At 61.7% G+C, this 54,750-nt stretch carries 44 protein-coding genes and 6 tRNA genes; 32 read left to right on the top strand and 18 right to left on the bottom strand.

Features of this window, described 5'->3' with window-relative positions; genetic code table 11:
* Nucleotides 1-174 precede the first annotated feature (174 nt).
* Nucleotides 175-1,059: a LysR substrate-binding domain-containing protein gene (locus N5D53_RS21365; RefSeq protein ID WP_003254537.1), complete on the bottom strand. Its 885-nt coding sequence runs from the start codon at nt 1,057-1,059 to the stop codon at nt 175-177.
* 152 nt (nt 1,060-1,211) lie between these two features.
* On the opposite strand from N5D53_RS21365, the gene N5D53_RS21360 reads away from it, so the two are divergent.
* A complete protein-coding gene (locus N5D53_RS21360) occupies nt 1,212-4,232 on the top strand; it encodes an FAD-binding and (Fe-S)-binding domain-containing protein (protein WP_190869609.1) in 3,021 nt (1,006 codons plus the stop codon).
* Between the two features lie 113 nt (nt 4,233-4,345).
* Here N5D53_RS21360 and N5D53_RS21355 read toward each other — a convergent pair whose 3' ends face one another.
* From N5D53_RS21355 to phhA, 5 genes are all read right to left on the bottom strand, one after another.
* Nucleotides 4,346-5,548 carry an MFS transporter gene (locus N5D53_RS21355; RefSeq protein ID WP_279840750.1) on the bottom strand — a complete coding sequence of 401 codons (1,203 nt, stop codon included), beginning with the start codon at nt 5,546-5,548 and terminating at the stop codon, nt 4,346-4,348.
* A 90-nt stretch (nt 5,549-5,638) separates the two neighbouring features.
* Complete coding sequence (locus N5D53_RS21350) at nt 5,639-9,838, bottom strand: deaminase domain-containing protein (protein ID WP_279840748.1); 4,200 nt, start codon at nt 9,836-9,838, stop codon at nt 5,639-5,641.
* A 157-nt stretch (nt 9,839-9,995) separates the two neighbouring features.
* Nucleotides 9,996-10,124, bottom strand: coding sequence for a hypothetical protein (locus N5D53_RS21345; RefSeq protein ID WP_003254533.1), 129 nt, complete (start codon nt 10,122-10,124; stop codon nt 9,996-9,998).
* 189 nt (nt 10,125-10,313) lie between these two features.
* Complete coding sequence (locus N5D53_RS21340) at nt 10,314-10,670, bottom strand: 4a-hydroxytetrahydrobiopterin dehydratase (protein ID WP_279840747.1); 357 nt, start codon at nt 10,668-10,670, stop codon at nt 10,314-10,316.
* A gap of 39 nt (nt 10,671-10,709) precedes the next feature.
* Nucleotides 10,710-11,498, bottom strand: a complete 789-nt coding sequence (gene phhA, locus N5D53_RS21335) for a phenylalanine 4-monooxygenase (protein WP_003254528.1) — start codon at nt 11,496-11,498, stop codon at nt 10,710-10,712.
* 257 nt (nt 11,499-11,755) lie between these two features.
* Between phhA and N5D53_RS21330 the strand changes: the two genes are divergently transcribed.
* Nucleotides 11,756-13,315 (top strand): sigma-54-dependent phenylalanine hydroxylase transcriptional regulator PhhR, encoded by a 1,560-nt coding sequence (locus tag N5D53_RS21330; protein ID WP_014590097.1) that lies wholly within the window; start codon nt 11,756-11,758, stop codon nt 13,313-13,315.
* Between the two features lie 154 nt (nt 13,316-13,469).
* On the opposite strand, the gene N5D53_RS21325 is transcribed toward N5D53_RS21330, so the two are convergent.
* The gene (locus tag N5D53_RS21325; RefSeq protein ID WP_014590098.1) at nt 13,470-13,724 is read right to left on the bottom strand and encodes a DUF2790 domain-containing protein; all 255 of its coding nucleotides are present in this window, start codon (nt 13,722-13,724) and stop codon (nt 13,470-13,472) included.
* A gap of 397 nt (nt 13,725-14,121) precedes the next feature.
* Here N5D53_RS21325 and acs point away from each other — a divergent pair, with 397 nt between their 5' ends.
* From acs to mgtE, 22 genes are all read left to right on the top strand, one after another.
* Nucleotides 14,122-16,083: an acetate--CoA ligase gene (acs, locus tag N5D53_RS21320; RefSeq protein ID WP_003254525.1), complete on the top strand. Its 1,962-nt coding sequence runs from the start codon at nt 14,122-14,124 to the stop codon at nt 16,081-16,083.
* 535 nt (nt 16,084-16,618) lie between these two features.
* Entirely contained in the window at nt 16,619-17,404 is a 786-nt protein-coding gene (locus tag N5D53_RS21315; RefSeq protein WP_003254524.1) for an ABC transporter substrate-binding protein, read from the top strand.
* 88 nt (nt 17,405-17,492) lie between these two features.
* Nucleotides 17,493-18,182: an ABC transporter permease gene (locus tag N5D53_RS21310; protein WP_003254523.1), complete on the top strand. Its 690-nt coding sequence runs from the start codon at nt 17,493-17,495 to the stop codon at nt 18,180-18,182.
* Entirely contained in the window at nt 18,179-18,877 is a 699-nt protein-coding gene (locus N5D53_RS21305) for an ABC transporter permease (RefSeq protein ID WP_003254520.1), read from the top strand. The genes N5D53_RS21310 and N5D53_RS21305 overlap by 4 nt, the downstream gene beginning before the upstream one ends.
* A 22-nt stretch (nt 18,878-18,899) precedes the next feature.
* Entirely contained in the window at nt 18,900-19,664 is a 765-nt protein-coding gene (aotP, locus tag N5D53_RS21300) for an arginine/ornithine transport ATP-binding protein AotP (RefSeq protein WP_014590100.1), read from the top strand.
* 98 nt (nt 19,665-19,762) lie between these two features.
* On the top strand, nt 19,763-20,743 hold the full coding sequence (gene argR, locus N5D53_RS21295) for a transcriptional regulator ArgR (protein WP_004576734.1): 981 nt from the start codon (nt 19,763-19,765) through the stop codon (nt 20,741-20,743).
* A 641-nt stretch (nt 20,744-21,384) separates the two neighbouring features.
* On the top strand, nt 21,385-22,605 hold the full coding sequence (locus N5D53_RS21290) for an aspartate aminotransferase family protein (protein ID WP_064493124.1): 1,221 nt from the start codon (nt 21,385-21,387) through the stop codon (nt 22,603-22,605).
* A gap of 147 nt (nt 22,606-22,752) precedes the next feature.
* Entirely contained in the window at nt 22,753-23,772 is a 1,020-nt protein-coding gene (gene aruF, locus N5D53_RS21285; RefSeq protein ID WP_064493123.1) for an arginine/ornithine succinyltransferase subunit alpha, read from the top strand.
* 78 nt (nt 23,773-23,850) lie between these two features.
* Nucleotides 23,851-24,879 carry an arginine N-succinyltransferase gene (astA, locus tag N5D53_RS21280; protein WP_003254513.1) on the top strand — a complete coding sequence of 343 codons (1,029 nt, stop codon included), beginning with the start codon at nt 23,851-23,853 and terminating at the stop codon, nt 24,877-24,879.
* Nucleotides 24,880-26,343 (top strand): succinylglutamate-semialdehyde dehydrogenase, encoded by a 1,464-nt coding sequence (astD, locus tag N5D53_RS21275; RefSeq protein WP_020191888.1) that lies wholly within the window; start codon nt 24,880-24,882, stop codon nt 26,341-26,343. It abuts the gene before it with no gap.
* 23 nt (nt 26,344-26,366) lie between these two features.
* Complete coding sequence (gene astB / locus N5D53_RS21270; protein WP_104886530.1) at nt 26,367-27,716, top strand: N-succinylarginine dihydrolase; 1,350 nt, start codon at nt 26,367-26,369, stop codon at nt 27,714-27,716.
* 14 nt (nt 27,717-27,730) lie between these two features.
* Nucleotides 27,731-28,021, top strand: coding sequence for a topoisomerase II (locus tag N5D53_RS21265; protein WP_003254508.1), 291 nt, complete (start codon nt 27,731-27,733; stop codon nt 28,019-28,021).
* Nucleotides 28,022-28,031: 10 nt separating this feature from the next.
* Nucleotides 28,032-29,039: a succinylglutamate desuccinylase gene (gene astE / locus N5D53_RS21260; RefSeq protein ID WP_010955173.1), complete on the top strand. Its 1,008-nt coding sequence runs from the start codon at nt 28,032-28,034 to the stop codon at nt 29,037-29,039.
* Nucleotides 29,040-29,423: 384 nt separating this feature from the next.
* Entirely contained in the window at nt 29,424-32,048 is a 2,625-nt protein-coding gene (gene alaS / locus N5D53_RS21255) for an alanine--tRNA ligase (RefSeq protein ID WP_064493121.1), read from the top strand.
* 102 nt (nt 32,049-32,150) lie between these two features.
* A complete protein-coding gene (locus N5D53_RS21250; RefSeq protein ID WP_003254504.1) occupies nt 32,151-33,386 on the top strand; it encodes an aspartate kinase in 1,236 nt (411 codons plus the stop codon).
* A gap of 167 nt (nt 33,387-33,553) precedes the next feature.
* Entirely contained in the window at nt 33,554-33,742 is a 189-nt protein-coding gene (gene csrA, locus N5D53_RS21245) for a carbon storage regulator CsrA (RefSeq protein WP_003254503.1), read from the top strand.
* Nucleotides 33,743-33,814: 72 nt separating this feature from the next.
* Nucleotides 33,815-33,905 (top strand) — tRNA-Ser (locus N5D53_RS21240).
* Nucleotides 33,906-34,011: 106 nt separating this feature from the next.
* Nucleotides 34,012-34,088: transfer RNA gene (locus tag N5D53_RS21235), tRNA-Arg, on the top strand.
* A gap of 71 nt (nt 34,089-34,159) precedes the next feature.
* Nucleotides 34,160-34,236, top strand: a tRNA-Arg gene (locus N5D53_RS21230).
* A gap of 73 nt (nt 34,237-34,309) precedes the next feature.
* Nucleotides 34,310-34,386: transfer RNA gene (locus N5D53_RS21225), tRNA-Arg, on the top strand.
* A 72-nt stretch (nt 34,387-34,458) separates the two neighbouring features.
* A tRNA-Arg gene (locus tag N5D53_RS21220) sits at nt 34,459-34,535 on the top strand.
* A gap of 395 nt (nt 34,536-34,930) precedes the next feature.
* A complete protein-coding gene (mgtE, locus tag N5D53_RS21215; RefSeq protein WP_003254500.1) occupies nt 34,931-36,373 on the top strand; it encodes a magnesium transporter in 1,443 nt (480 codons plus the stop codon).
* 108 nt (nt 36,374-36,481) lie between these two features.
* Here mgtE and N5D53_RS21210 read toward each other — a convergent pair whose 3' ends face one another.
* On the bottom strand, nt 36,482-36,808 hold the full coding sequence (locus N5D53_RS21210) for an Arc family DNA-binding protein (protein ID WP_003254499.1): 327 nt from the start codon (nt 36,806-36,808) through the stop codon (nt 36,482-36,484).
* A gap of 344 nt (nt 36,809-37,152) precedes the next feature.
* Here N5D53_RS21210 and phnN point away from each other — a divergent pair, with 344 nt between their 5' ends.
* Complete coding sequence (gene phnN / locus N5D53_RS21205; protein WP_064493120.1) at nt 37,153-37,746, top strand: phosphonate metabolism protein/1,5-bisphosphokinase (PRPP-forming) PhnN; 594 nt, start codon at nt 37,153-37,155, stop codon at nt 37,744-37,746.
* A gap of 111 nt (nt 37,747-37,857) precedes the next feature.
* A tRNA-Arg gene (locus N5D53_RS21200) sits at nt 37,858-37,934 on the top strand.
* Nucleotides 37,935-38,016: 82 nt separating this feature from the next.
* Here N5D53_RS21200 and N5D53_RS21195 read toward each other — a convergent pair.
* Nucleotides 38,017-39,399 (bottom strand): amino acid permease, encoded by a 1,383-nt coding sequence (locus N5D53_RS21195; protein WP_279840744.1) that lies wholly within the window; start codon nt 39,397-39,399, stop codon nt 38,017-38,019.
* A gap of 312 nt (nt 39,400-39,711) precedes the next feature.
* Nucleotides 39,712-40,239 carry a hypothetical protein gene (locus N5D53_RS21190; RefSeq protein WP_104961037.1) on the bottom strand — a complete coding sequence of 176 codons (528 nt, stop codon included), beginning with the start codon at nt 40,237-40,239 and terminating at the stop codon, nt 39,712-39,714.
* Between the two features lie 215 nt (nt 40,240-40,454).
* Between N5D53_RS21190 and N5D53_RS21185 the strand changes: the two genes are divergently transcribed.
* Nucleotides 40,455-41,453 carry a diguanylate cyclase gene (locus tag N5D53_RS21185; RefSeq protein WP_129932595.1) on the top strand — a complete coding sequence of 333 codons (999 nt, stop codon included), beginning with the start codon at nt 40,455-40,457 and terminating at the stop codon, nt 41,451-41,453.
* Nucleotides 41,454-41,582: 129 nt separating this feature from the next.
* Here N5D53_RS21185 and lpdA read toward each other — a convergent pair whose 3' ends face one another.
* From lpdA to N5D53_RS21165, 4 genes are read right to left on the bottom strand one after another with little or no spacing between them, the layout of a single operon-like run.
* A complete protein-coding gene (gene lpdA / locus N5D53_RS21180) occupies nt 41,583-42,962 on the bottom strand; it encodes a dihydrolipoyl dehydrogenase (RefSeq protein WP_003254489.1) in 1,380 nt (459 codons plus the stop codon).
* Between the two features lie 2 nt (nt 42,963-42,964).
* Nucleotides 42,965-44,236 (bottom strand): dihydrolipoamide acetyltransferase family protein, encoded by a 1,272-nt coding sequence (locus N5D53_RS21175; protein ID WP_190869607.1) that lies wholly within the window; start codon nt 44,234-44,236, stop codon nt 42,965-42,967.
* Nucleotides 44,237-45,295 carry an alpha-ketoacid dehydrogenase subunit beta gene (locus N5D53_RS21170; RefSeq protein WP_012051588.1) on the bottom strand — a complete coding sequence of 353 codons (1,059 nt, stop codon included), beginning with the start codon at nt 45,293-45,295 and terminating at the stop codon, nt 44,237-44,239.
* A gap of 1 nt (nt 45,296) precedes the next feature.
* Nucleotides 45,297-46,529, bottom strand: coding sequence for a 3-methyl-2-oxobutanoate dehydrogenase (2-methylpropanoyl-transferring) subunit alpha (locus N5D53_RS21165; protein ID WP_003254486.1), 1,233 nt, complete (start codon nt 46,527-46,529; stop codon nt 45,297-45,299).
* 198 nt (nt 46,530-46,727) lie between these two features.
* Between N5D53_RS21165 and bkdR the strand changes: the two genes are divergently transcribed.
* The 3 genes from bkdR to N5D53_RS21150 all read left to right on the top strand — a co-directional run bounded on the left by bkdR (nt 46,728) and on the right by N5D53_RS21150 (nt 50,159).
* Nucleotides 46,728-47,213 carry a Bkd operon transcriptional regulator BkdR gene (gene bkdR / locus N5D53_RS21160; RefSeq protein WP_003254485.1) on the top strand — a complete coding sequence of 162 codons (486 nt, stop codon included), beginning with the start codon at nt 46,728-46,730 and terminating at the stop codon, nt 47,211-47,213.
* A 232-nt stretch (nt 47,214-47,445) separates the two neighbouring features.
* Entirely contained in the window at nt 47,446-48,687 is a 1,242-nt protein-coding gene (locus N5D53_RS21155; protein ID WP_190870192.1) for a glutamine synthetase family protein, read from the top strand.
* Nucleotides 48,688-48,818: 131 nt separating this feature from the next.
* On the top strand, nt 48,819-50,159 hold the full coding sequence (locus N5D53_RS21150) for an MFS transporter (RefSeq protein WP_104961041.1): 1,341 nt from the start codon (nt 48,819-48,821) through the stop codon (nt 50,157-50,159).
* 93 nt (nt 50,160-50,252) lie between these two features.
* Here N5D53_RS21150 and N5D53_RS21145 read toward each other — a convergent pair whose 3' ends face one another.
* The 4 genes from N5D53_RS21145 to flgA all read right to left on the bottom strand — a co-directional run bounded on the left by N5D53_RS21145 (nt 50,253) and on the right by flgA (nt 52,824).
* A complete protein-coding gene (locus N5D53_RS21145; protein WP_104961042.1) occupies nt 50,253-50,996 on the bottom strand; it encodes a flagellar brake protein in 744 nt (247 codons plus the stop codon).
* Between the two features lie 79 nt (nt 50,997-51,075).
* Complete coding sequence (locus tag N5D53_RS21140) at nt 51,076-51,543, bottom strand: flagellar protein FlgN (RefSeq protein ID WP_020193298.1); 468 nt, start codon at nt 51,541-51,543, stop codon at nt 51,076-51,078.
* Nucleotides 51,544-51,592: 49 nt separating this feature from the next.
* On the bottom strand, nt 51,593-51,907 hold the full coding sequence (gene flgM, locus N5D53_RS21135) for a flagellar biosynthesis anti-sigma factor FlgM (protein WP_003254479.1): 315 nt from the start codon (nt 51,905-51,907) through the stop codon (nt 51,593-51,595).
* 164 nt (nt 51,908-52,071) lie between these two features.
* On the bottom strand, nt 52,072-52,824 hold the full coding sequence (gene flgA, locus N5D53_RS21130) for a flagellar basal body P-ring formation chaperone FlgA (RefSeq protein ID WP_012051593.1): 753 nt from the start codon (nt 52,822-52,824) through the stop codon (nt 52,072-52,074).
* Nucleotides 52,825-52,901: 77 nt separating this feature from the next.
* Between flgA and N5D53_RS21125 the strand changes: the two genes are divergently transcribed.
* Entirely contained in the window at nt 52,902-53,831 is a 930-nt protein-coding gene (locus N5D53_RS21125) for a chemotaxis protein CheV (RefSeq protein ID WP_010955104.1), read from the top strand.
* Nucleotides 53,832-53,883: 52 nt separating this feature from the next.
* Nucleotides 53,884-54,711, top strand: coding sequence for a protein-glutamate O-methyltransferase CheR (gene cheR, locus N5D53_RS21120; RefSeq protein WP_004575768.1), 828 nt, complete (start codon nt 53,884-53,886; stop codon nt 54,709-54,711).
* The last annotated feature ends 39 nt before the right edge of the window (nt 54,712-54,750 follow it).

The raw sequence follows: 54,750 nt of genomic DNA, 5'->3' as shown, positions 1-54,750 counted from the left end.
TTGGTATGCCTGAGGCTTACGTAACCCTTGTAGGAGCGGGTTTACCCGCGAATACGGTGGCGGCGGCAATGGTGAGCGGCGGGTGGAGATTGGCCAGCAGGCCCGGCCCTTTCGCGGGTAAACCCGCTCCTACGGGTACAGCGTTGCTCTCAGGTCAGGTGATCCCGCCAAAAATCAGATCTGCTCCAGCAACCAGCCTCTGAATGCCCGCAGCGACGGCAGTGCCTCATTCCTCGGCGGGTAGATCAGGTAATAACTGCGCTGGCTGGCAAACGCCACCCCCGGGCTGTACAGCTCTCCCTTGGCCAGTTCCTCCTCCACCAATATGCGCGGCACCAGCCCGATCCCGATCCCGGCACGTACCGCCTGGATCAGGTGCGAGGTCAGCTCGAAGCTCGGCCCCAGCCGCATCGCCCGGTGCGGCAGGCCATGATGGGAAAACCACTCGCCCCACGCATGCGGGTTGTTGGCCACATTCAGCAGCACCTCTTCACTGATCCGCGCCGGGCTCCAGCCCTGGCTGCCGACGCCGGCCTCCGGCGGCAAGATCACCACCAGCTCCTCGGCATGCAGGCGATGGCAGACAAGCCCCGGCAAGTCGTGGCTGGCCACGCCGATGGCGGCATCGATTTCGCTGGTGTCGAAGTTGATGGTTTCAATGCGTGAGTGAATGTGCACCAGCATGCCTGGGTGAGCGCTGTAGAACGCATGCAGCCTCGGCAACAGCCATTTCGAACCGAAGGTTGGCAGGGTAGCCAGGCGCAAGGTGCCAACCCCCGATTGATAGGCCAGTGCCTGCAAGGTGGCACTGCGGATGCGCCCCAGTGCCTCGCTCAGCTCGCGCTGGTACAGGCGGCCGACATCGGTCAGCTGCACCTGGCGCCCCTCGCGGCGGAACAGGGTCAGGCCCAACTGCTGCTCCAAGGCTTGCACCTGGCGGCTGACCGCGCTTTGGGTCAGCGACAGTTCGGCGGCGGCGCGGGTGTAGCTTTCATGCCGGGCGGCGGCCTCGAAAGCCAGCAGTAGTGACATGGATGGGGTCAGGTGGCGGTAATTCATTCATAAAAGTCATTGATAGCGGCAGGATTATCCGTTTGCCCCTGACGCGAAACTACAGGAACATTGGCCTATACGTCATCCCTGTATGCATGAACCCATGCCAGGGCGACAGGTATCCCGTGATCTAGCCCATATCAAGAGGCCATCCTTCGATGATCGCCCAGCTGTCCACCGTTGCACCGAGCGCCAATTACCCCGAATTCCTCGAAGCCCTGCGCAACAGCGGCTTCCGTGGCCAGATCAGTGCCGACTACGCAACCCGCACGGTACTGGCCACCGACAACTCGATCTATCAGCGCTTGCCGCAGGCGGCGGTGTTCCCGCTGGATGCCGACGATGTGGCGCGGGTCGCCACGCTGATGGGCGAGCCGCGCTTCCAGCAGGTCAAGCTGACCCCCCGCGGTGGTGGCACCGGCACCAACGGCCAGTCGCTGACCGACGGTATCGTCGTCGACCTGTCGCGGCACATGAACAACATTCTCGAAATCAACGTGGAAGAGCGCTGGGTGCGGGTACAGGCCGGCACGGTCAAGGACCAGCTCAATGCTGCGCTCAAGCCGCACGGGCTGTTCTTCGCCCCTGAGCTGTCCACCTCCAACCGCGCCACGGTCGGCGGCATGATCAACACGGATGCCAGTGGCCAGGGCAGCTGCACCTACGGTAAAACCCGCGACCACGTGCTGGAGCTGCACAGCGTGCTGCTCGGTGGCGAACGCCTGCACAGCCTGCCGATCGACGATGCCGCGCTGGAGCAGGCCTGCGCCGCGCCGGGCCGGGTCGGTGAGGTGTACCGCATGGCCCGGGAAATTCAGGAAACCCAGGCCGAACTGATTGAAACCACATTCCCCAAGCTCAACCGTTGCCTGACCGGCTACGACCTGGCGCACCTGCGCGACGAGCAGGGCCGCTTCAACCTCAACAGCGTACTGTGCGGCGCCGAGGGCTCGCTGGGCTACGTGGTCGAAGCCAAGCTCAACGTGCTGCCGATTCCCAAGTATGCGGTGCTGGTCAATGTGCGCTACACCAGCTTCATGGATGCGCTGCGTGATGCCAACGCGCTGATGGCGCACAAGCCGCTGTCGATCGAGACGGTTGACTCCAAGGTGCTGATGCTGGCGATGAAAGACATCGTCTGGCACAGCGTTGCCGAGTACTTCCCGGCGGACCCCGAGCGCCCCACGCTGGGCATCAACCTGGTGGAGTTCTGCGGCGACGAGCCGGCCGAGGTCAACGCCAAGGTGCAGGCATTCATCCAGCACCTGCAAAGTGACACCAGTGTCGAGCGTCTGGGCCACACCTTGGCCGAAGGCGCCGAGGCAGTCACCCGCGTCTATACCATGCGCAAGCGTTCGGTCGGCCTGCTGGGCAACGTCGAAGGCGAAGTGCGCCCGCAGCCGTTCGTGGAGGACACCGCAGTACCACCAGAGCAGTTGGCCGACTACATCGCCGACTTCCGCGCACTGCTCGACGGCTACGGCCTGGCCTACGGCATGTTTGGCCACGTCGATGCCGGCGTGCTGCACGTGCGCCCGGCACTGGACATGAAAGACCCGGCGCAGGCCGCGCTGGTCAAGCCGATTTCCGATGCCGTTGCCGCGCTGACCAAACGCTATGGCGGGTTGCTGTGGGGTGAGCACGGCAAGGGCTTGCGCTCGGAATACGTGCCCGAGTACTTCGGCGAGCTGTACCCGGCGTTGCAGCGCCTGAAGGGCGCCTTTGACCCGCACAACCAGCTCAACCCGGGCAAGATCTGCACGCCACTGGGCAGCGCCGAGGGCCTGACCCCGGTCGATGGCGTGACCCTGCGCGGCGACCTTGACCGTACCATTGACGAGCGCGTTTGGCAGGACTTCCCCAGCGCCGTGCACTGCAACGGCAATGGCGCCTGTTACAACTATGACCCCAACGACGCCATGTGCCCGTCGTGGAAGGCTACCCGCGAACGCCAGCATTCGCCCAAGGGCCGCGCCTCGCTGATGCGCGAGTGGCTGCGCCTGCAGGGCGAGGCGAACATTGATGTGCTGGCTGCGGCGCGCAACAAGGTGTCGTGGCTCAAGGGCCTGCCGGCGCGTCTGCGCAATAACCGCGCGCGCAACCAGGGCCAGGAGGACTTCTCCCATGAAGTGTACGACGCCATGGCCGGCTGCCTGGCGTGCAAGTCGTGCGCCGGGCAGTGCCCGATCAAGGTCAATGTGCCGGATTTCCGCTCGCGCTTCCTCGAGCTGTACCACGGTCGCTACCAGCGCCCGCTGCGTGACTACCTGATCGGCTCGCTCGAGTTCACCATCCCCTACCTGGCCCATGCACCGGGGCTATACAACGCGGTGATGGGTTCGAAGTGGGTGAGCCAACTGCTGGCCGACAAGGTGGGCATGGTCGACAGCCCGCTGATCAGCCGCTTCAACTTCCAGGCTACCCTGACCCGTTGCCGCGTTGGCATGGCCACGGTGCCGGCCCTGCGCGAGCTGACCCCGGCCCAGCGCGAGCGCAGCATCGTGCTGGTGCAGGACGCCTTCACCCGCTACTTCGAAACGCCGCTGCTGTCGGCCTTCATCGACCTTGCCCACCGCCTGGGCCACCGGGTATTCCTGGCGCCGTACAGCGCCAACGGCAAGCCGTTGCACGTACAGGGTTTCCTTGGCGCGTTTGCCAAGGCAGCGATCCGCAACGCCACGCAGCTCAAGGCCCTGGCCGACTGCGGCGTGCCGCTGGTGGGGCTGGACCCGGCGATGACGCTGGTGTATCGCCAGGAGTATCAGAAAGTGCCAGGCCTGGAGGGTTGCCCGAAGGTGCTGCTGCCGCAGGAATGGCTGATGGATGTGCTGCCCGAGCAGGCGCCTACCGCACCAGGCAGCTTCCGCCTGATGGCGCACTGCACCGAGAAGACCAACGTGCCGGCCAGCACCCGGCAGTGGGAGCAGGTGTTCGCCCGTCTGGGGCTGAAGCTGGTGACCGAGGCCACGGGTTGCTGCGGTATGTCCGGTACCTACGGGCACGAAGCCCGCAACCAGGAAACCTCTCGGGTCATATTCGAGCAGAGCTGGGCGACCAAGTTGGACAAGGAAGGGGAGCCGCTGGCGACCGGTTACTCGTGCCGTAGCCAGGTCAAGCGCATGACCGAGCGGAAGATGCGTCACCCGCTTGAGGTGGTGTTGCAGTACGCTCAGCGCTAAGGTTCAGGGCCTTTGGGGGCTGCTTTGCAGCCCTTCGCGGGTGAACCCGCTCCTACGGGGGATCGTGCACGCCAGGCGGGCGGGGTTACCCGCGAAGAGGCCGGCAGCGGCTTTCAGGCTTCTGTTGTACGGTCCCTGTCCCTACGCCCTTGGCGGTACAAATAGAGGCTCAACACCAACCCGCACGCTGCTGCAGCCGCCGCGAACAGAAACATCGAAGCAAAGCCGAACCCCGCCGCCACCGCACCGACCAATGGCCCGGTCACCCCCAGTGACAAGTCGATGAACAGCGAATACGCCCCCACCGCCGCCCCGCGGTTAGCTGCCGACACTTGGTTCACTGCCTCCACGCCCAATGCCGGAAACACCAGCGAGAAACCAAACCCGCTCAATGCAGCCCCCGCCAAGGCCAGTTCGGCGTTGGGTGCCAGCCACAGCATCAACAACCCGAGCGTTTCCACCGACAGGCAGGCGATCGCCACCTTGAAGCCACCGATGCGGTTGATCAGGTTGCCAAAGAGCAGCCGTGCGCTGATGAAACTGGCGCCGAACAGGCTCAGGGTCAGCGCCGCATTGGCCCAGCCACGGCTTGCATAGTAAAGGGTGATGAAGGTGGCGATGGTGCCAAAGCCGATCGAACCCAGGGCAAGCCCCGAGCCATGCGGGAATACCTTGCCCAGCACCCGCAGGAACGGCAGGCGTACACCGCTGACGATGGGTGCGGCTTGCTTGGGCCAGGCCAGCAGCAAACCGAGTACGCACAGCAGGATGATGCTCACACCCATGCTCCACAGCCCGAGGCCTTTGACCATCAGCACGCCCAGTGGGGCGCCGATGGCCAGCGCACCATAGCTGGCGATGCCGTTCCAGGAGATGACCTTGGCCGTGTTTGCGGCACCCACCCGGCCAATGCCCCAGCCGATCGCACCCGAGCCTACCAGGCTTTCGGCGCTGCCCAGCACCAGGCGGCCGACCAGCAGGCAAGCCAGGCTCAGCCAGGGCAGGTGAGTGAGGAAGGCGCAGGCCAGCATGAATACCCCGCTTAGCCCGCAGCCGGCCAGGCCGTACATGACTGCCTTCTTGCTGCCGTGGTTGTCGATAATGCGGCTGGCGCCAGGGCGGCTGAGCAGTGTCGCGAGGTACTGCACGCTGATCACCAGGCCGGCGACCACGGCACTGAAACCCAGGTCGTTGTGCACATAGCCGGGCAACACGGCCAGAGGGATGCCGATGTTCAGGTAGCCGATGAAGGTGAACAGGACGATGGAGACGACTTGCCCAGTGACGGCAAAGGACGTGGGACTGCGTGCTGGCATTGGGGATCCGTTGCTGCGGTAAGGATGGCAGTGTGTGCCGCCATCTTAACCACAGCAAGGGTGTTTGCGGGCGAAGCTGTCAGGCTGTAGTCAGTTGGTGTAATCGAGCATCCAGGTCACACTGAACTCGGCTTTCGGGTAATCCAGCCGCAAGCGCGGCAGGACGAAGCCGCCACAGGAGCGACAGGAGTCGAGCAGTGTGAAGACATCGATACGCTCGACCTCGGTGTGGCGGTGAAGCAGTCTGCGGTTCAGCGCGCTGGCGATGTGTCGTTCGGCATCGAGATGTCGCTTATGGACGCGCGTCCACAGGAAATCTGCGCGCCGCAGGATTGGCAGCTCGGTAAACCGCGGGTCTGGTGGGAAAAACTGGTTAACCTGGCGTGCATCGACGTAGTCCACTGCCGGTGTGAGGCGGGGCGTCGGGATGATATGCAATGCGCGCCGGCCAGGGCTGCCTGACAGGGCGAAGAACACCACGCGGCTATGGTCCCTTAGCGTGACACTGGCAAAGGCCAGGTTGACTGGATACAGGTGCTGACGCAAGGCGGCCATCGCGTTGTCGTCCAGCGACTGTGCACCTGCTGTCGGTGTGTAAGGGTGAGTGGCGCCGCGCGCGGGTAGCAGATCGTCCAGTATGCCTAGCATGTGTTGGCGGTCTGCGGCGCTGGTGCCGTGGAATTGCCTCCAGATCGGGATTATCTCCCGGTTCAATGCTGCGATGCCGCGACTGGCGGGGCCCGCCAAAGCGTCCTGGGCCGCGCTCTGCGTGAGGATGTTGCGCGCGTATTCCGGGAGCAGGCGCGACTCCATGGCTTCGATGAACTGCAGGAATCGCGAGGGGTGGCGGAGTTGCCATGTTCGCCCTTGTTCTATCCAGTCGCGCAGCAATCTGACCACGTTATCGACATCGCGCTGCAGGTTGGGGCGCTCGGCGACGATGCGGTAGGTTTCGCTGATTTCCAGGTACCGCTCGATGGCCTCGTGGTCGGTGATTCTCTCGAACCTGCGACGCAGCCCTCTGGGCGGATGTGGCAGCGAAGCTGGCAGTGCCGGGGCATCCAGCAGCCTTGTCTGCCACGCCCAGGGCTGATGGGGGGCGCCATAAAAAACTCCCAGATCGGCCTCGACGATCAACCACTGCTCACCGCGCCAGTCGATCAATGCGCCGCGCAGGGTGCGGCGGTCGGGGATGGTCCGTGCCAGCCCGCCCAGGCGCACGGGAGGGCAGTAGTCGGTAATCTGCCTGACTTGCTCGATCGGCATGTCCGCAGGCAAGCCAAAGCGTAGTTCAGGCGATGGGTCGACCACGATGCGCCTGTGGTACACGGGAGGCGAGATGACGCCAAGGCGTAACTGGGTTTCTTCGACGGGCAAGGCTTTCAATCGCCTGGGGTGATTAGGGGCGTGTACGACGACCTTGCCCTCGCGCACCATGACCTGCGCCCAGATGTCGAAGCGTGTGTGCTGGGGGCGATAACGAATCGGTACCGGCTCGATCCGCACGGTTTGGAAGGCGTGACTGACGTGTTGTCCGAATACGGGTGTGCCGGCGTCATTGGGTAAGGGCGAGAAGTTCAGGGCCATTTGCGCTTCGCCGCCGGTGTAAGGCGGCGGCACCTCGGTGGGTGGCTGGCCGAGTAGCGGCTCATGCGCAACCCGACGTAGCAGCCCCGAGGTGTTCGGTGTTTGAAGGCGATAGGCGGCGCCATGAATGATTGCATCGACCGTGGCATTGTCGCGGGGGATCAGTGTGGCTGTTTCGGGTAGCTCGCGTGGCACCGGACCATGGCTGTCGGGTATCTGGTCAAGTAGCACGGCATCGGGCGCCTGGCCCGGCAGTACCCTTCGCTGCGTCATGAGTTCCCGGGATTCGGGGGCGACCGTCGTCAGTTCGGGCGCGCTGCGCCAGCGCTTGGGCGGGGTAAGGCGCTCGCTGAAGTCGGGCGTGACGGGGATGCTGCTCCAGCGTCGGGCGGCGCGCGCGGCGTTCAGGCGTGCGGTGTTGGCGCTTTGGCCCAGCACGCCGGGAAGCTTGGCCAATGGTTTGAAGGCCCGTCCACCAAGCGTGACTGCCGCGCCTTTCAGCGCGGCGATGTCCAGGACACAAGCCAGTGCATCGCTGCCATCCTCTGGGTTCAGGCAACTCAAGCCCGGTATCAGGTTGGAAAACAACCGTTGCAAGTAGCGCCCAGTGCTCACGGACTGGCGCCTGGCCAGGAATTGTTCATGCGGGGTAGCGCCTTTGCCCAGTGCATGCAAAGCATCCCGATTGCCCAAGGCGATATCGCTGGCGTAATGCCTGGCCAGTGAGTCGAGGCGATCTTGCGTGGGGGCGATGAGCACTTGTCGCAAGGCGGGAAAGTCGGCAGCGATCCACGGCAGTTGTGATTGGTTGTATTCGCTGTAGAGCAGCGTCAATTGCTCGGCCAGGCGCGTCGGCGCTGTGTGGGCAATGAAGTGCGCTTGCCAGTGCAGCCGTTCGGGGAACAGCTCGTAAAGCCAATCGCCCTCTGTGCCCGGGGCATGTACGACGAAACCTTGGGTGGCCGTCTGCATGTGCCAGTCCGCTCTGGGGCTGGAGCCGTACTCAGGTCGGTTATCGGGGCCCACGTAGATCGGCCAGGTCACGGCATAGGCGGTCCAGGGGCCATCACGCAGGCGGTCCTTGATATCTTCCGGCAGGTGGCTCAAGCAGCGGTGCAGGATAGCTTGATAGACGTTGGTGGCACGCTGTTCCCAAGCGCCGAAGGCCACTTCATACCAGGCGGTCACGTCCGGCAGGCGGGGATTGCTTCGGTAGCCTGCGCCATGGTCAAGGTACATCAGCAGGTGTACTTGGCCATCCGCGTTGCGCGACTCGGGCGCTATCCGGCTCTGGAGCAACTGACGACGCGCCTCCTCGAAGCGGTCCGGGAGATCATTGAGGCTTTCAACGTCCCTGACCGCCAGGTAGCGATGCAACGCCAATTGCCATTGCTGGTGCGACCAGGGCGGAGGGAGCTCGAATGATCCGCGCAAGGGGGCCCACACCGCCAGCGTCTGGCGCAGTGCTTCTTCGGGAGCAGGGTCATCCTCGTGCAGGGCCTGGCGCATGACCTGTTCTGCGTTGTCGAAGGTCATCGATTGCTGGCGGGCGCTGAGTATCAGGGCTCCCTGGCGGATGCTGGCCCAGCGCAGGTCGGGCTCGAAGCTGAAATCGGCCGGGTAGCCACTGAGCAGTAGTTCGGGCGCGAAGCGGCGCATCAGCAGTTCACCGGCCAGTTGCGCAATCGCCGGGGTGCAGGCGAGACGGATTTGCACACTGTTGATCAGGTCAAGGCGGATTTCCTCGACGGGGAGCGTGGCATTGTCCGGGCTGAACAGCTCGAAAGCCATGATCAGCCCCGGCTGGCGGTCATCGGGTGGGTACAACACGTCGATCAAGGTTTGTTCGGCCAAGGCCAAGTGATCGGAGCTGGCATCCCATTCTGCCGAGGCGGCCAGTTCGCCGGCCCATCGGGTGAACATGGACGAATGCAGCAAGGCGTCGAGCGCTTGAGCGGCTGGCACATTCAATGCCGGGCCTGGGAGAAACGCCTTTCCATGCTGATCAGGTGTTACACCCGACGCTCGTTCGCGGGCAGTGGGCGGGCGGTAACGCCTGCCTTGTGCATAGACTGTCGCACCGAGGGCGTTGAACAGGTGGACGGCAAGGTGAACACCGGCTGGAGGCTTCAGTAGGTGTCTGGCCAGTGTGGGGAGGTCCAGGTAGTTGTCCAGCACCAGTGGACGGGAGGCCGATCGTGGGGGCCGGGGGGTAGTTGGCAAACTGGGGTACAGCAGCAGGGCGGCCGCTACGAAGCAGTCACGCTGGGTCAGGCACACCCGCCGAGCCCAGAGTGCCTGGGCAAGGCTGCAACTGGCATAGGGCCATGGATTGGGCAGGCCTTCGTTCAACCCGGCGATCAGTGAGGCATCGGTTGCCGTGATCACGATATGGGCCAGTTTTGTCTGCAAGGTCGCCACCAGGTTCGCCTCTACTTGGCTGCCGGCGGGGCGTCGCAGGGTGCGGTTGAAGTGCTCACGCGCCGGTTCACGGGCGAAAGCTTCGGTCAGCTGCTGGTGCAGGTCATGATCGCTCAGGTCGACGGGGAACAGGTCTGTGAAGCCCAGTGCCTGGTTGAAATGTTCGCGCAGCGATGTGGCCAGGTCCATTGGACCGGACAGGTCGCTGTGCAGGCGCACGCTTTCGGCGTCCAGGGTGTCTATCCGGGCGAGTAGGTCGGCGGCGTCAGTGATAGATGACATGGCTCTGCCTCTTTGCGGTTGGAGGCACGAGTCTGTGTAGGGCAGGGGCGGGGCAGGTGGTAGTGGGTTGTTACAACGTTGATTTTAGACGGTGTGAAAACGTGATGACGGGGGTAGCCCGCAGGTCAGCCGTTTTCACACAGTCGGGGATGCGCAGTTATTCCTGGTCAGCGCTGGATTGATCGTCACCATCCTGCTCGGCGGCAGCTGCCGGTTCGGCGTGAACGGTCACGGATGGCTCTTCTGGGTTCAGGCTTGGGAAGGGAAGATTCGGGATTTCATGCATCTCGTCGTTCCTCGCAAGTGTGAGTGAAAAGTCTGCGCCAGGCGCGTTTGGAGCTTCAAAAAGCTGGGGCAGGATACACAACTCTGGATGACAGTTTGGTTTTTTTCCCGGTCGTTTGTCGGTTTTGCGGGCGAACAGCGCACATATGCCCCATGAAAAAAGGGGCCTCTGGCCCCTTTTTTCTGGTGTTTACTTCCGGCCTTCAGCCGTTTCCGCCACCTTGTCAGTGTGTGCGCACATGATGAAGTCGTTGCGGTGCAGGCCTTTGATCGAGTGGCTCCACCAGGTCACGGTGACCTTGCCCCATTCAGTCAGCAGCCCTGGGTGGTGGCCTTCGGCTTCGGCGATTTCGCCCACGGCATTGGTGAACGCCAAGGCGTGCTTGAAGTTCTTGAACAGGAACACGCGCTCCAGCTCCATGTGGCCGTCACGTACTTCGATGTTCCAGTCCGGGATTTCGCGGATCAGCTCGGCCAGCTCTTCGTCGGTGACTTTCGGCGCATCGGCGCGGCAGGCTTCGCAATGGGCTTGGTTCAAGGCATTCATGAGGTGTTTTCCGGTTCGAGTTGTTATCGGCAAGGTCGCTCAGGCAGCGACCTTGGGTGGAAACTTCGGTGCATGCAGACCCAGCTGCATGGCTTTATGGACCATGCCCATGATGTCCTCGTGGGCCAGGTCGAACAGGCGCTTCATGTTCGGCAGTACGAAATACACCGGTTGCAGAATGTCGATGCGGTAGGGCGTACGCATGGCCTCGATCGGGTCGAAGGCCTGGTGCTCAGGCTCGTCAGACAGACTGTAGACGGTCTCTTTCGGCGACGAGAGGATGCCACCACCATAGATTTTGCGGCCTTGCGCGGTTTCCATCAGGCCAAACTCGATGGTCATCCAGTACAAGCGCGCCAGGTACACACGTTGTTCCTTGGTCGCGGCCAGGCCGAGCTTGCCATAGGTGTGGGTGAACTCGGCGAACCAGGGATTGGTCAGCAGCGGGCAGTGGCCGAAGATCTCGTGGAAGATATCCGGCTCTTGCAGGTAGTCCAGCTCTTCCGGGGTGCGGATGAAGGTGGCGACCGGAAAGCGCTTGCTGGCCAGCAGTTCGAAGAAGGTCTGGAAGGGGATCAGCGCCGGTACCCGGGCAACCTGCCAGCCGGTGGTGGCACCCAGCACCTTGTTGATCTCGCCCAGTTGCGGAATGCGGTCATGCGGCAATTTCAGCTGGTCGATGCCGTCCAGGTATTCCTGGCACGCACGGCCTTCGATCACTTTCAGCTGGCGGGTGATCAGGGTGTTCCACACCGCATGCTCTTGCTGCGGGTAATCGATAAAACCATGCGCATCGGGCTCGCGTGCCACGTATTGCGTCTGTTTCATGAGGCTCTCCTGGTGAGGGCTTTTCTTGTTATGTACAGGACATGCCTAAAGGAATATCCCTTAGCCAGCGGTTTTGCACGGGGGCGTGGCTCGGCCGCGAAGGGTGCCGACGTCGGTTTTCGTAACGATAATTTTACAAAACTCGGCAAGTGTCGGAAAATTCGAGGCATCTGGTTGATAGAAACGCGGTTTTTGTCAGCTTATCTTTACGACTTTTCTGCGCGGTGTGGAAAAACATCAGCGCTTCGAGAGCCCTCATGCGTATCAAAGTCCATTGCCAGAACCGCATTGGCATCCTGCGCGACATCCTCAACCTGCTGGTGGAGTACGGCATCAACGTGCTGCGCGGCGAGGTGGGCGGTGATCATGGCAACGCCATCTACCTGCACTGCCCGAACCTGATCAACCTGCAATTTCAGGCCCTGCGGCCGAAGTTCGAGGCCATTGCCGGGGTATTCGGCGTTAAGCGTGTGGGCCTGATGCCCAGCGAACGCCGGCACATGGAGCTGAATGCGTTGCTGGGAGCGCTGGACTTTCCGGTGCTGTCGATCGACATGGGCGGCAGCATCGTTGCGGCCAACCGTGCAGCCGCGCAGTTGCTTGGCGTGCGGGTTGATGAGGTGCCGGGCATGCCGCTGGCGCGCTACGTAGAAGACTTCGATCTTCCGGAGCTGGTGCGGGCCAACAAGTCGCGCATCAACGGCTTGCGCATCAAAGTCAAAGGTGATGTGTTTCTGGCCGATATCGCACCGCTGCAGTCCGAACACGATGACAGCGAGGCGCTGGCCGGCGCGGTGCTCACCCTGCACCGTGCCGACCGGATCGGCGAGCGTATCTACAACGTGCGCAAGCAAGAGCTGCGTGGCTTCGACAGCATCTTCCAGAGCTCGCGGGTGATGGCTGCCGTGGTGCGTGAAGCGCGGCGCATGGCGCCGCTGGATGCACCGTTGCTGATCGAGGGCGAAACCGGAACCGGCAAGGAGTTGCTGGCGCGTGCCTGCCATTTGGCCAGCCCGCGTGGACAGTCGCCGCTGATGGCGCTCAACTGCGCCGGGCTGCCCGAGTCGATGGCCGAGACCGAGCTGTTCGGATACGGCCCTGGGGCATTCGAAGGGGCACGGGCCGAAGGCAAGCTGGGGCTGCTGGAGTTGACTGCAGGCGGCACGTTGTTCCTTGACGGGGTAGGGGAGATGAGCCCGCGGTTGCAGGTAAAGCTGCTGCGCTTTCTGCAGGACGGCTGCTTCCGTCGGGTAGGTAGCGATGAAGAGGTCTACCTGGATGTGCGGGTAATTTGTGCAACCCAGGTGGATTTGTCCGAGTTGTGTGCCCGTGGCGAGTTTCGCCAGGACCTGTATCACCGGCTCAATGTACTGTCGCTGCACATTCCGCCTTTGCGCGAATGCATGGATGGTCTGGAGGGGTTGGTGCAGCATTTTCTCGATCAGGCCAGTCGGCAGATTGGCTGCGCCATGCCGCGCCTGGCACCGGCGGCAATGGACAAACTTGGGCAGTACCACTGGCCAGGTAATGTAAGGCAGTTGGAAAACGTCTTGTTCCAGGCGGTTTCGTTATGTGACGGCGGCGTGGTTAAAAGCGAGCATATCCGCTTGCCGGATTATGGCGTGCGGCAACCGTTGGGCGAGTTTTCGCTGGAAGGGGATCTTTCGCAGATAGTAGGGCGCTTTGAAAAGGCGGTGCTGGAAAGTTTGATGGGGGAGTTTCCCAGTAGTCGGGCCTTGGGCAAAAGACTGGGTGTTTCGCATACCACGATTGCCAACAAGTTGAGGGATTATTCGTTGGGCAAATCGACTGATTAAATGGCTGTAAGTTAATAGCCTGTTAATCAGGTGGTGAATGCTTCGCGGGTGAACCCGCTCCTACAGGTACCGCGCCGCATTCATGGTGTGCGAGGTACCCGTAGGAGCGGGTTCACCCGCGAAGGGGCCCGCAGGGCCCCCAATTCACAAGGTATCAGCCGTTGGAGCAGCCGTTCCCCATCACGCGGTATTCGAGAATGTGCGTCTGGCCCTTGGAGTCCTCGTAGGTCATGCGGGCTGGCACGACTTCGCAGACATTGGGCACTTCGCTCATGGAAATGACGCGAGCAATGTCCAGGTGCTGCGAGTAACTGTACTGTTCAACCGGAATCTGCTCGGCATCTTTGGCTTCGCCGGCCATCGCCGCGCCGCAAAGACTGCCAAGTACCAATACCAGTAAAGCTTTCATTTTCTTTTTACCTGTCTAAGGTCGTGAGGGGGCACGCGGCGCTTATGGCGCCGCGAGTACAGCGAGTGTTAACTATCGGGATTAGAGGGAAATTAACGCTTGCCTTCGTGGGGGCTGTTACCAGTTGTTAATCGCCTTGCCGTTGCTGGCGAGGTGAATTTTATGGCGGTGGCCAATGCTGAAACAGTGGGTGTTTTGATAAAGTGTTTTGACAGAATCTGTAACAATCCTGGGCCAATCGCCCTCCTTTTTTCTCCGGCAGGCTGTAACGCCCGCGCCAGAGCGCTTTGCCGGAACGGGTGTACCAAATTACTACCAACGTCGAATGGCTTTTGTCGCTCTGGTACAGTTACAAACGGTTCCATACAAAAACAACTATTACACCGAGGTAACACAGATGAGTGCGGCTCCACTGTATCCCGTTCGTCCCGAGGTTGCGGCCACTACCCTGACCGACGAGGCCACCTACAAGGCCATGTACCAGCAATCGGTGATCAACCCGGACGGCTTCTGGCGCGAGCAGGCCCAGCGTATCGACTGGATCAAGCCGTTCACCAAGGTCAAGCAGACCTCCTTCGACGACCACCATGTCGATATCAAATGGTTCGCCGACGGCACTCTGAACGTTTCCTCCAACTGCCTGGACCGCCACCTTGAAGAGCGCGGTGACCAGTTGGCCATCATCTGGGAAGGTGACGACCCTTCCGAGCACCGCAACATCACCTACCGCGAGTTGCACGAGCAGGTCTGCAAGTTCGCCAACGCCCTGCGTGGCCAGGATGTGCACCGCGGTGACGTGGTCACCATCTATATGCCGATGATCCCCGAAGCTGTGGTCGCCATGCTGGCCTGTGCACGCATTGGTGCGATTCACTCGGTGGTGTTCGGCGGCTTCTCGCCCGAGGCGCTGGCTGGCCGTATCATCGACTGCAAGTCCAAGGTGGTGATCACTGCCGACGAAGGCGTGCGTGGTGGCCGCCGTACACCGCTCAAGGCCAACGTCGACCTGGCGCTGACCAACCCTGAAACCAGCAGTGTGCAGAAAATCATCGTGTGCAAGCGCACCGGTGGCGACATTGCCTGGCACCAGCACCGCGACATCTGGTACGAAGACCTGATGAAAGTGGCCTCCAGCCACTGTGCACCCAAAGAAATGGGCGCTGAAGAGGCGCTGTTCATCCTTTATACCTCCGGCTCCACCGGCAAGCCGAAGGGCGTGCTGCACACCACAGGCGGTTACCTGGTTTACGCCGCGCTGACCCATGAACGCGTGTTCGATTACCGTCCGGGCGAGGTGTACTGGTGCACCGCCGACGTCGGTTGGGTCACAGGCCACAGCTATATCGTCTACGGCCCGCTGGCCAACGGCGCCACCACCTTGCTGTTCGAAGGCGTGCCGAACTACCCGGACATTACCCGCGTATCGAAGATCGTCGACAAGCACAAGGTCAACATCCTCTACACAGCGCCAACTGCCATTCGCGCCATGATGGCCGAAGGGCAGGCAGCTGTTGAAGGCGCCGACGGTTCCAGCCTGCGCCTGCTGGGGTCGGTGGGTGAGCCGATCAACCCTGAGGCCTGGAACTGGTACTACAAGACCGTCGGCAAGGAGCGTTGCCCGATCGTCGACACCTGGTGGCAGACCGAGACCGGCGGCATTCTGATCAGCCCGCTGCCTGGTGCCACCGGCCTCAAGCCGGGTTCGGCAACTCGCCCGTTCTTCGGTGTGGTGCCTGCCCTGGTCGATAACCTGGGCAACCTGATCGACGGTGCTGCCGAAGGCAACCTGGTAATCCTCGATTCCTGGCCGGGTCAGTCGCGTTCGCTGTACGGCGACCATGACCGCTTCGTCGACACCTACTTCAAGACCTTCCGTGGCATGTACTTCACCGGCGACGGTGCGCGCCGCGACGAGGACGGTTACTACTGGATCACCGGCCGTGTGGATGACGTACTCAACGTGTCCGGCCACCGCATGGGCACTGCCGAAATCGAAAGCGCCATGGTCGCGCACTCGAAGGTTGCCGAGGCTGCTGTGGTTGGCGTGCCGCATGACATCAAAGGGCAGGGCATTTATGTGTATGTCACCCTCAATGCCGGCATCGAGGCCAGCGAGCAATTGCGCCTAGAGCTGAAGAACTGGGTGCGCAAGGAGATCGGCCCGATTGCTTCGCCAGATGTGATCCAGTGGGCGCCGGGGCTGCCGAAGACCCGCTCGGGCAAGATCATGCGCCGCATCCTGCGCAAGATTGCCACCGGTGAATACGACGCCCTGGGCGATATCTCGACCTTGGCCGACCCGGGTGTGGTACAGCACCTGATCGATACCCACAAGGCGATGAACCTGGCTTCGGCCTAACCCCTTCCCGGCAATACCCCCTGCAAAAGCGGGCTTGCCCGCGAATGCGTCAGTTCAGGCTAAGCTGTCCCCTGACCTCACGCATTCGCGGGCAAGCCCGCTCTTGCATTGTTACCCGACAATCATCGGTTACTGTTCTGTCACCGGCCCCGCACAGGTTCGGGGCGCCAGGAAACAATTCCGGCCCGTTTCGGTGCGTCGGGGTCAGCATTTTGTGCATCAAGGCACGCTGCACTTGCCGTCGTACAAGGCTTTGCCAATAATAGGCCCAGGAATTGCTAGGTCTATAGGTTCTATTTCTTGCGCCATTGCATATTCTGCACTGGCTGTCAACATCGCCCGCGGCGGTTTCAGGCGCTTCTATAAGTAGTTGTCGCTTTGAAGAAATATCGACTACCGGGCTGTCGTTAAAATGCCACTCACTCGCTCGTGGTATGCGGCCTTGGTCGAACCCTGCGCGGCTCGCGTTGTACTCATTCGCATATCGGGCAGCTGTTACCTGCCTTGTATTGCCCCGTACCGATGGAGTTACCTGATGAAGAAGCTCGCACTGCTTGGCGCCCTGGCGCTGTCTGTGTTTTCCCTGGTGTCGCAGGCTGCTGAAAAACCGCTGAAAATCGGCATCGAAGCTGCCTACCCACCCTTCGCCTTCAAGCAACCTGACGGCAGCATTGCCGGCTTTGACTACGATATCGGCAACGCGCTGTGCGAAGAGATGAAAACCAAGTGTACCTGGGTCGAGCAGGAGTTCGACGGCCTGATCCCGGCGCTGAAAGTGCGCAAGATCGACGCCATCCTGTCGTCCATGTCGATCACCGATGACCGCAAGAAGTCGGTCGACTTCACCAAGCGCTACTACCTGACTCCGGCGCGCCTGGTCATGAAGGATGGCACCACCGTCAGCGACAGCCTGGACGAACTGAAAGGCAAGAAGATCGGCGTGCAGCGCGGCTCCATTCACGACCGCTTCGCCAAGGAAGTGCTGGGCGCCAAAGGTGCCACCGTGGTGCCTTACGGCACCCAGAACGAAATCTACCTGGACGTCGCAGCTGGCCGCCTCGACGGCACCGTGGCTGACGCCACCCTGCTGGAAGATGGCTTCCTCAAGACTGACGCCGGCAAGGGCTTCGCGTTCGTAGGCCCGGCCTTCACCGACGCCAAGTACTTCGGTGACGGTATCGGTATTGCCGTACGCAAGGGTGACAAGGCCAATGTCGACCGCATCAACGCGGCGATCGACGCCATCCGTGCCAACGGCAAGTACAAAGAAATCGAAAGTAAGTACTTCAATTTCGACATCTACGGTCCAGACTCGAAGTAAGACGTCGGGTTTCACCTGTGCAATGGTGCAAACAGCAGAGGCTCTGAGGTTTGCACCATTTTTCATTCTCTAGGTCGAGGACCTCATCATGTTGAAAGGCTACGGGGCAGTCATCCTCGACGGGGCGTGGCTGACGCTACAGCTCGCCCTGTCGTCGATGGCCCTGGCCATCGTGCTCGGCCTGATCGGTGTGGCGCTGCGTTTGTCGCCAGTGCGCTGGTTGGCCTGGCTGGGCGATCTGTATTCCACGGTGATCCGTGGTATTCCGGACCTGGTCCTGATCCTGCTGATCTTCTACGGCGGGCAAGACATCATCAACCGGGTGGCGCCGCTGCTCGGCTATGAAGACTATATCGATCTGAATCCGCTGATTGCGGGTATCGGTACCCTGGGCTTCATCTTTGGCGCCTACCTCTCGGAAACCTTCCGCGGGGCCTTCCTGGGCATTCCCAAGGGCCAGGCCGAGGCGGGCGTGGCGTATGGCATGAGCCCTCGCCAAGTGTTCTTCCGCATCCAGGTGCCGCAAATGATTCGCCTGGCCATTCCGGGCTTCACCAACAACTGGCTGGTGCTGACCAAGGCTACTGCGCTGATTTCGGTCGTCGGTCTGCAGGACATGATGTTCAAGGCCAAGCAGGCGGCTGACGCCACCCGCGAACCCTTCACCTTCTTCCTGGCAGTGGCGGCGCTGTACCTGGTGCTGACTAGTGTTTCGCTGCTGGCCCTGAAGTATCTGGAGCGCCGCTACTCGGTTGGCGTCAAGGTGGCTGAACTATGATCTTCGACTACAACGTCGTCTGGGAAGCGCTGCCGATGTACTTCGGCGGCCTGCTGACCACCCTGAAACTGCTGGCGATCTCGCTTTTCTTCGGCCTGTTGGCAGCCATTCCGCTGGGCCTGATGCGGGTATCCAGGCAGCCGGTGGTCAACCTTGCTGCATGGCTGTACACCTACGTCATCCGTGGCACGCCGATGCTGGTGCAGCTGTTCCTGATCTACTACGGCCTGGCCCAGTTCGAGGCGGTGCGCGAGAGTATCTTCTGGCCGCTGCTGTCCAGCGCCACCTTCTGCGCCTGCCTGGCGTTCGGCATCAATACCAGTGCCTACACCGCCGAAATCATTGCCGGCAGCCTCAAGGCGACGCCGCATGGCGAGATCGAGGCTGCCAAGGCCATGGGGATGTCGCGCATGAAAATGTACCGCCGCATCCTGCTGCCTTCGGCACTGCGTCGGGCACTGCCGCAGTACAGCAATGAAGTGATCATGATGCTGCAGACCACCAGCCTGGCGTCGATCGTCACCCTGATCGACATCACCGGTGCTGCGCGCACGGTCAATGCCCAGTACTACCTGCCTTTCGAGGCCTATATCACGGCGGGCGTGTTCTACCTGTGCCTGACCTTCATCCTGGTGCGCCTGTTCAAGATGGCCGAACGCCGCTGGCTCGGCTACCTGGCGCCGCGCAAGCACTGACCGCTTTGTGAGAATCGACAGCATGTACAAACTCGAAGTCCAAGACCTGCACAAGCGCTACGGCAGCCACGAAGTGCTCAAGGGCGTGTCGCTGGCGGCCAAGGCCGGCGACGTCATCAGCATCATCGGCTCCAGCGGTTCGGGCAAGTCGACCTTCCTGCGCTGCATCAACCTGCTGGAGCAGCCGCACGCCGGCAAGATCCTGCTCAACAACGAAGAGCTGAAGCTGGTCCCCGGCAAGGATGGTGCGTTGAAGGCCGCCGACCCGCGTCAATTGCAACGCATGCGCTCGCGCCTGTCGATGGTGTTCCAGCACTTCAACCTGTGGTCGCACATGACTGCGCTTGAGAACATCATCGAAGCGCCCGTGCACGTGCTGGGCGTGAACAAGAAGGAAGCCCTGGAAAAGGCCGAGCACTACCTGGCCAAGGTGGGTGTTGCCCATCGCAAGGATGCCTTCCCCGGGCATATGTCGGGGGGTGAGCAACAGCGTGTGGCAATTGCCCGGGCGCTGGCCATGGAGCCGGAGGTCATGCTGTTCGACGAGCCGACCTCGGCGCTTGACCCTGAGCTGGTGGGTGATGTGCTGAAGGTGATGCAGGCGCTGGCCCAGGAAGGTCGGACCATGGTGGTGGTGACCCACGAAATGGGCTTTGCCCGCGAGGTGTCCAACCAGTTGGTGTTCCTGCACAAAGGCCTGGTGGAAGAAACCGGCTGCCCGCGTGAAGTGCTGGCCAACCCGCAGTCGGAGCGCTTGAAGCAGTTCCTCTCCGGCAGCCTGAAGTAAAAGCTGCATTTTTGCACCAGAATAGGGCATGCTGCGCGGCGAGCGCAGCCTGACCCGGCGCACAGACTCGAACGACCTCAGGTTTCGGACCGCACCCTATGACCACCCAGCGAATCGGTTTTCTCATCTGGCCCAGCACCAGGCCTTTGACCCTGGCGTTGGCCGAGGAAGTGTTGCTGGTGGCGCAGCGTGTGCATCCGGATGTGGTCTACGAGTTGGTCTTCCTGCAGGCCGAGCCTGCGCAGGAAGGCGCCTGGCGGCTGCCGGGCGAGCCGTGGACCGGCCGCCTGGAGGGCTGCCACAAGCTCTTTCTGCTGGCCGACGAGCCGCCTGCGGCGATGGGGGCTGCCTTTTCAGCGGCGCTCAAGCAACTGGCGCGCAGTGGTTGCCTGATCGGTGGCCTGTCGGCCGGGGTGTATCCGCTGGCAATGCTGGGCCTGCTCGATGGGTACCGGGCAGCCGTGCACTGGCGCTGGCAGGATGACTTTGCCGAACGCTTCCCCAAGGTGATTGCCACCAGCCACCTGTTCGACTGGGATCGCGACCGACTGACCGCCTGCGGCGGTATGGCGGTGACCGACCTGCTGCTGGCGGTGCTGGCGCGGGATCACGGGGCGGAGTTGGCCGGGGCGGTGTCGGAAGAGCTGGTGGTAGAGCGCATCCGCGAGGGTGGCGAGCGCCAGCGTATTCCGCTGCAGAACCGCCTGGGCTCGAGTCACCCCAAGCTGACTCAGGCCGTGTTGCTGATGGAAGCCAACATCGAAGAGCCGCTGACCACCGACGAGATTGCCCAGCATGTGTGTGTGTCGCGTCGGCAGTTGGAGCGTATCTTCAAGCAGTACCTGAACCGCGTGCCCAGCCAGTACTACCTGGAGTTGCGGTTGAACAAGGCACGGCAGATGCTGATGCAGACCAGCAAGTCGATCATCCAGATCGGGCTGTCTTGTGGTTTCTCGTCGGGGCCGCATTTTTCCAGTGCCTACCGTAATTTCTTTGGTGCAACGCCGCGGGAAGACCGGAACCAGCGTCGCAGCAGCAGCCCGTTTGAATTGAGCTCGGCGCCGGCTGAAAAGGGCTGAGATTTCGGGTGGGTTCGGGGTGTATGCCTTGGGGTTGGTGTTGGAGCGCAAATCGAGCGCCGCCCACGCGGCGCTTCGCGGGTAAACCCGCTCCTACGTTTGTTTCGGGCCAGTTATGCCTGTGGCATTTGCGCGCGAACGCCTTGGCGCACACCTCGATATCCCGTCGAACAAACAAGGCGGTCGCGCGCGCCAGGCACAGGAGGGACTGGCCCGAAACAAACGTAGGAGCGGGTTTACCCGCGAAGCGCCGCGCGGGCGGCGCTCGATCTCCCCGTCAACACATCAACATCGCCGTACATCCTGCCCTCTCACAATCCTATGTGAACACCCGTACATCCTGCCCCCCCCCACAATCCTATGTGAACCCCCGTACATCCTGTCCCTCCCACAATCCTGTGTGAACACCCGTACACCCCGCCCCCTCACAAACCTATGTGAACACCCGTTCACCCAGCTCCCTCTCTCCCGTACACTGCGCGATTGCGACAGTGTTTGTCGCATTGCCGAAAGCCTTGTCAAAACTGGGTTTTGCGCTGTAACAAGTTGTCGCTTGGCCGCAAGGACAGGCGCGGATCAGTCCTTACAATCCCCCCATCGCTCGCCACTTCCAGGCCAGCGTTCCTCTTCAGGAGACTCAGATGTCCGTTGAGCAAGCCCCGGTGCAACGTGCCGATTTCGACCAGGTGATGGTCCCCAACTATTCTCCGGCGGCCTTCATTCCTGTGCGAGGCGAGGGTTCCCGTGTCTGGGACCAGTCGGGCCGCGAGCTGATCGACTTTGCAGGCGGCATCGCGGTCAATGCCCTGGGCCACTGCCACCCGGCACTGGTCAAGGCCCTGACTGAACAGGCCAACACCCTCTGGCACGTCTCCAACGTGTTCACCAACGAGCCGGCCCTGCGCCTGGCCCACAAGCTGGTGGACGCCACCTTTGCCGACCGCGCGTTCTTCTGCAACTCCGGCGCCGAGTCCAACGAGGCCGCTTTCAAGCTGGCCCGTCGTGTGGCGCATGACCGCTTCGGTCCGCAAAAGCACGAAATCATCGCCACCGTGAACAGCTTCCACGGTCGCACCCTGTTTACCGTCAGCGTGGGTGGCCAGCCGAAGTACTCCGATGGCTTTGGCCCGAAAATCACCGGTATCAGCCATGTGCCGTACAACGACCTGGAAGCGTTGAAGGCACAGATTTCCGACAAGACCTGCGCCGTGGTGATCGAGCCGATCCAGGGCGAGAGTGGCGTGGTGCCGGCCGACAAGGCCTACCTGGAAGGCGCGCGCAAGCTGTGTGACGAGCACAACGCTCTGCTGATCTTCGACGAAGTGCAGACGGGCGTGGGCCGTACCGGCTCGCTGTATGCCTACCAGCACTACGGCGTGACACCGGACATTCTGACCAGTGCCAAGAGCCTGGGCGGCGGTTTCCCGATTGGCGCCATGCTGACCACCACCGAGCTGGCCAAGCACCTGGCCGTTGGCACCCACGGCACCACCTATGGCGGCAACCCGCTGGGCTGCGCCGTTGCCTGCGCGGTGCTGGACGTGGTCAACACCCCGGAAACCCTGGCCGGTATCAAGGCTAAGCACGAGCGCTTCAAAACCCGCCTGGAACAGATCGGCCAGCAGTACAACCTGTTCAGCCAGGTGCGTGGTGTCGGCTTGCTGCTGGGCTGTGTCCTGACCGAGGCCTGGAAAGGCAAGGCCAAGGACGTGCTCAATGCTGCCGAGAAAGAAGGCGTGATGGTGCTGCAGGCCGGCCCGGACGTGGTCCGCTTCGCGCCAAGCCTGGTAGTTGAAGACGCCGACATCGACGAAGGCCTGGACCGCTTCGAACGCGCTGTGGCCACACTGACCAAAGGCTGATCCGCCAGCGGTCCTTTCGCCGGCCCTGGCGCAGCCTCAGCCCGAGGCTGATCCGGGTCGGCGATACCCGATTCCAGTGCAGGTGCCTGGGTGCCTGCCGTTTTTCCGTGCCGACGTGAATGGCCCGTATTCCAAAGGAGTGACACCATGCTGGTGATGCGCCCCGCGCAAATGGCTGATCTGAACGACGTGCAGCGCATGGCTGCAGACAGCCCCATTGGTGTCACCTCGCTGCCGGACGACACTGCTCGTCTGGGCGACAAGATTGCCGCCTCTGAGACATCCTTCGCCGCCGAGGTCAGCTTCAACGGTGAAGAGAGTTACTTTTTCGTGCTCGAAGACAGCGAAACGGGCAAGCTGGCCGGCTGCTCGGCCATCGTCGCTTCGGCTGGGTACTCCGAGCCGTTCTACAGTTTTCGTAACGAAACATTCGTGCACGCCTCACGCGAGCTGAAGATACACAACAAGATCCATGTGCTGTCGCTGTGTCACGATCTGACCGGCAACAGCCTGCTGACCAGCTTCTATGTGGCGCCGGAGCTGGTGAACAGTGGCTGGGCCGAGCTCAACTCGCGCGGCCGGCTGCTGTTCATGGCCGCGCACCCGGAGCGCTTTGCCGATTCGGTGGTCACCGAGATCGTCGGCTTCAGCGACGAGCAGGGTGAATCGCCGTTCTGGGATGCCATCGGCCGCAACTTCTTCGACCTCAACTATGCCGACGCCGAGCGCCTGTGCGGCCTGAAGAGCCGTACCTTTCTCGCCGAGCTGATGCCGCATTACCCGATCTACGTGCCGTTGTTGCCAGACCTGGCGCAGGAAGCCATGGGCCAGGTACATCCGCGGGCACAGATCACCTTCGACATACTCATGCGCGAAGGCTTCGAGACCGAGCACTACATCGACATCTTCGACGGTGGCCCGACCCTGCATGCGCGCACCTCTGGCATCCGCTCGATCGCCCAGAGCCGGGTTGTACCGGTGAAGATCGAAGAGACCCCGGTCAAAGGCGGGCGCCCGTACCTGGTGTGCAACGGCCTGTTGCAGGACTACCGCGCGGTGTTGCTGGACCTGGACTGGGTGCCTGGCAAGCCGGTCAGCCTGAGCGTGGCGGCAGCCGACGCGCTGGGCGTGGGTGAGGGCGCCAGCGTGCGCCTGGTCGCGGTTTGAGGTCTGGCAACAGACGTTTCGGGCTTGATGCGTTAGCAGAGTTTCGCGCCGGCCGATGCCGCCGCACAAGGAGATAGCATGATCGTTCGTCCTGTACGCAGCAGCGATTTGCCTGCGTTGATCGAATTGGCACGCAGCACCGGCACCACCGGGCTGACCACGCTGCCGGCCAACGAAGAGCGCCTGGGGCATCGCGTTGGTTGGGCGGAAAAAAGCTTTCGTGGCGAAGCCGAGCGTGGCGACACCGATTACCTGTTCGTGCTGGAAAACGACGAAGGTCTGGTGGTGGGCATCAGTGCCATCGCCGGCGCCGTCGGCCTGCGTGAGCCCTGGTACAACTACCGGGTCGGCCTGACTGTCAGCGCCTCGCAGGAGCTGAAGATCTATCGCGAAATCCCGACGCTGTTCCTGGCCAACGACCTGACCGGCAACTCCGAGCTGTGCTCGCTGTTCCTGCGCAGCGACTACCGCTCGGGCCTCAATGGCCGGCTGCTGTCGCGCGCGCGCATGCTGTTCATTGCCGAGTTCCCCGAGCTGTTCGGCAAGAAGATCATTGCCGAAATGCGCGGCATGTCTGACGAGCAGGGCCGTTCGCCGTTCTGGGAAAGCCTGGGTCGGCATTTCTTCAAGATGGAGTTCAGCCAGGCCGACTACCTCACCGGCGTGGGCAACAAGTCGTTCATCGCCGAGCTGATGCCCAAGTTCCCGCTGTACACCTGCTTCCTGTCCGAAGCGGCGCGCAGTGTGATCGGCCGTGTGCACAAAGACACCGAGCCGGCGCTGGCCATGCTCAAGCAGGAAGGCTTCAACTACCAGGGCTACGTCGACATCTTCGATGCCGGCCCGGCCATCGAGTGTGACACTGCCAAGATCCGCGCCGTGCGCGAGAGCCAGACCCTGGTGCTGGCGGTAGGTACGCCAGGCGATGACGCGACCCCTTTCATCATCCACAACCGCAAGCGCGACGACTGTCGCATCACTGCTGCACCTGCACGGTTGGCCGCCGGCACCCTGGTGGTCGACCCGTTGACCGCCAAACGCCTGCGCATGGGCGTTGGCGACAATGTCCGCGCGGTGCCGCTGTCGGCCAGCCGGGAGGCCCAGTAAATGACCACGCATTACATCGCAGGCAATTGGCAGGCCGGCCAGGGCGAAACCCTGCAGTCGCTCAACCCGGTGACCCAGGCCGTGATCTGGCAAGGGCAGGGCGCTGACGCCAGCCAGGTCGACGCCGCCGTGCAGGCCGCGCGGCAGGCCTTTCCGGCCTGGGCGCAATTGAGCCTGGAGGCACGTATCGATGTGCTGGAGAAGTTTGCCGCGCAGCTGAAAGTGCATGCCGAGGCCATGGCCCAGTGCATTGGCGAGGAAACCGGGAAGCCGCTGTGGGAATCTGCGACTGAAGTCACCAGCATGATCAACAAGGTGGCGATTTCGGTACAGAGCTACCGCGAGCGCACCGGCGAAAAGAGTGGGCCTCTGGCCGATGCCACGGCTGTTCTGCGGCACAAGCCTCACGGCGTCGTGGCGGTGTTCGGCCCGTACAATTTCCCCGGGCACCTGCCCAATGGCCATATCGTGCCGGCGCTGCTGGCAGGCAACTGCGTGGTGTTCAAACCCAGCGAGCTGACCCCCAAGGTCGCTGAGCTTACCGTCAACTGCTGGATTGCTGCCGGCCTGCCGGCGGGTGTGCTGAACCTGGTGCAGGGCGCACGCGAAACCGGTGTGGCGCTGGCCGCCAACCCAGGTATCGATGGCCTGTTCTTCACCGGCTCCAGCCGCACCGGCAACCTGTTGCATCAACAGTTCGCAGGCCGCCCAGACAAGATTCTGGCCCTGGAAATGGGGGGTAACAACCCGCTCGTGGTGGACGAGGTCAAGGACCTCGACGCGGCGGTGTATACCATTATCCAGTCGGCGTTCATTTCCGCCGGCCAACGCTGCACTTGCGCGCGGCGCCTGCTGGTACCGCAAGGCGCCTGGGGCGATGCACTGATCGCGCGCCTGGTCGAGGTGTGCAAAACCATCACGGTGGGGGCGTTCGATGAACAGCCGGCGCCTTTCATGGGCTCGGTGATTTCGCTGCAGGCGGCTCGGGCGCTGCTTGCCGCCCAGGCCGAACTGGCTGCCAAAGGTGGCGTGAAACTGCTGGAAATGACTCAGCCACAGGCCGATGCTGCACTGCTGACTCCGGGCATTGTCGATGTCACCGCCGTGGCTGACCGCCCGGACGAAGAGTTTTTCGGCCCGCTGTTGCAGGTGATCCGCTACGCCGACTTCGATGCTGCCATCGATGAAGCCAACAACACCCAGTATGGCCTGGCCGCTGGCTTATTGTCTGATTCGCGAGCCCGCTACCAGTACTTCTGGCTGCGCAGTCGCGCGGGCATCGTCAACTGGAACAAACAGCTGACGGGGGCTGCCAGCAGCGCGCCGTTCGGTGGAGTGGGAGCCAGTGGCAACCATCGCGCCAGTGCCTATTACGCAGCCGACTACTGCGCTTACCCCGTGGCTTCGCTGGAGACCGCCAGCCTTGCCTTGCCGGCGACCCTGACGCCGGGCGTCACCCTATAACAACAGGTCACGGAGCCTAGCCGATGAAATCCTATGAAGTGAATTTTGATGGCCTGGTGGGGCCTACCCACAACTATGGCGGCCTGTCTTACGGTAACGTGGCTTCGCAGAGCAATAGCCAGCAGGCGTCCAACCCGCGTGAGGCAGCGCGCCAGGGCCTGGCGAAGATGAAAGCGCTGGCCGACATGGGCTTCAAGCAGGGTGTTCTGGCGCCACAAGAGCGCCCGGACGTGGCGGCGCTGCGCCGCCTGGGGTTCAGTGGCAGCGATGCCGAAGTTATCCAGCGCGCCGCCCGCGAGGCCATGCCGTTGCTGGTGGCCAGTTGCTCGGCCTCGAGCATGTGGGTGGCCAACGCCGCAACAGTCAGCCCGAGTGCCGACACTGCTGACGGTCGCGTGCACTTCACCGCCGCCAACCTCAACTGCAAATATCACCGCAGCATCGAGCACCCGACCACCAGCCGCGTGCTGGGCGCCATGTTCAACGACGAGAAATACTTTGCCCACCACGCCGCGCTGCCTGCCGTGGCACAGTTCGGTGACGAGGGCGCGGCCAACCACACGCGCTTCTGCCGCGCCTATGGCGAGGCTGGCGTGGAGTTCTTTGTCTACGGCCGCAGTGCCTTCGACAGCCGTTACCCGGCGCCACAGAAGTACCCGGCCCGACAAACCCTGGAGGCTTCGCAAGCTGTGGCCCGGCTGCACGGCCTGAGCGATGACGGTGTGGTCTACGCTCAACAGAACCCGGCGGTGATCGACCAGGGTGTGTTCCACAATGATGTGATTTCGGTGGGTAACGGCGAGGTGCTGTTCTACCACGAGGACGCGTTTCTCGAGACCGACGCGGTACTTGGGCAGCTGCGAGCTAAACTGGCCAGCAAGAGTGGCAACTTCCAGGCCATCTGCGTGCCCAGGGCAGCGGTGGCGGTGGAGGACGCGGTGCGTTCCTACCTGTTCAACAGCCAGCTGCTCAGCCGCGACGATGGTTCGATGCTGTTGGTCGTGCCGGAAGAGTGCCGCAACAACGAGCGGGTCTGGGCCTATCTGGGCCAGCTGACCAGCCAGGGAGGCCCGGTGAAGGAGGTCAAGGTGTTCGACCTCAAGCAAAGCATGCAGAACGGCGGCGGCCCGGCCTGCCTGCGTTTGCGCGTGGCTTTGAAGGAAGCGGAGCTGGCGGCGGTCAACCAAGGCGTTATCATGACGGCCACGCTGTATGACACGCTGCTGCAGTGGGTCGACAGGCACTACCGCGATCGCCTTGGCGAAGCAGACCTGGCTGACCCGCAACTGCTGGTGGAATGCCGTACGGCACTGGACGAATTGACCCAGATCCTGAAGTTGGGCTCGGTGTATCCGTTCCAACGCCAACCTTGAAGAGAGACTCTGTAATGACCGACGCCTTGCGCCTGATCCTCGAAGATGAAGACGGCACCCAGCTGGAAACATCCTGCACCCGCTTTGCTGTGGTCTGGCAAGGCAAGGAAGTGTGGATTCAGCAGGATGGCCGTGGCCAGTTGCTGATCGGCGTGGATGTCGAGGAAGACGACACCGAGTATGCCAACTTGCTGCTGCGCCCGATGGCCACCAATCTGGTCAGCCTGCAGCTGGAAATGGAACCGGCAGAACTTGGCGAAGACGACGATCACGTTCATGGCCCTGACTGCGGTCACCACCACTAAGGAAGCACCTATGCTCGCCCTTGGCAAATTGCTTGAGCTGACCCTCACCGATCACGAACCGGCCGAGAAGACCCAAGTGACACCCAAGGGCGCGCGTTTGCGATGGCTGGGGGAGGGCGCGCTCGAAGTGCGCCCGGCCGAAAGCGACGATTGCGGGCTGGACTTGCTGTTGTCCGCCGGCATTCATGGCAATGAAACAGCGCCGATCGAATTGCTCGAGCGGCTGCTGCACGGCGTGGCCAACGGCAAGATCAGGCCCAGGGCACGGGTGCTGTTCCTGTTCGGCAACCCGGCGGCGATCCGCAAGGGCGAGCGCTTTATCGAACAGGACATCAACCGCTTGTTCAATGGCCGCCATGAGCTGTCCAGCGGTTTCGAAGCATTGCGTGCTGCCGAGCTGGAACAGTTCGCCCGGGTGTTCTTCAGCAAGCCAGGGCGCAACCGCCTGCATTACGACCTGCATACTGCCATCCGCGGTTCGAAGATCGAGCAATTCGCCTTGTACCCTTATAAAGAGGGACGCAAGCACTCCCGTCGCGAACTGGCGCGCCTGGCGGCGGCAGGTATGGAGGCGGTGTTGCTGCAAAGCAAGTCGTCCATCACCTTCAGCGCTTTCACCTACGAGCAACTTGAGGCTGAAGCTTTCACCCTGGAGTTGGGCAAGGCCCGTCCGTTCGGCCAGAACGAGCAGGTGAACCTCGACAAGCTCGAAGAGCGGCTGATCCGCATCATCGAGGCTACCGAGCCAGAGGACGAAAGTTCGCTGGATGGCCTGCAGCTGTTCAGTGTTTCCCGCGAAATCATCAAGCACAGCGACAGCTTCCACCTGCACCTGCCGGCGGACATCGAAAACTTCTCCGAGCTGAGCAAGGGTTACCTGCTGGCTGAAGACCTGGCCGAGATGCGCTGGGTGGTCGAGGAGGAGGGTGCGCGCATCATCTTCCCCAACCCCAAGGTCAAGAACGGCTTGCGCGCCGGCATTCTGATCGTGCCGGATTCGGGGCAGCGCCTGGGGTGAGAGCGGTGTCGCCTGTTTCGCGGGTGAACCCGCTCCTACGAGATATGTGCAAGGTCTGAATGTGGCGCCGTGCCCGTAGGAGCGGGTTTACCCGCGAAACAGGCGACACAGTTTCGGATCCTATCCTTGATGAAAACCCTTTAATTCACCGCCTGTTCCATTTTCCCCTCCCTTGAGCGGTAATTGGCTTGCCAGTGGCGAAACACAGGATTTAGCATCCGGTCATGTCGTTTTCGTTTGCATAGCCCGAAAAACCGTCCAAACGATGGCTTCTATCGTATAAACACACTGCATCGAGACTGCAGGACCGATATAATGCGGCCCTTTGCCGTCGTTTCGTCGACGCGTTTGCCCAACAGGGCCGCCGTTTCCGTGGAAGAACCTATGAAAAGCGCAGAAATCCGTGAAGCCTTCCTTCGCTTCTTCGAAGAGCAGGGACATACCCGAGTCGCCTCCAGTTCGCTGATCCCGAACAACGACCCGACCCTGCTGTTCACCAACGCAGGCATGAACCAGTTCAAGGACTGCTTCCTCGGTGCGGAGAAGCGCGCCTACACGCGTGCTGTCAGCAGCCAGAAGTGCGTGCGTGCCGGTGGCAAGCACAACGACCTGGAAAACGTCGGTTACACCGCGCGTCACCACACCTTCTTCGAAATGCTGGGCAACTTCAGCTTCGGCGACTATTTCAAGCGCGACGCCATTACCTTTGCCTGGACCTTCCTGACGTCTGAGCAGTGGCTGAACCTGCCCAAGGAAAAGCTCTGGGTCACCGTCTACGCCACCGACGACGAAGCCTACGACATCTGGACCAAGGAAGTCGGCGTGCCGGCCGAGCGCATGGTGCGCATCGGCGATAACAAGGGCGCCCCGTACGCCTCCGACAACTTCTGGACCATGGGCGATACCGGCCCGTGCGGCCCGTGCACCGAGATTTTCTACGATCACGGCCCGGATATCTGGGGTGGTCCACCCGGCTCGCCAGAAGAAGACGGTGACCGCTACATCGAGATCTGGAACAACGTCTTCATGCAGTTCAACCGCACTGCCGACGGTGTGTTGCACCCGCTGCCAGCGCCGTCGGTGGACACCGGCATGGGCCTGGAGCGTGTCAGCGCCGTGCTGCAGCACGTGCATTCGAACTACGAGATCGACCTGTTCCAGAACCTGCTGGCTGCCGCAGCCAAGGCCATCGGTTGCAGCAATGACGGCCAGGCTTCGCTGAAAGTGGTCGCCGACCACATCCGTTCGTGCGGCTTCCTGATTGCCGACGGCGTGCTGCCGTCCAACGAGGGCCGTGGCTACGTGCTGCGCCGCATCATTCGCCGCGCTTGCCGTCACGGCAACAAGCTGGGCGCCAAGGGCAGCTTCTTCTACCAGATCGTTGCCGCACTGGCCGCTGAAATGGGCGAAGCCTTCCCGGAGCTGAAGAGCCAGCAAGCGCACATCGAGCGCGTGCTCAAGGCCGAGGAAGAGCAGTTCGCCAAGACCCTGGAGCAGGGCCTGCGCATCCTCGAGCAAGACCTGGCCCAGCTGAAAGGCGACGTGGTACCGGGCGACGTGGTGTTCAAGCTGTACGACACCTATGGCTTCCCGATGGACCTGACTGCCGACATCGCTCGTGAGCGTGAGCTGACCATCGACGAAGCCGGCTTCGAGCGTGAAATGGACGCACAGCGTGAGCGCGCCCGTTCTGCCAGCGCGTTCGGCATGGATTACAACAGCGTGGTCAAGGTCGACAGCGCCACCGAGTTCCTCGGTTACGACGCCACCGAGGGCCAGGGCAAGATCATCGCCCTGTACAAGGACGGCCAATCCGTTGACCAGCTGGGTGAAGGCGAGCAGGGCGTTGTGGTGCTCGACCGCACGCCGTTCTACGCCGAGTCCGGTGGTCAGGTCGGTGACAGCGGCTTCCTGCAGGCGGGTGCTGCACGCTTCGACGTGCGTGATACCACCAAGACCGGCGGCGCCTTCCTGCACCACGGCGTGGTGGCCAGCGGTGCGCTGGTGATCGGTTCGCCAGTCGAGGCCAAGGTCGATGCCGACGTACAGCACGCCACCTCGTTGAATCACTCCGCCACCCACCTGCTGCACGAAGCATTGCGCCAGGTACTGGGCGAGCATGTACAGCAGAAGGGCTCGCTGGTCGACAGCCAGCGCCTGCGTTTCGACTTCAGCCACTTCGAAGCGGTGAAGCCGGAGCAGATCAAGCAGCTGGAAGACATCGTCAACCGCGAGATTCGCAAGAACACCCCGGTTGAAACCGAACTGACCGACATCGAAACTGCCAAGGCCAAAGGCGCAATGGCGCTGTTCGGCGAGAAATACGGCGACACCGTGCGTGTGCTGAGCATGGGCGGTGATTTTTCGGTGGAGTTGTGCGGCGGTATCCACGCCAAGCGCACCGGTGACATCAGCCTGTTCAAGATCATCAGCGAAGGCGGCGTAGCCTCTGGCGTGCGCCGTATCGAAGCCGTAACCGGTGCCGCTGCGCTGGCCTACCTGAACGCTGCCGAAGAGCAGGTCAAGGAAGCCGCGCAACTGGTCAAGGGTAACCGCGACAACCTGATCGACAAGCTGTCGGCTGTGCTTGAGCGCAACCGCCAGCTGGAGAAGCAGCTGGAACAGCTGCAGGCCAAGGCCGCCAGCGCCGCCGGGGACGATCTCTCCAACGCGGCTGTTGAGGTCAAGGGTGCCAAGGTCCTCGCCGCCCGCCTGGATGGGCAGGATGGCAAGGCCCTGCTGGCCCTGGTCGATCAGCTGAAGAACAAGCTCGGCCACGCAGTGATCCTGCTGGGCAGCGAGCATGAGGGCAAGGTTGTGCTGGTGGCCGGCGTGACCAAGGACCTCTCCAGCCAACTCAAGGCTGGCGATCTGATGAAACAAGCCGCTGCGGCGGTGGGTGGCAAGGGCGGCGGCCGTCCGGACATGGCCCAGGGTGGTGGCGTCGACGTCGCTGCGCTGGACCAGGCCCTGGCGCTGGCCGTGCCATTTGCAGAGCAGGGACTTTGAGATGAAGGGGTGGATGGTCCAGTGGTCACGCAGGCCACTCCCGTCCACCCCTTCATGTTGGATTGTTTTTTGGGGCCCTGTATGGGCTGAGGCACCATTGAAATGGCGTTGATCGTACAGAAATTTGGCGGCACCTCTGTCGGTTCCATCGAGCGGATCGAGCAGGTAGCCGAAAAGGTCAAGAAACACCGTGAAGCGGGCGACGACCTGGTGGTTGTGCTGTCGGCCATGAGCGGTGAAACCAATCGCCTGATCGACCTGGCCAAGCAGATCACCGATCAGCCGGTTCCTCGTGAACTGGACGTGATCGTGTCGACGGGTGAGCAGGTCACCATTGCCCTGCTGACCATGGCCTTGATCAAGCGTGGTGTGCCAGCGGTGTCCTACACCGGCAACCAGGTGCGTATTCTCACCGACAGCTCGCACAACAAGGCGCGCATTCTGCAAATCGACGACCAGAAGATTCGTGCCGACCTCAAGGAAGGCCGCGTGGTCGTGGTTGCAGGCTTCCAGGGCGTCGACGAGCACGGCAGCATCACTACCCTGGGTCGTGGTGGCTCTGATACCACCGGCGTGGCCCTGGCGGCGGCGCTGAAGGCTGATGAGTGCCAGATCTACACTGATGTTGATGGCGTCTACACCACCGACCCGCGCGTCGTGCCACAGGCTCGTCGCCTGGAGAAGATCACCTTCGAAGAGATGCTGGAAATGGCCAGCCTTGGTTCCAAGGTGCTGCAGATCCGTTCGGTGGAGTTCGCCGGCAAGTACAACGTTCCGCTGCGCGTGCTGCACAGCTTCAAGGAGGGTCCGGGTACCCTCATTACCATTGATGAAGAGGAATCCATGGAACAGCCGATCATTTCCGGTATCGCCTTCAACCGTGATGAAGCAAAGCTGACCATTCGCGGCGTGCCGGATACCCCGGGCGTGGCCTTCAAGATCCTCGGCCCGATCAGCGCTTCGAACATCGAAGTCGACATGATCGTGCAGAACGTTGCTCACGATAACACCACCGACTTCACCTTCACCGTGCACCGCAACGAGTACGAGAAGGCGCAGAGCGTGCTGGAAAACACTGCGCGCGAAATCGGCGCCCGTGAAGTGATCGGCGACACCAAGATCGCCAAGGTCTCGATCGTTGGCGTCGGCATGCGTTCGCACGCCGGTGTTGCCAGCTGCATGTTCGAAGCCCTGGCCAAGGAGAGCATCAACATCCAGATGATCTCCACTTCCGAGATCAAGGTTTCGGTGGTGCTCGAAGAGAAGTACCTGGAGCTGGCCGTACGCGCGCTGCATACCGCGTTCGATCTGGATGCTCCTGCCCGACAGGGCGAGTAAGGCGCTGCCTGGAAGGGCGCGGCTTGCCGCGCCCTTCGCGTTTCTGCTCGCCGCGCAGGTCCTGTCCTGCCTTGTGCGGCGAGTAACCGGGGCCATGGTCGTCGTCCGCGACCCGGGCCCGATATCCAAGACTGTTACCCCTGAATGTTTTGCGTAAGGAGAAAGCTATGTTGATTCTGACTCGTCGGTGCGCCGAGAGCCTGATCATTGGAGACGGCGAGATCACCGTGACGGTGCTTGGCGTCAAAGGCAACCAGGTGCGTATTGGCGTGAGCGCCCCGAAAGAAGTGGCAGTTCACCGCGAGGAAATCTACCTGCGGATCAAGAAGGAGAAGGATGAAGAGCCAAGCCTTTAATTTTTTTGAAGTTTTTTTCAAAAAAAGGGTTGCAAAGGTGAAAGAGGTTCTTTAATATTCGCCTCGTGTTGCGGTGAGGTGGCCGAGTGGCCGAAGGCGCTCCCCTGCTAAGGGAGTATACCTCATAAGGGTATCGGGGGTTCGAATCCCCCCTTCACCGCCATTATTTGCGTAGGGCGCTGTAAACGGTAGGAACGCTAAGTAGTTGTTTTATAATGAAAAGCTTCTTGCAATAATGTTTCAGCGACCTATAATGCGCGGCAAGACACGGACTCATAGCTCAGCTGGATAGAGTACTCGGCTACGAACCGAGCGGTCGCAGGTTCGAATCCTGCTGAGTCCGCCACTTTTGAAGTGGCTTTGTTTGCAAGGCTGCTTCAATCAACCAGCGGTATCTGGTCTAAAACTGCCAATCGCGGACTCATAGCTCAGCTGGATAGAGTACTCGGCTACGAACCGAGCGGTCGCAGGTTCGAATCCTGCTGAGTCCGCCACTTTTTGAAGTGGTTCTGCTTGCAAAGCCATTTCAGTCAACCAGCGGTAATCTGGTTTAAAACTGCCAATCGCGGACTCATAGCTCAGCTGGATAGAGTACTCGGCTACGAACCGAGCGGTCGCAGGTTCGAATCCTGCTGAGTCCGCCACTTTTTGAAGTGGTTCTGCTTGCAAAGCCATTTCAGTCAACCAGTGGTAATCTGGTCTAAAACTACCACCACGGACTCATAGCTCAGCTGGATAGAGTACTCGGCTACGAACCGAGCGGTCGCAGGTTCGAATCCTGCTGAGTCCGCCATACCCCATCAAGAAGCCCGCTCGATTGAGCGGGCTTTTTGTTTGTGCGCCAATGAATTCTTGAGTCTGCCGATCTACGCTCTTCTGTAATGATTGCGGTGTAGTTTGGAGCCGCTGAGCGGCCTCAAAATCAAATGTGCTTTCCCATCCACAACAACCGTCGCACTGATAGCTTCGAGCGTTGTCCCAGCTTTATCACGCAAACGATTGTTCTGGCCAAAAATTTAAGCGATCTAACAGCTTTAGCAGTGTATGATTGCGCCCGTCAGCCCCGCCGGGGCTTGTGGAAAACCACCATGGACTTACCCAGTAGTTACTCGCTAACACGATTCATACAGAAAGATCTGACCGATTGATTCCCTCGGCGTGCTCCGCTGCTGGGAGTGGAGTTCGCCTATGACCGAAGTAGAAGTTAAAAAAGCGCAAGAAAGCCTGCAGGATCGCCTGGCCCAGGTGGTCGAACTGCTGCAGCGCCAGCGCATGGTCGAAGACCTGACCCATCGCCAGGAAGGCGCGCACAACGACCTGGTGGAAAACCTGGTCCACCGCCAGAACCTCGTCGAGCTGCAGCGCAAGCTCGATGACCTGCACCCCGCCGACATCGCCTACATCCTCGAAGCCTTGCCCCTGGAAGATCGCCTGACGGTCTGGCAGCTGGTGCGCTCGGAGCGCGATGGCGACATCCTGCTGGAAGTTTCCGATTCGGTTCGCCAATCGCTGATCGCCGACATGGACGATCACGAGCTGCTGGCTGCCGCCAAGGAGATGGACGCCGACGAACTGGCCGACCTCGCCCCAGAGCTGCCGCGTGACGTTGTTCACGAGCTGATGGAAACCCTCGATGCCCAGCAACGCGAGCGGGTGCGTTCGGCGCTGAGCTACGACGAGGAGCAGGTTGGTGCGCTGATGGACTTCGAGATGGTCACCATCCGCGAAGACGTCAGCCTGGAAGTGGTGCTGCGCTACCTGCGCCGCCTGAAAGAACTGCCGAACCACACCGACAAATTGTTCGTGGTCGATTACGACGGCATCCTCAAGGGGGTATTGCCGATCAAGCGCCTGCTGGTCAACGACCCGGAGAAGAAGGTGGCGGAGGTCATGGCGACCGACCCTGTCTCCTTCCAGCCCGAGGAAGATGCCTACGATGCAGCGCAGGCTTTCGAGCGTTATGACCTGGTATCCGCCCCGGTGGTGGACAAGAGCGAACGCCTGATCGGCCGTCTGACCATCGACGAAATGGTTGACCTGATCCGTGAGGAAAGCGAGAGCGAAGTCCTCAACATGGCGGGTCTGCGTGAAGAGGAAGATATTTTCGCCTCGGTCTGGCGTTCGTTCCGCAACCGTTGGGCGTGGCTGGCAATCAACCTCATTACCGCGTTCGTTGCTTCGCGAGTGATCGGGTTGTTCGAAGGTTCGATTGAAAAGCTGGTGGCGTTGGCTGCGTTGATGCCGATCGTTGCGGGTATTGGTGGTAACTCTGGTAACCAGACCATCACCATGATCGTCCGCGCCATGGCCCTGGACCAAGTGTCGCCAGGCAATACCAGCCGCTTGATGCGCAAGGAGTTGGCGGTGTCGCTGATCAACGGCCTGGTTTGGGGCGGCGTGATTGGTGCGGTGGCTTTCTGGCTGTATGGCAGCTGGTCGCTGGGGGTGGTGATGACCGCGGCGATGACCTTGAACTTGTTATTGGCGGCGCTGATGGGCGTGCTGATCCCGATGACCTTGGCCCGCTTGGGGCGCGACCCTGCGATGGGGGCGAGTGTGATGATCACTGCGGTGACCGACAGCGGTGGTTTCTTCATCTTCCTTGGGCTGGCCACGCTGTTCCTGTTGTAAGCCAGTCCTCCCTGTGGGAACAATCCCGCAGGGAAATGGCCTTGCTGCCAGTAAGACGCCCACAAAAAAGCCAGCTTACGCTGGCTTTTTCGTGTTCGCTGCAGCCCCTCAGGAGGCGTCTGCGGCCATTTCCACATCGTGAGCGATGAGGGCGACCAGAGCGTTCTGCTGGCGGTGGGACAGTTGGCGGAAACGCTGCAGCAACTCGCGCTCATGCAGGGACAGTTCAGGGCTGTCCAGGCGCATGCTCAGTTCGTCACCCAGCGCACCTTCCTGGATAAGGCTCTGTTCCAGGCGTGCAATGATCTCGGAGTTCATGCTGCGGTGGTGGTTGCGTGCTACCTCGGCAATGCGCTCACGCATTCCGTCAGGCAGGCGGACGACGAACTTGTCAGCAGTGCGGCTCGAATAAATAGCCTGTTTCATTGGGCGCATATAAATTGACCAGAGTTTGGTTCAGGGGAAGCGGTTCTCAAATTGGCCGCACGGGATGGAAGTACGACCGTGGCGACGACAAAATGTTCAACCGCCAGTGAAAAATGGATGCTCATCTTGCCTCATGGTCGCCGTTTGCTTGGCGTCAATTATGTGACAAATAGTGATCCGGATAAAGGCTTTATGCCAGTACCAATTATCAGAAATGAGCACTGGTTTGAAAAGTTTTACATGCTCTGGCTAGCCTGGCCGTCAGTCTTTTGCCGTCAACAATCGGTAAAACGCAGAAAAATGCCCAGAAAAGCCCTAGAATGCGCCGGTTCCCTCCATAGAGCATAGTGGCTATGCAACATGACGCAAGCGACCGCCGATCAGGGACGGGCCGGTTGATATTTCTGGTTGGGCCGTCGGGTTCCGGGAAAGATTCCCTGATCGACGCGTCGCGTGAGCAACTGGCCGCCGCCGGGGTAGAAATTGCCCGCCGGGTCATCACCCGTTCGGCCGAAGCCAAGGGCGAAGCTGCCCAAGGGGTCACGCCTGAGCAGTTTGATACCTTGCGTGCGCAGGGTGCGTTTGCCATGCACTGGCGGGCCAATGGCCTGGACTATGGCATACCCCGGCAGGTGGACCAGTGGTTGGCGGCGGGGAGGGCAGTGCTGGTGAATGGCTCGCGGGCTTATCTGCCAGAGGCCCGTCAGCGCTATCCGGATTTGTTGGCCGTGTTGGTCGAGGTCAAGCCTGAGGTGCTGCGCCAGCGCTTGCTGGCCCGGGGTCGGGAAAGCGCAGAAGAAGTGGAGCAGCGCCTGGCGCGCAGCGCACGCTTGCAAGCTGCAGCCGACCCGTCGGTGCATGTGCTGGATAATTCTTCCACACTGGAGGCGGCGGTCGCCGCATTCGTTTCGCTGCTTCGCGATCAGGGCGTGCTACCGCGGGGATAGCAGCCGCAGAAAAGGATTACGCGAAAAAGCCCAGTTCAGGCATGACAAACGCCAGCATGCTGGTTAACATGCTGGCCATCCCGCTGTGCAGCGCTCGCTGCCGGTCGTAGCGTCTCAGTAGCTCAATTGGATAGAGCATCCCCCTCCTAAGGGGAAGGTTGCAGGTTCAATTCCTGCCTGGGACGCCATTCTCGTCATTCCCATTATTGTCTCCGTCGCCTTTGTCGCCGCCGTGCTGCTGTTGACAGCACCTGCGCGTGGCCAGCGCTGTCATGCATCACGTTCGTGGGCTAACACCGCGCTTGACGCCAGCCGCTGGCGCATCAGGAAGTACCCCGCCACCACCAGCAATACCGTCAGCACCGTGAACCAGAACTGAAAACGCGATGCCGGGTCGAACGCCTGGGTGCCGATGACTGCCAGCAAGGCGAACAGCGCAATGATATTGGTGTAGGGGAACAGCCAGGCACGGAAGGCGTTTGCGGCGACCGCTTCGTGGCGGGTTTTCACGCGCATGGCCACGTGGGCGATGATGATGAAGATCCATACGACCATGACCAGGCTGCCGGTACTCTTGGCCAAGGTCATGAACAGGTCGCCGCCACTGATAAAGTGCACGGTCAGGATCATCGTGCAGATCGACAGGCTCAGCAGCAGTGCATTGATCGGTACGCCCTTGGCACTGGTGCGTGAGAACAGCTTGGGCGCGTGACCGCGCTGGCTCAGCGAGAACAGCATGCGTGAGTTGGAGAACATGAACGAGTTCATCACCGACATGAACGAGACGAACAGCACCAGTTTCATGGCCACTGCAGCACCACCGAACCCGGCCAGGCTGAACAGCGAAACATAGGGCGAGGCCAGGTTGGCCTTGTCGGTCCAGGGCAGGCAAAGGATCAGGATCGACACAGAACCTACGTAGAACAGCATCACCCGCAGTATCACGCTCTTGATCGCGCGGATCACGTTTTGTCGCGGGTTCTCTGACTCACCCGCGGCCACAGCGGCAATTTCGCTGCCGCCCAGGGAGAAAATGACCACGATAACGCCGGCCATCACCGGTGACAGGCCGTTGGGCATGAAGCCGTCATGGGCGGTGAGGTTGATCAGGCCGGGGGCGGGAATCTCACTGTGCAGGCCGAGCAGGATCGAGACGCCCAGCAGCATGAAGATGAGGATGGTGGCGACCTTCATCGCAGCCAGCCAATACTCTACTTCGGCAAACGAACGCACCGAGTAGGCGTTGCTGGCCATGAGTGTCACCAGCATCAGGAAGGCGCCTGCCCAGATCGGTAGCCAGGGCAGGAAGTCATGCAGAATGGCGCCCAGCAGTACCGCTTCCAGGGTGATGGTCATCATCGACTTGAACCAGTACAGCCAGCCGACCGCAAACCCAGCCCAGTCGCCGAGGTAGGTGTTGGCGTAGGTCGGGAACGACCCTGCATCCGGGTTGCGGCAGGCCATTTCGCCCAGCATGAACATGACCAGGGTGACCACCAGGCCACCAATGAAATACGACAGTATGGCCGCGGGCCCTGCCGATGCGATCAGTGAGCCCGAGCCCATGAACAGCCCTGCACCGATCACCCCACCCAGCGCGATCATGGTGATATGCCGCTGCTTGAGGCTTTGCTTCAAACCGTGTGATTGCATTTCCTTGTCCTCTCTTATTTTAGGGGGGATCCGGCATCGTTCCCCTACGCAGGCATCGTCATGCGCCTGCGTCCACGCGTGGCAAATAGCTACCAGCCTGCCACCCTGGACAATAAGGCCAAGGACCTCAAACGAATTCTCTGCACAACATCCTGCCGATTTTTCCTGAGACCGGTCATGGCGCCGGTAGCGGTGCAGTTGGCGAAGCCATGCACCACCTGAACATCGACGCCACCGGACGCCTTCAAACCGTTCAGGCTGGTTCGCCTTGGACGAACCGCGGCGCTCTCCTTACCGGCCGCTGCCACTCCCTCATACCGGGCGTGCCGCTTGTTGCTCTTCACCCACACCGCCGTCCACCTTGGCGACCTGCTCTTGCGCTTTCTCCTCGATCTTGCGCTCGATGTCATCTTTCATGCGCTGGGCGATCAACTCGTCGACCTTTGCTTTCATTTCGGGCGGCAGGGCGTCGTACTCTTCTTCGGTCAGGCCTATTTCACGCAGCAGTTTTTCCTTGATCATCTCGCCGGGCGACTTGGACATGAAGTCGTGAAATTCCTGTCGGGCAGTCTTGGGCGGCAGTGGTTCTCCGATGACCGGCTCGGTGGTCGCAGAACCCAGGTTTTGCAGCATCACCTTGAATTTGGCAAAGGCTTCTGCACGAGCATCCTCAGCGTTTTGCTGAGCGGTGCTGCCCCCGCTCTGTTGTTGGCTCGCCGTGTTGGCGGTGGTTATTGGCGTGCGCAGCGGTGCAATCTGGGCCACTGTCTGCTCATCGCTGGTGTACCGAGGCTGGTGGAGCGTGGGCTGCCAGCTGACGCCGTTAGGGGCGATTATCATGTTTCCTCCTTGGAAATCTCGTTGGCAGCTACCAAGCGCAAAAGCCATGCCAGCGCTGTGCCGGTCGAAATCAGGGCGTTGGCGCTATTTCGGTTGCACGCGGGTGGGCATATGCTTGCCCGTGATAGGCATCATCTTGCCGCTCGCGGCAATCAACACCACTGTCGGCAGCCCCTTGATCGGAGCGCAGTTGCTGGGCATCAGGGAGAGCGTCCATGAGTCAAGACACCAGGCCGGTACCTGCCGGCTTCAGTGAACAGCAGTTGCACACCTTGTTCGATTTGATCAGCGATGGCATCTGGGACTGGAATGCCAATACCGGTTACGTCTATCGCAACCCGGGCTGGTACAGCATGCTGGGTTATGCCAGCCACTCCATGGCCAACTCGGTATTTACCTGGGAAAGCGTGATCCATCCCGAAGACTACCCACGGGTAATGGCCCATTTCGAGGCCTATATCAATCACCGCAACGAGCGCTACCGCATTGAATACCGTTGCCGTTGTCAGGACGGCAGCTACATCTGGATCGAAGACAGCGGCTACATCATCGCGCATAACGAGGACGGTTCCGTGGCGCGCATGCTGGGTGCGCACCGCAATATCGACGCTGGCAAGCGTTTGGTGTCTCAACTGGAACAGAAGAACCAGTCGCTGGAGTTTCAGGTGGCCGAACGCACTCGTGAGTTGTCCTGGGTGAACCAGCAGTTGCAGCGGCAACTGGACGAAAACCGTGAATTGGCCGAACGCGATGCGTTGACCCGTGTCGCCAACCGTTACCGGCTGGAGAGCGCGTTGCAGCTGGAGTGCCAGCGCGCCCAGCGCTTCCGCCAGCCGTTGTCGCTGATTGCCATGGACATGGATGATTTCAAGCCGATCAACGACCGCTACGGTCACGCCCGTGGCGATGCGGCGCTGGTCCGGGTGGCCGAAAGCCTGCGCACCTGCTTGCGCGAACTGGACCTGCTGGCGCGCTGGGGCGGCGACGAGTTCGTCATCGTGCTGCCGCAGACCGCGCTGGGGGAGGCGCTGGATGTGGCAGCGCGCTTGCGTCAGGTGCTGGAGCAGGTGGAGCCGGTGGGTGATTGCCGGCTGACCATGAGCTATGGCGTGGTGCAATGGCTGGAAGGGGAGGACCAGCACGCGCTGCTGGCGCGTGCCGACAAGGCGCTCTACAGGGCCAAGGGGACAGGCAAGAACGCAATTGCCGAGTAGCTAGCCCCTCAAAGAGTGTGCGGTTCTCTGGAGGCTTAGGGTTCTCTGGAGGCTTAGATGGCCTGAATGAAAAAAGACCCGCAGCGCCTCTCGGCGCAGCGGGCCAAATCGGCCTCGGCCGCTTCAGTGTCAGATATGCAAGGCGTGGCCCAGGGCGCGCAGTGCGGCTTCCTGTACCGCTTCACCGAGCGTTGGGTGGGCATGAATGGTGCCGGCCACATCTTCCAGGCACGCGCCCATCTCCAGCGATTGGGCAAACGCGGTGGATAGCTCGGAGACCGCCACGCCAACCGCCTGCCAACCCACGATCAGGTGGTTGTCACGGCGCGCCACCACCCGCACGAAACCGCTTTTCGACTCCAGGCTCATGGCCCGGCCGTTGGCGGCAAACGGGAACTGCGCGACGATGCAGTCCAGGCCCTGCTGGCTGGCTTGTTCCGGGGTCTTGCCGACCACCACCACTTCCGGGTCGGTAAAGCACACGGCGGCAATCGCTGCCGGCTCGAAGCGTCGGGCCTTGCCGGCGATGATTTCGGCGACCATCTCGCCCTGGGCCATGGCCCGGTGCGCCAGCATCGGTTCGCCAGCGACGTCGCCGATGGCCCAGACGTTGTGCATGCTGGTGTGACAGCGCTCGTCGATGGCAATGGCGGCGCCGTTCATCTTCAGGTCCAGGCATTCCAGGTTGAAACCCTTGGTGCGCGGCCGGCGGCCCACGGCCACCAGTACCTGGTCGGCCTCAAGGCGCAGTTGCCCACCCTTGCCGTCGCTGGCCAGCAGGCAGCCATTTTCGTAGCCCTCGACGCTGTGGCCCAGGTGCAGCGCTATGCCCAGTTTCTTCAGCGACTCGGCCACCGGGGCGGTCAATTCGCTGTCGTAGGTCGGCAGGATGCGCTCACGCGCTTCCACCACACTCACCTGTGCACCCAGCTTGCGATAGGCAATGCCCAGCTCCAGGCCGATATAGCCACCGCCGACCACTACCAGGTGTTGCGGCAGGGCTTTCGGCGCCAGGGCTTCGGTCGAGGAAATCACCGGGCCACCCAGCGGCAGCATAGGCAGTTCGACACTGCTGGAACCGGTCGCCAGCAACAGATGCTCGCACTGGATACGCTGGCCATCGACCTCGACCTGCTTGCCGTCCAGTACCTTGGCCCAGCCATGCATCACTTTCACCCCGTGCTTTTTCAGCAGGGCGGCAACACCGGTGGTCAGCCGGTCGACAATGCCGTCCTTCCAGGTGACGCTCTGGCCGATGTCCAGGCGCGGCGAAGCCACGCTGATGCCCAGCGGCGAGGGTTCGGTAAAGCGCGAGGCCTGGTGAAACTGCTCGGCCACGTGGATCAGCGCCTTGGACGGGATGCAGCCGATGTTCAGGCAGGTGCCGCCCAGTGCCTGGCCTTCCACCAGTACGGTAGGAATGCCCAGTTGCCCGGCGCGGATGGCTGCTACATAGCCGCCAGGGCCGCCGCCGATGATCAACAGGGTAGTCTGGATAATCTGTTGCATGCTCACTCCACGAACAGGCAGGCGGGTTGTTCGAGCAGGCCACGCACGGCCTGGATGAACAGGGCGGCGTCCATGCCATCGACCACGCGGTGGTCGAACGAGCTGGACAGGTTCATCATCTTGCGCACGACGATCTGGCCGTCGATCACCACTGGCCGTTCGACCATGCGGTTGACCCCGACGATTGCCACTTCCGGGGTGTTGACCACCGGCGTGCTGACAATGCCACCCAGGGCGCCAAGGCTGGTCAGGGTGATGGTCGAGCCGGACAGCTCTTCACGGCTGGCCTTGTTGTTACGTGCAGCGTTGGCCAGGCGCGAAATCTCGCCGGCATTGGCCCACAGGCTGCCCGCTTCGGCGTGGCGCAGCACGGGCACCATCAGGCCGTTGTCACCTTGGGTGGCAATGCCCACATGCACCGCGCCATGGCGGGTGATGATCTGCGCTTCGTCATCGTAGGTCGCGTTGATCTGCGGGAAGTCACGCAGCGCCACGACCAGGGCGCGTACCAGGAATGGCAGCAAGGTCAGCTTGCCACGGCTGTCGCCGTGCTTGCTGTTGAGTTGCTGGCGCAGGGCCTCCAGGGCGGTGACGTCGATTTCCTCGACATAACTGAAGTGCGCGACCCGGCGTTTGGCGTCCTGCATGCGCTGGGCGATCTTGCGGCGCAGGCCGATCACTGGCACCTGCTCGCTGTCGGTGCGCTTGGCATAACCATCAGGTGCTTGCCCGGCATTGCTTTGCGGCTTGCTCATGAAGGCGTCGAGGTCTTCGTGCAGAATACGCCCGGCCGGGCCGCTACCATGCACATAACGCAGTTCGATACCGGCGTCCAGGGCGCGTTTGCGCACGGCAGGCGAGGCCAGCGGCTTGTCGCCCGGCTGGCGCGGCACGATGGGCGCAGCTTCGTGGTTGGCGGGCGCCTGGTACACGGCGGGTTTTACGTCTTTCTGCGGTTCCGGCTTGGCTGCGATGGGTGCCGCCGGGGGCTCTACCGGTTTTGGCTGAGGCACATCCACATGGTTGCCGCTGCCTTCCACTTCGATGCGGATCAGTTCGCTACCGACCGCCATCACTTCCCCGGGCTGGCCACCCAGGGCCAACACCTTGCCGCTGACCGGCGAGGGGATTTCCACGGTGGCCTTGTCGGTCATGACGTCGGCCACCACCTGGTCCTCGGCGATGATGTCGCCGACCTTGACGAACCATTCCACCAACTCGACCTGCGCGATGCCTTCGCCAATGTCCGGCATCTTGATGACGTGCGTGCCCATTCAGACCTCCATGACCTTTTTCAGTGCCGCACCTACCCGCGAAGGGCCTGGGAAGTAAGCCCATTCCTGTGCGTGAGGGTAGGGGGTGTCCCAGCCGGTGACGCGCTCGATCGGCGCCTCCAGGTGGTGGAAGCAGTGCTCCTGCACCAGCGACACCAGCTCGGCACCGAAGCCGCAGGTGCGGGTGGCCTCGTGCACCACCACGCAACGGCCGGTCTTCTTCACCGACTCGACGATGGTGTCCAGGTCCAGCGGCCACAGGCTGCGCAGGTCGATCACTTCGGCATCGACGCCGCTTTCTTCGGCGGCCACCTGGGCCACGTACACCGTGGTGCCGTAGGTCAGCACGGTCACGTCATTGCCAGGGCGGGTAATGGCGGCCTTGTCCAGTGGTACGGTGTAATAGCCGTCGGGCACGGCGCTGTGCGGGTGCTTCGACCACGGTGTTACCGGGCGGTCGTGGTGGCCATCGAACGGGCCGTTGTACAGGCGTTTGGGCTCCAGGAAGATTACCGGGTCGTCGCATTCGATCGAGGCAATCAGCAGGCCTTTGGCGTCATAAGGGTTGGACGGCATCACGGTGCGCAGGCCGCACACCTGGGTGAACATCGCTTCCGGGCTCTGGCTGTGAGTCTGGCCGCCATAGATGCCGCCGCCGCAAGGCATGCGCAGGGTCAGCGGGGCAATGAACTCGCCGGCCGAACGGTAACGCAGGCGGGCCAGCTCGGAGACGATCTGGTCGGAGGCCGGGTAGAAGTAGTCGGCGAACTGGATCTCCACCACCGGGCGCAGGCCATAGGCACCCATGCCCACGGCGGTACCGACGATGCCGCTCTCGGAGATGGGCGCGTCGAACACGCGCGATTTGCCGTACTTGTTCTGCAGGCCTTCGGTGCAGCGGAACACGCCGCCGAAGTAACCGACGTCCTGGCCGTACACCACCACATTGTCGTCGCGCTCAAGCATGACATCCATGGCCGAGCGCAGGGCCTGGATCATGGTCATGGTAGTGGTGGCCATGGCGGTTTCCGGGTTGATGCTGTTGTTGTGGTCGTTCATCTCAAACCCCCAGTTCCTGGCGTTGACGGCGCAGGTGTTCGGGCATCTCCTTGTACACATCCTCGAACATCGAGGCGGCGCTCGGGATGTGCCCGTTGGCCAGGGTGCCGTATTGCTCGGCTTCTTTCTGTGCGGCAATTACCGCAGCTTCGAGCTCGGCCGTGACGGCCTGGTGTTCTTCCTCGGACCAGTGGCCGATCTTGATCAGGTGCTGCTTCAGGCGGGCGATCGGGTCACCCAGCGGGAAGTGGCTCCAGTCGTCGGCAGGGCGGTACTTGGAGGGGTCGTCCGACGTCGAGTGCGGGCCGGCACGGTAGGTGACCCACTCGATCAGGCTTGGGCCCAGGCCGCGGCGGGCGCGCTCGGCCGCCCAGCGCGAGGCGGCGTACACGGCGACGAAGTCGTTGCCGTCAACCCGCAGCGAAGCAATACCGCAACCCACGCCACGGCCGGCAAAGGTGGTCGACTCGCCACCGGCGATGGCCTGGAAGGTGGAAATGGCCCACTGGTTGTTGACCACGTTGAGGATGACCGGGGCGCGGTATACGTGGGCAAAGGTGAGGGCGGTGTGGAAGTCCGACTCGGCAGTAGCGCCGTCACCAATCCATGCCGAGGCGATCTTGGTATCGCCCTTGATCGCCGATGCCATGGCCCAGCCGACCGCCTGTACGAACTGGGTCGCCAGGTTGCCGCTGATGGTGAAGAAGCCGGCTTCGCGCACCGAGTACATGATCGGCAACTGGCGGCCCTTGAGGGGGTCGCGCTCGTTGGACAGCAGTTGGCAGATCATCTCGACCAGCGACACGTCGCGGGCCATCAGGATGCTTTGCTGGCGGTAGGTCGGGAAGCACATGTCGGTGCGGTTCAGCGCCAGCGCCTGGCCGCTGCCGATGGCTTCTTCGCCCAGGCTTTGCATGTAGAAGGACATCTTCTTCTGGCGCTGGGCAACCACCATGCGGCTGTCGAAGATCCGCGTCTTGAGCATGGCGCGCATGCCTTGACGAAGGATCTGCGGGTCGATGTCTTCGGCCCAGGGGCCTTGCGCATCGCCTTGCTCGTCGAGCACGCGGACCAGGCTGTAGGACAGGTCCGCAGTGTCGGCAGCATCGACATCGATAGCGGGTTTACGGGCTTGACCTGCATCGTTGAGGCGCAGGTAGGAAAAATCGGTCTGGCAGCCTGGCCGGCCGGTGGGCTCGGGCACATGCAAACGCAGGGGGGCGTACTCGTTCATGCTTTTTACGCTCGCTCGGGTATTTGTTTTTGTGAGCTCTGAAGCGGCCGCCGCTGAGTACCGGCTTGTGACTGGTAAGTCAGCGTCACCTACATCTTAGTGGCACGGCAGGAGAATTTTTCTCTCAAGTTGATTGCCTTTGCTGAGCGGGGCAGATAAACATTCCGCATAAACACAAAAAACCGGTGATTTTGTCTTATGCGCAAACTCGATCGTACCGATATCGGCATTCTCAACAGCCTGCAAGAGAACGCCCGCATCACCAATGCCGAGCTGGCACGCTCGGTGAACCTTTCGCCCACGCCTTGTTTCAACCGGGTGCGGGCCATGGAAGAGCTGGGGGTGATCCGCCAGCAGGTGACCTTGCTGTCGCCTGAGGTGCTGGGGCTGGATGTGAATGTGTTTATCCATGTCAGCCTGGAAAAACAGGTGGAGCAGTCGTTGCATCGCTTTGAAGAAGAGATCGCCGAGCGGCCCGAGGTGATGGAGTGCTACCTGATGACCGGCGATCCGGATTACCTGCTGCGGGTGCTGCTGCCGAGCATCCAGGCGCTGGAGCGGTTTCTCGATTACCTGACGCGCTTGCCAGGGGTAGCCAATATTCGCTCGAGTTTTGCCCTGAAGCAGGTGCGCTACAAGACGGCGTTGCCGTTGCCGGCCAATGGCATGACCTTGCGGGAGTAGGGGGGGGGCGGCGCCGGCACAAGGATCGCATCCACCTGTAGGCGCGGGTTCACCCGCGAAGAGGCCGGGACAGCCACCCAATAGGCTGCTTGATATTTTAAACACCCGCAGCCTATGTTGTTGTCAGCCTACAACAACAAGGACAAGCGTCATGAGCACTGCTCAGCTCCAGGGCATCGATGAAATCGAATGCGTCACCCCCGACCTCAACGGCGTCCCGCGCGGCAAGGTGATGACCGCCGAAGGCTTCCTCGAAGGCCGTCGTCTGCAGATGGCCCGGGGCGTGCTGCTGCAATGCATCATGGGCGGTTATCCACCAGCGAAATTCTACGGCAGTGACGACGGCGACCTGGCACTGGTGGCCGAACCCAGTCAGGTCCACCGCCTGCCCTGGAGCGATGACGGCCGCGCCTTGGCCATCTGCGATGCCAACGAGCTGGATGGCCGGCCCTCGGCACTGTCCACCCGGGGCCAGTTGAAGGCCGTGATAGCCCGCTATGCGGCACTGGGCCTGGCGCCGGTAGTGGCAACCGAGCTGGAGTTCTTCGTCTTCGCCCCCAACACCGACCCGCAGCAACCGTTCCAGCCGCCTGTAGGCAGCGATGGCCGCCGTGAGCTGGGCCATTCGGCGTTCAGTGTCAGTTCCAACAACGGCCTGCGCCCGTTCTTCAAGGAGGTGTACCACTGCATGGCCGCGCTCGGCCTGCCACGTGACACCTTCATGCACGAAATGGGTGTCAGCCAGTTCGAGATCAACCTGCTGCACGGTGACCCGCTGCTGTTGGCCGACCAGACCTTCCTGTTCAAGCACCTGCTCAAGGAAGTGGCGCTCAAGCACGGGCTGACCGTGGTCTGCATGGCCAAGCCGCTGGCGCGTACGCCCGGCAGTTCCATGCACATTCACCAGAGCCTGGTCGAGGCCGGCAGCGGGCGTAACGTGTTCAGTGACGAGCAGGGCCTGCCGACAGACACCTTCCACCATTTCATCGGCGGGTTGCAGGCGTGCATGGCCGACTTCACCGCCCTGTTCGCACCCAACGTCAACTCCTACCAGCGTCTGTGTCACCCCTATGCCTCGCCGAACAATGCGTGCTGGTCCGAGGACAATCGCGCCGCTGGCTTGCGCATTCCGGCCAGTGCGCCGGTCGCGCGACGGGTGGAAAACCGCCTGCCTGGCGCCGATGCCAACCCCTACCTGGCCATTGCAGCCAGCCTGGCCGCCGGGCTGCATGGCATCGAGCAGCGCTTGCAGCCATCGCCGGCCATCCAGGGCGAATTCGAAGTGCCCGAGCACCTGAGCCTGCCGTGCACGCTGCACGCGGCCCTTGAAAGGCTCAAGCGCAGTACGCTGGCGCGGGAACTGTTCGGCAGCGAGTTCATCGAAGGCTACATTGCCAGCAAGACCCTTGAGCTGAGCGATTTCTTCGACGAGATCACGCCGTGGGAGCGCCGGGTCCTGGCGGCACAGGCCTGAGCGCGACACAACCTGCACCGGGCACGCCCCCGCAGTGCCAAATAGCTGTCGGGGGCCTGCGCCAGGCGGGTTTTGCCTTTATGCTGCTAGCACCCAAAACTGCCACCTGACCAGGGAGCTCCACGGGACGTATGCGAAATGTATGGAAGCCGTTTCAGTCGTTGTATTTCGCCGCGCTGATGATGTTGATCGGCTCGGGCCTGCTCAGCACCTACCTGGCCCTGCGCCTGGCTGCCGACCATGTCGACAGCCTGTGGGTGGGTGCGTTGATGGCGGCCAACTACTTTGGTCTGGCGGTTGGCGGCAAGGTTGGCCACCGGCTGATCGGACGGGTAGGGCACATACGAGCCTATGCCACCTGTGCCGGTATCGTCGGCGCTGCGGTGCTCGGCCATGGCCTGACCAGCTGGCTGCCGGCCTGGGTCGGGCTGCGCGTGATCGTCGGCCTGGGGATGATGTGCCAATACATGGTCATCGAGAGCTGGCTCAATGAGCAGGCCGATGTGAAGCACCGGGGCGCGGTGTTCAGCGGCTACATGATTGCCTCGTACCTGGGGCTGGTGCTTGGCCAGTTGATTCTGGTGGTGCACCCGCAGCTCGGCCCTGAGCTGCTGATGCTGGTGGCGATGTGCTTTGCCCTGTGCCTGGTGCCCGTGGCGATGACCCGGCGTATTCACCCGGCGCCCTTGCGCCCGGCACCGATGGAGCCGAAGTTCTTCATCAAGCGCGTGCCGCAGTCGCTCAGTACGGTTTTGGGCTCGGGGCTGATTGTCGGCTCGTTCTACGGTCTGGCGCCTTTATATGCGTCAAGCCAGGGGATGAGTACCGAGCAGATCGGTCTGTTCATGGGTAGCTGCATTTTTGCCGGCCTGCTGGTGCAGTGGCCGCTGGGCTGGTTGTCTGACCGTTATGACCGGGCGGTGCTGATTCGGAGTGTGGCAGTGGGGCTGGCGCTGGCGGCTGCGCCATTGGCAATACTGCCCAGTGTGCCGCTGGAGTTGCTGTTCGGTATCGGCTTCCTGATCTCGTTGCTGCAGTTTTGCCTGTACCCGCTGGCGGTTGCCTTTTCCAATGACCACGTGGAAAGCGAGCGCCGGGTATCGCTGACGGCGATGCTGTTGGTGACCTACGGTGTGGGTGCATGCGTCGGCCCGCTGGCGGCAGGGGTTCTGATGAAAGTGCTGGGCGCGCAGATGCTGTATGCCTTCTTCGTATTCTTTGCCCTGGTGCTGGTCTGGCGCATTCGGCCGAAAGCGGTTACCGGCCTGCATCAGGTGCAGGACGCACCGCTGGGCCACGTGGCGATGCCGGCGGCCGGTTCGCCATTGTCGGCGGCGCTGGACCCGCGAGTGGATGAGCAGACGGTGCAGGACGTGATGCAGGCGCCGGTGGCGGCTGAAGACACCGAGGATGAAGAGAAGGGCGCGCAGCAACAGGCGCCTGAACCTGAAGAGGTCAGCAAGTCGGTGTAGGAGCGGGTTTACCCGCGAAGAGGCCAGCCCAGCAGAAACACAAATGAAAACGCCACCTCAGCAGGTGGCGTTTTCTGTTTTACCGACCGACGATCAATAATCGTCCTTGTCGAACCGCCGCGCCTCACGCTGCAGCTGGTACACGAAACTCTCGATCTTGCGTTGAGCCTGCCCGCTCAAGTTGTGGAAGCGCACGCCGGCAAAGGTGGTGTTGATGCGCTCTTCATAGTGCAGATGACGCAGCTCGACCATGGTGTCCACCAGGCCCAGTGGGTTGCCTGCCTTGAAACGCTCATACACCTGGCCCAGTTGCAAGCGGTCTTCGACATTGCCTTCAAAGCGCAGTTTGCAGCCGGTGGCCGAGATATCCAGCAGCTTGCCTCGCATGGCGCCGTTGCCCTTGAGGTGAGCACCGTCGAGGATGATGTCGACCAGCTGCGATAGCTTCAGCGCGGCGCGGAAGGCGTTGCGGCGCTGGTGGTAGGTCACCTCTTGCGGCAGGGCGCCGCTGTAGCAGCGGTGGCCGTCGACTTCGCTGATTTTCAGCGCGTGATCGCATTCCCAGGCGATGCGTACACCATCGTGGAAGCCTTCGACACGGAAGTGCTCGCCGTTCTCGATGAATTTCTCGCCGTCACGGGGGATCATCTCATCCAGTGCCAGGGTGTTGCTTTCGCGGTCCACGTGTACCACATAGCTCTGGAAGCGCTGGCTGCGGTCGTGGAAGGTGATGATCAGGGGGTCGTGGCTTTCCTGCAGCTGCCGCAAGTTGGCCGCAATCTCCAAGGGGGTGCTCAACACCTTGGGTGGTTGCGGGGCATCGGATTCATTGAACACAGCTTATTGTTCTCCAGGCAAAAGCGACACACGCAAGTAACGGCATTTTGCCACTATGTTCTGTGCCTTGATAGAAAAATCACACTTGGCTGAGCGCGCGCGGCTTGGCCAGCGGCGAGGTGCTGCCACGGCTGTCGTAGAGCGAAGGCGAATCGCCGCCCTGAAGGATGCGGATCTGGTTGTTGGTGACGTGTTGCTGCACCTGGATGATCCGGCCATTGGTCTGGTTGACCTGCTGGCAGTCGTCCATCAGTTGCGACAACATGTCGAGCCGCTGCAGCATCACATCACCATGGGGTGACTGCGCGGCTACAGCCTGCACACCGATGCGGTCGGCACTCAGGCCCAGGCTGCCGAGCAATTGGCTGCGGCGCTGGCCATGCTGCTCGAGCAAGATGATCAACGACTGCTTGCGCGCCAGGATTTGCTCCAGCAGCGGCATGTCGCGGCCATGCAGGGCGATTGCTTCCTTGTGCAGAAGGTCGAGCAATTCCTGCATCGGGGCAATGTCATCTTCGATCAGTTGCAGCAAGGTGGTGTCGTGCATGGCTAACTCTTGGCTTTTCTGGCGTCCGTGAAGTCAGCGCGCCGTACGGTCAGCGCTGGGCTTCGAAATCAAGCAGTTTGCTGGCGACCCGGCCGGCATCGACCTGGTAGCTGCCGTCGGCGATCGCCTGCTTCAACTGGGCCACACGGGCGCTGTTGACCACGGGCTCGTCGCGCAGCTTGTCGCTGATCTTCTGCAACTGCTGTGCCTCTTGGCTGAGGTGTACCGCCTCTCCGCTGGCGCTGGTGTCTTTCACCGCTTCCTGGCTGGCTGCCGGTTTTTCGGCGCTGCCGGACGCGGTGTTGCCGCGCACGCCGCCCGTGACGGACGGAGAGTTATTCAAACGACTGAAGTCGATGACCATGATCAGAAACCTCTGGGTATTTGGACGCTTGCCTTGTTTTCGGCCAACCCGATATAAACTTTAGGCACAAATGCATTGCCGCCTGTCGGCAAGCCCGCGAACCCGTGTTCTGACACAGTTTAGGAAAAGCGGTTCCTCACTGCCAGCGCAATCTGGTGGCTGGCCTACATACTGACCTCGACCTGGCCCGGGCCGGTCACCCTGGCCTTGACCACGCGTTTGGAATTGAGGTTGCGTACCCGGATCTGCTCGCTCAGGCCGCCCTTGCTCAGGGCTTCGCCCGGCATGCGCACACTCAGGCTGCCACTGCGGGCGATGATCACCACCTGGTCACCCTTGCGCACCACCTCGGCCTGTTCCAGGTGTTGCGGGGTGAGCACCTGGTCGATCACCGTGGGGCGCAGCATCTTCATGCCCACCGCCTGGTCCAGCTCGGTCAGAAAGCCCTGGCCCAGGGTACCGACATCGCGCTCGCGCAGGGCCACGTCACCTTCGCCGACCGTGTTGTCGCGCTTGAGCGGGCGGGTCACCACCACCACATCGCGGAAAAGTCGCACGGTGGCCGGCACGAATACCGTCCACGGTGCTGCGCCGTTGCAGCGTATCCGTACCGTCACCCGGCCCAGCGGCTGGGCCGGGCTTTCCAGTGAGGCGTCCAGCTGCTGGCTGCACAACGGCATGCGCAGGCGTGGGTCCAGTGGGTTGACCTGGATTTCATAGCGGCCGGCAGTCTGGGTGGTGGACAGATAATCTTCAACAGTGAATTCAAGAAACCCTTGGGTGACACCGATAAGCTGTTCAGGCAAGGTGAACGCGTTCGCCACCGTGCGAACGCCGGGCATCAGCAGGCACAGCGTGGCCAGCGGGCCAGTCAGCAGGCGTGTCAATCGTCGGGAAAATGTCGTTTTCGTGTGCATGACACTCAAAAAAGCAAAGCCCGTGCCGACTCGCTACCTGAGTTGCAACGAAAGGCTGAAACGTTAAGGAGTCTGGCATGGCGGGTGTTATGGATTCGGTCAACCAGCGCACGCAGCTGGTGGGGCAGAATCGCCTGGAATTGCTGCTGTTCCGCCTCAATGGCGAACAGCTTTACGGCATCAATGTGTTCAAGGTCAGGGAAGTACTGCAATGCCCTGCGCTGACCCTGCTGCCCAAGGCGCACCCTGTGGTGCGTGGCGTTGCCAATATTCGCGGGGCGACCATCCCGATCCTCGACTTGTCGATGGCCACCGGGTTGCGGCCGTTGCAGGAAGACACACGCAACAGCTTCGTGATCATCACCGAGTACAACACCAAGACCCAAGGCTTCCTGGTGCATTCGGTGGAGCGCATCGTCAACATGAACTGGGAAGAGATCCATCCGCCACCCAAGGGTACCGGCCGTGATCACTACCTGACCGCGGTCACTCGGGTGGACAACCGCATGGTCGAGATCATCGACGTGGAGAAGGTGCTGGCCGAAGTGTCGCCGTCGTCCGAGTCGGTATCGGCCGGTGTGATCGATGCCGAAGTGCAGGACAAGGCGGTGTTGATGCGGGTGCTGACCGTCGACGACTCGTCGGTTGCGCGCAAACAGGTCAGCCGGTGCCTGCAGACCGTAGGGGTCGAGGTGGTGGCGCTCAATGATGGCCGTCAGGCGCTGAACTACCTGCGTCAGCTGGTGGATGAGGGCAAAAAGCCGGAAGAAGAGTTCCTGATGATGATCTCGGACATTGAAATGCCGGAAATGGACGGTTATACGCTAACCGCAGAGATTCGCAGCGATCCGCGCATGCAAAAATTGCACATCTGCCTGCATACTTCGCTTTCCGGGGTGTTCAACCAGGCAATGGTCAAGAAGGTCGGTGCCGATGACTTCCTGGCCAAGTTCAAGCCGGATGACCTGGCCCAGCGGGTGGTCGACCGGATCAAGGCAGCGCATTGAAGCAGCCGGGGGCATGCCCTCCGGCACCAGTGATTGAAAAGAGGCGGCAGTAGTGTCTACGGGTAATTTGGATTTCGAACAGTTCCGGGTCTTCCTGGAGAAAGCCTGTGGCATCCTGCTGGGCGAGAATAAGCAGTACCTGGTTTCCAGCCGTCTCAACAAGCTGATGGAACAACAGGGCATCAAGAGCCTGGGTGAGCTGGTGCAGCGCATCCAGGCCCAGCCGCGCGGCGGTTTGCGCGAGCAGGTGGTCGATGCCATGACCACCAACGAGACCCTGTGGTTTCGCGACACCTATCCCTTCGAGGTGTTGAAGAACAAGGTGATCCCCGAGTTCATCCGCAACAACCCCGGCCAGCGCCTGCGCATGTGGTCGGCGGCCTGTTCGTCGGGGCAGGAGCCGTATTCCATCTCGATGGCGATCGACGAGTTCGAGCGCAGCAACCTCGGCCAGTTGAAGATGGGGGCGCAGATCGTCGCCACCGATCTCTCCGGCACCATGCTGACCAACTGCAAGACCGGCGAATACGACAGCCTGGCGATTGCCCGCGGCCTGTCCCAGGAACGCCTGCAGCGCTATTTCGACCCCAAGGGGCCGGGGCGTTGGGCGGTCAAGCCGGCGATTCGCAGTCGTGTCGAGTTCCGCTCGTTCAACCTGCTCGACAGTTATGCCAGTCTGGGCAAGTTCGACATCGTGTTTTGTCGCAATGTGCTGATCTATTTCTCGGCGCAGGTGAAGAAGGACATCCTGCTGCGCATTCACAGTACCCTCAAGCCCGGTGGCTACCTGTTCCTCGGCGCCTCGGAAGCGCTGAACGGCTTGCCGGACCATTACCAGATGGTGCAGTGCAGCCCGGGGATCATCTACCAGGCCAAGTAAGCACGAAGGCCGGTATCGAGAGATGCCGGCCTTTTTGTA

It is taken from the genome of Pseudomonas sp. GD03862 (assembly GCF_029840855.1).
Lineage (GTDB): Bacteria > Pseudomonadota > Gammaproteobacteria > Pseudomonadales > Pseudomonadaceae > Aquipseudomonas > Aquipseudomonas alloputida.
The sequence above is the reverse complement of the archived record's forward strand: the minus strand, read 5'-3'. Positions and strand labels throughout refer to the sequence as shown.

What these genes read in the sequence shown, in the direction of transcription:
- N5D53_RS21325 (WP_014590098.1), bottom strand. Translation starts at nt 13,724, where the DNA reads ATGAAAGCTTTACTGGTATTGGTACTTGGCAGTCTTTGCGGCGCGGCG.
- astB (WP_104886530.1), top strand. Translation starts at nt 26,367, where the DNA reads ATGAAATCCTATGAAGTGAATTTTGATGGCCTGGTGGGGCCTACCCAC.
- N5D53_RS21315 (WP_003254524.1), top strand. Translation starts at nt 16,619, where the DNA reads ATGAAGAAGCTCGCACTGCTTGGCGCCCTGGCGCTGTCTGTGTTTTCC.
- N5D53_RS21140 (WP_020193298.1), bottom strand. Translation starts at nt 51,543, where the DNA reads ATGCACGACACCACCTTGCTGCAACTGATCGAAGATGACATTGCCCCG.
- N5D53_RS21250 (WP_003254504.1), top strand. Translation starts at nt 32,151, where the DNA reads ATGGCGTTGATCGTACAGAAATTTGGCGGCACCTCTGTCGGTTCCATC.
- astA (WP_003254513.1), top strand. Translation starts at nt 23,851, where the DNA reads ATGATCGTTCGTCCTGTACGCAGCAGCGATTTGCCTGCGTTGATCGAA.
- aruF (WP_064493123.1), top strand. Translation starts at nt 22,753, where the DNA reads ATGCTGGTGATGCGCCCCGCGCAAATGGCTGATCTGAACGACGTGCAG.
- N5D53_RS21290 (WP_064493124.1), top strand. Translation starts at nt 21,385, where the DNA reads ATGTCCGTTGAGCAAGCCCCGGTGCAACGTGCCGATTTCGACCAGGTG.
- N5D53_RS21165 (WP_003254486.1), bottom strand. Translation starts at nt 46,529, where the DNA reads ATGAACGAGTACGCCCCCCTGCGTTTGCATGTGCCCGAGCCCACCGGC.
- mgtE (WP_003254500.1), top strand. Translation starts at nt 34,931, where the DNA reads ATGACCGAAGTAGAAGTTAAAAAAGCGCAAGAAAGCCTGCAGGATCGC.
- astD (WP_020191888.1), top strand. Translation starts at nt 24,880, where the DNA reads ATGACCACGCATTACATCGCAGGCAATTGGCAGGCCGGCCAGGGCGAA.
- N5D53_RS21345 (WP_003254533.1), bottom strand. Translation starts at nt 10,124, where the DNA reads ATGCATGAAATCCCGAATCTTCCCTTCCCAAGCCTGAACCCAGAAGAG.
- bkdR (WP_003254485.1), top strand. Translation starts at nt 46,728, where the DNA reads ATGCGCAAACTCGATCGTACCGATATCGGCATTCTCAACAGCCTGCAA.
- csrA (WP_003254503.1), top strand. Translation starts at nt 33,554, where the DNA reads ATGTTGATTCTGACTCGTCGGTGCGCCGAGAGCCTGATCATTGGAGAC.
- N5D53_RS21305 (WP_003254520.1), top strand. Translation starts at nt 18,179, where the DNA reads ATGATCTTCGACTACAACGTCGTCTGGGAAGCGCTGCCGATGTACTTC.
- N5D53_RS21365 (WP_003254537.1), bottom strand. Translation starts at nt 1,059, where the DNA reads ATGAATTACCGCCACCTGACCCCATCCATGTCACTACTGCTGGCTTTC.
- N5D53_RS21125 (WP_010955104.1), top strand. Translation starts at nt 52,902, where the DNA reads ATGGCGGGTGTTATGGATTCGGTCAACCAGCGCACGCAGCTGGTGGGG.
- N5D53_RS21210 (WP_003254499.1), bottom strand. Translation starts at nt 36,808, where the DNA reads ATGCGCCCAATGAAACAGGCTATTTATTCGAGCCGCACTGCTGACAAG.
- alaS (WP_064493121.1), top strand. Translation starts at nt 29,424, where the DNA reads ATGAAAAGCGCAGAAATCCGTGAAGCCTTCCTTCGCTTCTTCGAAGAG.
- N5D53_RS21150 (WP_104961041.1), top strand. Translation starts at nt 48,819, where the DNA reads ATGCGAAATGTATGGAAGCCGTTTCAGTCGTTGTATTTCGCCGCGCTG.
- N5D53_RS21190 (WP_104961037.1), bottom strand. Translation starts at nt 40,239, where the DNA reads ATGATAATCGCCCCTAACGGCGTCAGCTGGCAGCCCACGCTCCACCAG.
- aotP (WP_014590100.1), top strand. Translation starts at nt 18,900, where the DNA reads ATGTACAAACTCGAAGTCCAAGACCTGCACAAGCGCTACGGCAGCCAC.
- phnN (WP_064493120.1), top strand. Translation starts at nt 37,153, where the DNA reads ATGCAACATGACGCAAGCGACCGCCGATCAGGGACGGGCCGGTTGATA.
- flgM (WP_003254479.1), bottom strand. Translation starts at nt 51,907, where the DNA reads ATGGTCATCGACTTCAGTCGTTTGAATAACTCTCCGTCCGTCACGGGC.
- lpdA (WP_003254489.1), bottom strand. Translation starts at nt 42,962, where the DNA reads ATGCAACAGATTATCCAGACTACCCTGTTGATCATCGGCGGCGGCCCT.
- N5D53_RS21340 (WP_279840747.1), bottom strand. Translation starts at nt 10,670, where the DNA reads ATGAATGCCTTGAACCAAGCCCATTGCGAAGCCTGCCGCGCCGATGCG.
- N5D53_RS21185 (WP_129932595.1), top strand. Translation starts at nt 40,455, where the DNA reads ATGAGTCAAGACACCAGGCCGGTACCTGCCGGCTTCAGTGAACAGCAG.
- N5D53_RS21360 (WP_190869609.1), top strand. Translation starts at nt 1,212, where the DNA reads ATGATCGCCCAGCTGTCCACCGTTGCACCGAGCGCCAATTACCCCGAA.
- flgA (WP_012051593.1), bottom strand. Translation starts at nt 52,824, where the DNA reads ATGCACACGAAAACGACATTTTCCCGACGATTGACACGCCTGCTGACT.
- N5D53_RS21330 (WP_014590097.1), top strand. Translation starts at nt 11,756, where the DNA reads ATGCGTATCAAAGTCCATTGCCAGAACCGCATTGGCATCCTGCGCGAC.
- N5D53_RS21195 (WP_279840744.1), bottom strand. Translation starts at nt 39,399, where the DNA reads ATGCAATCACACGGTTTGAAGCAAAGCCTCAAGCAGCGGCATATCACC.
- N5D53_RS21310 (WP_003254523.1), top strand. Translation starts at nt 17,493, where the DNA reads ATGTTGAAAGGCTACGGGGCAGTCATCCTCGACGGGGCGTGGCTGACG.
- astE (WP_010955173.1), top strand. Translation starts at nt 28,032, where the DNA reads ATGCTCGCCCTTGGCAAATTGCTTGAGCTGACCCTCACCGATCACGAA.
- N5D53_RS21170 (WP_012051588.1), bottom strand. Translation starts at nt 45,295, where the DNA reads ATGAACGACCACAACAACAGCATCAACCCGGAAACCGCCATGGCCACC.
- N5D53_RS21265 (WP_003254508.1), top strand. Translation starts at nt 27,731, where the DNA reads ATGACCGACGCCTTGCGCCTGATCCTCGAAGATGAAGACGGCACCCAG.
- N5D53_RS21355 (WP_279840750.1), bottom strand. Translation starts at nt 5,548, where the DNA reads ATGCCAGCACGCAGTCCCACGTCCTTTGCCGTCACTGGGCAAGTCGTC.
- acs (WP_003254525.1), top strand. Translation starts at nt 14,122, where the DNA reads ATGAGTGCGGCTCCACTGTATCCCGTTCGTCCCGAGGTTGCGGCCACT.
- N5D53_RS21350 (WP_279840748.1), bottom strand. Translation starts at nt 9,838, where the DNA reads ATGTCATCTATCACTGACGCCGCCGACCTACTCGCCCGGATAGACACC.
- argR (WP_004576734.1), top strand. Translation starts at nt 19,763, where the DNA reads ATGACCACCCAGCGAATCGGTTTTCTCATCTGGCCCAGCACCAGGCCT.
- N5D53_RS21155 (WP_190870192.1), top strand. Translation starts at nt 47,446, where the DNA reads ATGACCGCCGAAGGCTTCCTCGAAGGCCGTCGTCTGCAGATGGCCCGG.
- N5D53_RS21175 (WP_190869607.1), bottom strand. Translation starts at nt 44,236, where the DNA reads ATGGGCACGCACGTCATCAAGATGCCGGACATTGGCGAAGGCATCGCG.
- phhA (WP_003254528.1), bottom strand. Translation starts at nt 11,498, where the DNA reads ATGAAACAGACGCAATACGTGGCACGCGAGCCCGATGCGCATGGTTTT.